55 protein-coding genes and 2 tRNA genes (2 of these 57 cut by a window edge) are annotated in these 57,671 nt (G+C 55.7%); 39 read left to right on the forward strand and 18 right to left on the reverse strand.

Features of this window, described 5'->3' with window-relative positions:
• From ACXADZ_RS12795 to ACXADZ_RS12840, 10 genes are all read left to right on the forward strand, one after another.
• On the forward strand, positions 1–352 hold the 3' portion of the coding sequence (locus tag ACXADZ_RS12795; protein ID WP_475196859.1) for a hypothetical protein. The gene continues 74 nt to the left of window position 1, outside the view; 352 of the gene's 426 nt are visible here — the last part of the coding sequence; the start codon falls outside the window, past its left edge; the stop codon is at positions 350–352.
• A gap of 70 nt (positions 353–422) precedes the next feature.
• On the forward strand, positions 423–761 hold the full coding sequence (locus ACXADZ_RS12800; protein WP_475196861.1) for a helix-turn-helix domain-containing protein: 339 nt from the start codon (positions 423–425) through the stop codon (positions 759–761).
• Between the two features lie 19 nt (positions 762–780).
• Positions 781–1,221: a hypothetical protein gene (locus tag ACXADZ_RS12805; protein WP_475196863.1), complete on the forward strand. Its 441-nt coding sequence runs from the start codon at positions 781–783 to the stop codon at positions 1,219–1,221.
• Positions 1,222–1,582: 361 nt separating this feature from the next.
• Positions 1,583–1,732: a hypothetical protein gene (locus ACXADZ_RS12810; protein WP_475196865.1), complete on the forward strand. Its 150-nt coding sequence runs from the start codon at positions 1,583–1,585 to the stop codon at positions 1,730–1,732.
• Positions 1,733–1,828: 96 nt separating this feature from the next.
• Positions 1,829–2,290: a hypothetical protein gene (locus ACXADZ_RS12815; protein WP_475196867.1), complete on the forward strand. Its 462-nt coding sequence runs from the start codon at positions 1,829–1,831 to the stop codon at positions 2,288–2,290.
• A gap of 127 nt (positions 2,291–2,417) precedes the next feature.
• Positions 2,418–2,744, forward strand: coding sequence for a hypothetical protein (locus ACXADZ_RS12820; RefSeq protein ID WP_475196870.1), 327 nt, complete (start codon positions 2,418–2,420; stop codon positions 2,742–2,744).
• A gap of 1,768 nt (positions 2,745–4,512) precedes the next feature.
• Positions 4,513–4,983, forward strand: a complete 471-nt coding sequence (locus tag ACXADZ_RS12825) for a hypothetical protein (RefSeq protein ID WP_475196871.1) — start codon at positions 4,513–4,515, stop codon at positions 4,981–4,983.
• The gene (locus ACXADZ_RS12830) at positions 4,913–6,238 is read left to right on the forward strand and encodes a trypsin-like peptidase domain-containing protein (protein WP_475196873.1); all 1,326 of its coding nucleotides are present in this window, start codon (positions 4,913–4,915) and stop codon (positions 6,236–6,238) included. The genes ACXADZ_RS12825 and ACXADZ_RS12830 overlap by 71 nt, the downstream gene beginning before the upstream one ends.
• Before the next feature lie 370 nt (positions 6,239–6,608).
• Complete coding sequence (locus ACXADZ_RS12835; RefSeq protein ID WP_475196874.1) at positions 6,609–8,123, forward strand: hypothetical protein; 1,515 nt, start codon at positions 6,609–6,611, stop codon at positions 8,121–8,123.
• 47 nt (positions 8,124–8,170) lie between these two features.
• Positions 8,171–8,374 carry a hypothetical protein gene (locus tag ACXADZ_RS12840; protein WP_475196876.1) on the forward strand — a complete coding sequence of 68 codons (204 nt, stop codon included), beginning with the start codon at positions 8,171–8,173 and terminating at the stop codon, positions 8,372–8,374.
• Positions 8,375–8,947: 573 nt separating this feature from the next.
• Here the strand turns inward: ACXADZ_RS12840 and ACXADZ_RS12845 are convergent.
• The 4 genes from ACXADZ_RS12845 to ACXADZ_RS12860 form a co-directional block, all read right to left on the reverse strand.
• Positions 8,948–9,163 carry a hypothetical protein gene (locus ACXADZ_RS12845; RefSeq protein ID WP_475196877.1) on the reverse strand — a complete coding sequence of 72 codons (216 nt, stop codon included), beginning with the start codon at positions 9,161–9,163 and terminating at the stop codon, positions 8,948–8,950.
• Between the two features lie 386 nt (positions 9,164–9,549).
• Positions 9,550–9,816 carry a hypothetical protein gene (locus ACXADZ_RS12850; protein ID WP_475196879.1) on the reverse strand — a complete coding sequence of 89 codons (267 nt, stop codon included), beginning with the start codon at positions 9,814–9,816 and terminating at the stop codon, positions 9,550–9,552.
• Positions 9,807–10,973: a tyrosine-type recombinase/integrase gene (locus tag ACXADZ_RS12855; RefSeq protein WP_475196881.1), complete on the reverse strand. Its 1,167-nt coding sequence runs from the start codon at positions 10,971–10,973 to the stop codon at positions 9,807–9,809. The genes ACXADZ_RS12850 and ACXADZ_RS12855 overlap by 10 nt, the downstream gene beginning before the upstream one ends.
• Before the next feature lie 203 nt (positions 10,974–11,176).
• A complete protein-coding gene (locus tag ACXADZ_RS12860; RefSeq protein ID WP_475196883.1) occupies positions 11,177–11,836 on the reverse strand; it encodes a ceramidase domain-containing protein in 660 nt (219 codons plus the stop codon).
• Between the two features lie 60 nt (positions 11,837–11,896).
• Between ACXADZ_RS12860 and ACXADZ_RS12865 the strand changes: the two genes are divergently transcribed.
• Positions 11,897–12,589 carry a metal-dependent hydrolase gene (locus ACXADZ_RS12865; RefSeq protein ID WP_475196884.1) on the forward strand — a complete coding sequence of 231 codons (693 nt, stop codon included), beginning with the start codon at positions 11,897–11,899 and terminating at the stop codon, positions 12,587–12,589.
• Positions 12,590–12,597: 8 nt separating this feature from the next.
• On the opposite strand, the gene ACXADZ_RS12870 is transcribed toward ACXADZ_RS12865, so the two are convergent.
• Entirely contained in the window at positions 12,598–13,062 is a 465-nt protein-coding gene (locus ACXADZ_RS12870) for a nucleoside deaminase (RefSeq protein ID WP_171092535.1), read from the reverse strand.
• 61 nt (positions 13,063–13,123) lie between these two features.
• On the opposite strand from ACXADZ_RS12870, the gene ACXADZ_RS12875 reads away from it, so the two are divergent.
• The 14 genes from ACXADZ_RS12875 (at position 13,124) to ACXADZ_RS12940 (ending at position 28,100) form a co-directional block, all read left to right on the forward strand.
• Positions 13,124–13,939 carry a pseudouridine synthase gene (locus ACXADZ_RS12875; RefSeq protein WP_475196886.1) on the forward strand — a complete coding sequence of 272 codons (816 nt, stop codon included), beginning with the start codon at positions 13,124–13,126 and terminating at the stop codon, positions 13,937–13,939.
• A gap of 175 nt (positions 13,940–14,114) precedes the next feature.
• Positions 14,115–15,029 carry a 5-bromo-4-chloroindolyl phosphate hydrolysis family protein gene (locus ACXADZ_RS12880; RefSeq protein ID WP_475196887.1) on the forward strand — a complete coding sequence of 305 codons (915 nt, stop codon included), beginning with the start codon at positions 14,115–14,117 and terminating at the stop codon, positions 15,027–15,029.
• Positions 15,030–15,059: 30 nt separating this feature from the next.
• Entirely contained in the window at positions 15,060–16,250 is a 1,191-nt protein-coding gene (locus ACXADZ_RS12885) for a toxic anion resistance protein (RefSeq protein WP_171092540.1), read from the forward strand.
• A 49-nt stretch (positions 16,251–16,299) separates the two neighbouring features.
• Positions 16,300–17,220: a DUF2927 domain-containing protein gene (locus ACXADZ_RS12890; protein WP_371732108.1), complete on the forward strand. Its 921-nt coding sequence runs from the start codon at positions 16,300–16,302 to the stop codon at positions 17,218–17,220.
• Positions 17,221–17,242: 22 nt separating this feature from the next.
• Positions 17,243–18,391, forward strand: coding sequence for an SPFH domain-containing protein (locus ACXADZ_RS12895; RefSeq protein ID WP_475196890.1), 1,149 nt, complete (start codon positions 17,243–17,245; stop codon positions 18,389–18,391).
• 46 nt (positions 18,392–18,437) lie between these two features.
• Positions 18,438–19,544, forward strand: a complete 1,107-nt coding sequence (locus ACXADZ_RS12900; protein ID WP_475196891.1) for a TFIIB-type zinc finger domain-containing protein — start codon at positions 18,438–18,440, stop codon at positions 19,542–19,544.
• A 76-nt stretch (positions 19,545–19,620) separates the two neighbouring features.
• On the forward strand, positions 19,621–20,289 hold the full coding sequence (locus ACXADZ_RS12905) for a nitroreductase (RefSeq protein ID WP_475196893.1): 669 nt from the start codon (positions 19,621–19,623) through the stop codon (positions 20,287–20,289).
• Between the two features lie 42 nt (positions 20,290–20,331).
• Positions 20,332–20,769, forward strand: coding sequence for a D-aminoacyl-tRNA deacylase (gene dtd, locus ACXADZ_RS12910; RefSeq protein ID WP_475196895.1), 438 nt, complete (start codon positions 20,332–20,334; stop codon positions 20,767–20,769).
• Entirely contained in the window at positions 20,769–21,872 is a 1,104-nt protein-coding gene (locus ACXADZ_RS12915; protein WP_475196897.1) for a glycerate kinase type-2 family protein, read from the forward strand. Before dtd ends, ACXADZ_RS12915 begins: the two co-directional genes overlap by 1 nt.
• Positions 21,873–22,107: 235 nt before the next feature.
• A complete protein-coding gene (locus ACXADZ_RS12920) occupies positions 22,108–23,694 on the forward strand; it encodes an ABC transporter substrate-binding protein (RefSeq protein ID WP_171092551.1) in 1,587 nt (528 codons plus the stop codon).
• Positions 23,695–23,709: 15 nt separating this feature from the next.
• Positions 23,710–24,666: an ABC transporter permease gene (locus ACXADZ_RS12925; protein ID WP_171092552.1), complete on the forward strand. Its 957-nt coding sequence runs from the start codon at positions 23,710–23,712 to the stop codon at positions 24,664–24,666.
• The gene (locus ACXADZ_RS12930) at positions 24,663–25,478 is read left to right on the forward strand and encodes an ABC transporter permease (protein ID WP_171185151.1); all 816 of its coding nucleotides are present in this window, start codon (positions 24,663–24,665) and stop codon (positions 25,476–25,478) included. The genes ACXADZ_RS12925 and ACXADZ_RS12930 overlap by 4 nt, the downstream gene beginning before the upstream one ends.
• A complete protein-coding gene (locus tag ACXADZ_RS12935; RefSeq protein ID WP_171092556.1) occupies positions 25,475–27,112 on the forward strand; it encodes an ABC transporter ATP-binding protein in 1,638 nt (545 codons plus the stop codon). The genes ACXADZ_RS12930 and ACXADZ_RS12935 overlap by 4 nt, the downstream gene beginning before the upstream one ends.
• A 151-nt stretch (positions 27,113–27,263) precedes the next feature.
• A complete protein-coding gene (locus ACXADZ_RS12940) occupies positions 27,264–28,100 on the forward strand; it encodes an alkaline phosphatase family protein (protein WP_171668808.1) in 837 nt (278 codons plus the stop codon).
• Between the two features lie 30 nt (positions 28,101–28,130).
• Here the strand turns inward: ACXADZ_RS12940 and ACXADZ_RS12945 are convergent, their stop codons facing one another.
• From ACXADZ_RS12945 to ACXADZ_RS12965, 5 genes are all read right to left on the reverse strand, one after another.
• Positions 28,131–29,054 (reverse strand): alpha/beta hydrolase, encoded by a 924-nt coding sequence (locus ACXADZ_RS12945; RefSeq protein ID WP_475196900.1) that lies wholly within the window; start codon positions 29,052–29,054, stop codon positions 28,131–28,133.
• A 12-nt stretch (positions 29,055–29,066) separates the two neighbouring features.
• Positions 29,067–30,956, reverse strand: coding sequence for an acyl-CoA synthetase (locus tag ACXADZ_RS12950; protein ID WP_475196901.1), 1,890 nt, complete (start codon positions 30,954–30,956; stop codon positions 29,067–29,069).
• 159 nt (positions 30,957–31,115) lie between these two features.
• A complete protein-coding gene (locus ACXADZ_RS12955) occupies positions 31,116–32,936 on the reverse strand; it encodes an ABC transporter transmembrane domain-containing protein (protein WP_475196904.1) in 1,821 nt (606 codons plus the stop codon).
• A gap of 128 nt (positions 32,937–33,064) precedes the next feature.
• A tRNA-Gly gene (locus ACXADZ_RS12960) sits at positions 33,065–33,138 on the reverse strand.
• Positions 33,139–33,243: 105 nt separating this feature from the next.
• Entirely contained in the window at positions 33,244–34,116 is an 873-nt protein-coding gene (locus ACXADZ_RS12965) for a MurR/RpiR family transcriptional regulator (RefSeq protein WP_171185160.1), read from the reverse strand.
• Positions 34,117–34,219: 103 nt separating this feature from the next.
• Here ACXADZ_RS12965 and ACXADZ_RS12970 point away from each other — a divergent pair, with 103 nt between their 5' ends.
• From ACXADZ_RS12970 to ACXADZ_RS13000, 7 genes are all read left to right on the forward strand, one after another.
• Positions 34,220–35,005 (forward strand): N-formylglutamate amidohydrolase, encoded by a 786-nt coding sequence (locus ACXADZ_RS12970; protein WP_475196907.1) that lies wholly within the window; start codon positions 34,220–34,222, stop codon positions 35,003–35,005.
• Between the two features lie 16 nt (positions 35,006–35,021).
• Positions 35,022–35,540 (forward strand): TRAP transporter small permease subunit, encoded by a 519-nt coding sequence (locus ACXADZ_RS12975; protein WP_171185164.1) that lies wholly within the window; start codon positions 35,022–35,024, stop codon positions 35,538–35,540.
• A complete protein-coding gene (locus ACXADZ_RS12980) occupies positions 35,540–36,865 on the forward strand; it encodes a TRAP transporter large permease (RefSeq protein ID WP_475196909.1) in 1,326 nt (441 codons plus the stop codon). The genes ACXADZ_RS12975 and ACXADZ_RS12980 overlap by 1 nt, the downstream gene beginning before the upstream one ends.
• 67 nt (positions 36,866–36,932) lie before the next feature.
• Entirely contained in the window at positions 36,933–37,964 is a 1,032-nt protein-coding gene (locus tag ACXADZ_RS12985; protein ID WP_475196912.1) for a TRAP transporter substrate-binding protein, read from the forward strand.
• Positions 37,965–38,052: 88 nt separating this feature from the next.
• Entirely contained in the window at positions 38,053–39,405 is a 1,353-nt protein-coding gene (locus ACXADZ_RS12990) for a glutamine synthetase family protein (RefSeq protein ID WP_475196915.1), read from the forward strand.
• Positions 39,406–39,495: 90 nt separating this feature from the next.
• Complete coding sequence (locus ACXADZ_RS12995) at positions 39,496–40,878, forward strand: aldehyde dehydrogenase family protein (RefSeq protein ID WP_475196917.1); 1,383 nt, start codon at positions 39,496–39,498, stop codon at positions 40,876–40,878.
• Between the two features lie 67 nt (positions 40,879–40,945).
• Entirely contained in the window at positions 40,946–42,091 is a 1,146-nt protein-coding gene (locus ACXADZ_RS13000) for an iron-containing alcohol dehydrogenase (protein ID WP_475196919.1), read from the forward strand.
• Positions 42,092–42,148: 57 nt separating this feature from the next.
• Here ACXADZ_RS13000 and ACXADZ_RS13005 read toward each other — a convergent pair whose 3' ends face one another.
• Positions 42,149–43,381: an HlyD family secretion protein gene (locus ACXADZ_RS13005; protein WP_171675401.1), complete on the reverse strand. Its 1,233-nt coding sequence runs from the start codon at positions 43,379–43,381 to the stop codon at positions 42,149–42,151.
• Complete coding sequence (locus ACXADZ_RS13010; protein ID WP_475196921.1) at positions 43,378–43,806, reverse strand: hypothetical protein; 429 nt, start codon at positions 43,804–43,806, stop codon at positions 43,378–43,380. The genes ACXADZ_RS13005 and ACXADZ_RS13010 overlap by 4 nt, the downstream gene beginning before the upstream one ends.
• A 162-nt stretch (positions 43,807–43,968) precedes the next feature.
• On the opposite strand from ACXADZ_RS13010, the gene ACXADZ_RS13015 reads away from it, so the two are divergent.
• The 3 genes from ACXADZ_RS13015 (at position 43,969) to ACXADZ_RS13025 (ending at position 46,100) form a co-directional block, all read left to right on the forward strand.
• On the forward strand, positions 43,969–45,042 hold the full coding sequence (locus tag ACXADZ_RS13015; RefSeq protein ID WP_475196924.1) for an NAD(P)/FAD-dependent oxidoreductase: 1,074 nt from the start codon (positions 43,969–43,971) through the stop codon (positions 45,040–45,042).
• Entirely contained in the window at positions 45,039–45,692 is a 654-nt protein-coding gene (locus tag ACXADZ_RS13020; RefSeq protein ID WP_475196926.1) for a DUF938 domain-containing protein, read from the forward strand. Before ACXADZ_RS13015 ends, ACXADZ_RS13020 begins: the two co-directional genes overlap by 4 nt.
• Positions 45,693–45,761: 69 nt before the next feature.
• Complete coding sequence (locus tag ACXADZ_RS13025) at positions 45,762–46,100, forward strand: carboxymuconolactone decarboxylase family protein (protein ID WP_475196930.1); 339 nt, start codon at positions 45,762–45,764, stop codon at positions 46,098–46,100.
• 282 nt (positions 46,101–46,382) lie between these two features.
• Here the strand turns inward: ACXADZ_RS13025 and ACXADZ_RS13030 are convergent, their stop codons facing one another.
• From ACXADZ_RS13030 to ACXADZ_RS13055, 6 genes are all read right to left on the reverse strand, one after another.
• Complete coding sequence (locus tag ACXADZ_RS13030; RefSeq protein ID WP_475196932.1) at positions 46,383–48,890, reverse strand: GcvT family protein; 2,508 nt, start codon at positions 48,888–48,890, stop codon at positions 46,383–46,385.
• Positions 48,891–49,032: 142 nt separating this feature from the next.
• Positions 49,033–49,311: a hypothetical protein gene (locus ACXADZ_RS13035; RefSeq protein ID WP_171185186.1), complete on the reverse strand. Its 279-nt coding sequence runs from the start codon at positions 49,309–49,311 to the stop codon at positions 49,033–49,035.
• Between the two features lie 85 nt (positions 49,312–49,396).
• A complete protein-coding gene (locus ACXADZ_RS13040; protein WP_171185188.1) occupies positions 49,397–50,806 on the reverse strand; it encodes an FAD-binding oxidoreductase in 1,410 nt (469 codons plus the stop codon).
• A gap of 93 nt (positions 50,807–50,899) precedes the next feature.
• On the reverse strand, positions 50,900–52,687 hold the full coding sequence (ggt, locus tag ACXADZ_RS13045) for a gamma-glutamyltransferase (protein ID WP_475196936.1): 1,788 nt from the start codon (positions 52,685–52,687) through the stop codon (positions 50,900–50,902).
• A 111-nt stretch (positions 52,688–52,798) separates the two neighbouring features.
• Positions 52,799–53,182, reverse strand: coding sequence for a GFA family protein (locus ACXADZ_RS13050; RefSeq protein WP_475196939.1), 384 nt, complete (start codon positions 53,180–53,182; stop codon positions 52,799–52,801).
• A 20-nt stretch (positions 53,183–53,202) separates the two neighbouring features.
• The gene (locus ACXADZ_RS13055; RefSeq protein WP_475196942.1) at positions 53,203–54,189 is read right to left on the reverse strand and encodes a 2-hydroxyacid dehydrogenase; all 987 of its coding nucleotides are present in this window, start codon (positions 54,187–54,189) and stop codon (positions 53,203–53,205) included.
• 198 nt (positions 54,190–54,387) lie between these two features.
• On the opposite strand from ACXADZ_RS13055, the gene ACXADZ_RS13060 reads away from it, so the two are divergent.
• The 4 genes from ACXADZ_RS13060 to ACXADZ_RS13075 form a co-directional block, all read left to right on the forward strand.
• Complete coding sequence (locus ACXADZ_RS13060) at positions 54,388–54,849, forward strand: SH3 domain-containing protein (RefSeq protein WP_171092660.1); 462 nt, start codon at positions 54,388–54,390, stop codon at positions 54,847–54,849.
• 91 nt (positions 54,850–54,940) lie between these two features.
• Positions 54,941–55,930: an NADPH:quinone reductase gene (locus tag ACXADZ_RS13065; protein ID WP_475196943.1), complete on the forward strand. Its 990-nt coding sequence runs from the start codon at positions 54,941–54,943 to the stop codon at positions 55,928–55,930.
• A gap of 89 nt (positions 55,931–56,019) precedes the next feature.
• Positions 56,020–56,094, forward strand: a tRNA-Gln gene (locus tag ACXADZ_RS13070).
• Positions 56,095–56,736: 642 nt separating this feature from the next.
• Positions 56,737–57,671, forward strand: partial view of a hypothetical protein gene (locus ACXADZ_RS13075; protein WP_475196946.1) — the 5' portion only. Its footprint extends 583 nt past the window's final position; only the first 935 of its 1,518 coding nucleotides appear in the window; its start codon is at positions 56,737–56,739; its stop codon lies off the right edge, out of view.

Raw genomic sequence — 57,671 nt, forward strand, 5'->3', positions numbered from 1 at the left:
CACCGAAGACCTACAGAGACTCTCAGTCAAAATCAGTGACGATCCTCTTTCTGGTCACAGTGCTGATGAGATCGATGACTTGTTTTACATCGATTGGGTCTATTTCTCCGACACCGAAAAAGTTCCATGTCGGGTATGGTATGTGGCCAGTCCAAAATCCGCACATATCGAAGTCGTAGCTCTTACTACAGTACATGATGACGCCAACGAGGCCAGTCCAGATGAATTGGATGAGGCTATACGCAATACCAAAAGGTTGGTGAAACTAATGCGGTTATTCGAAAGACTTGTGAATAAAATACGCGAAATCTTCCAAGATCCACCCGATTTCCCAGATATCGGTGGCTTCTGATCTACTTAACTCATCTACTGTAGGTGACGGGAGACCAAACTCCCGTCACTTTTTTATACGGAGAAACTGAATGCCTGTACCTAAGAAGGTTACAGAAAGCTTGAAGAACGCGGTTGCGCTTCACACTCGTGATGAGACTAGTGGGCGCACCTTTGAAATATCTAGAATTGACAGTGGGTTTGTGAAAAACCTCCGGTCAAAGCTTGGTTTGAGTCAGGCTGAATTTGCTATTAAATTTGGGTTTTCAGTGAGAACCTTGCAAAAATGGGAGTCTGGGGAACGTTTCCCTGAAGGCCCTGCTCGAGCGTATTTGATAGTCATCTCGGAAATTCCGGAAGAGGTGTCTGGCGCGCTTATCGCTTCAGTGCAGAAGCGGGCGCAGGAAATAGATCTGTCGGAGACTGTCTAGATGAGCAAGAAAGCTGCCTTTGACCATTGAGCCTAAAGACTGGTGGGACAAATTCGAGATCGTTGGCAAGGTGGTCGGCGCTGTGGCAATCCCAGTAGTGCTAGGGCTTGCCGCTGTTTATCTAGATGATAGAGTCAGTCAGCGAGAGCGAGCCAGCGAGCTTACAGCTCTCGCAATTGGTATTCTAACCAGCAAACCCTCGGTTGATGATATCGAACCAATTCGTGAATGGGCCATCAGTGTGCTGAGCTCACCACAATCACCACCTCCAATGTCCAAGGAAGCTTTGGATACCTTGAGGCAACAGCCTCTGCCGGGCAGGAGCCGCTTAGAAACGCGAGCGTTTTTGGACTTTGCTGAAAAAGCATGCGCTGGAAACCTTGACTGTTTATACAGTCTCGGTCTGCCGGATGGTTACGAAGACTTCATCAATCCTGATGCACCAAAAGACTTTCCTTAGCGAAGTAAGCGCTTCCGGAAAGTGGCGAAAAACGTATAAGTTTAGTTTGTTTACGGGCGCGCGGGTTCGTTAGTTCTTCAACCGGCCGCAAGATCACTTGTACACGCGACAGAATACGATCTGCACATTCTGGCGACGCAGCGCTGGCTGTTGGTGGAAAAAGGAACGTTCCGGTCATAGCCTGAAACGGAACTTCACCTTGCTATTTGAAGCGCTATTTCGACTTAGCTCTATGACCTTCAAAATGTGAAATCTTTTTAGCGAAAAACGTCTTGGGGTCCCATTCGTCACCAAGCTCCGCTTTGTGTGTCGTAGTGATGTGAAATCTTGTTTCAAGTTGCTCAACCAAGCGTAACGCTTCATGACCCAGCTTTGCATATTGCCCGAGGCCAGCCCGGTTGCTGCTGTGCAAACCGTGCAGGATGCGCTGGCCGAGGCATTTGAACTGGGGATACATGACCCGGTTCAGCTGGTGCGGCGGGTGTTGGAAAACCCTGCAGAGCATCGCTGACTTTTGGCGAAATCTCCAAACGGTTTGGCAAAAAATCGCAAGCAAACTCAAACGGCTGTCTCCACCTGTTCAGTAATAGTAGAAGGAAACAGTTACATGAAATCAGTATTAGCCGCCGCCCTGCTGAGTATCACCGCAACCGCTGCCGCTGCAAATGAAATGCCGCCTCTCAGTTCAGTAATCAAAAACATGACAGAACGAGACGCGGCAGAACTTTTGACCATTCGTTGTTCGGCCGCGTCAAGCTATGGCCTCAACATGTTGCAGGACAGTTATGCCGCCACAGGGAACTCGCAAGACCTGCAGATGGCGACGCATTTCCTCAACCAGTTTGAGTATTGGATGATAGCTGCGCTAGACGTTCACGAAACTCACAGCCCGAAGTACAGCCAAGATCAGGTTTTTGATCTCGTATCGCGCAAAAGCATGAACGCATTTAACGCGTATCTTCAAGACGCGAGCACATCTCAAGCAAACACTGGCAGCCGATTGGACGGTGTTCTGGGCGATGACATGACCCTTTGCAGTGAAGTCTACAAGCGCAATTTGGGGGCCTAAGCGCCCGAGTCTACCAACGCAAGCAATGAGCCGCAGGGCGGTTTCTCGCATTGGTTTGGCGAAAAGTCGAAAGCTCATCTGAACAATCGCAACAATGTGCTGAGCAATCCAGTCAGACGAGGAACCAATGACCGCAACCCGCGTGATATGGGCTTTGATAATCCTTTTTTTCAGCGTCTACCTTTACGGGAGTGCGGGCCTTCATGGTTTGATTGCAGGCCTGATTTCGGTGCTGATGTGGTTCGCATTCTATGGTTCTGCATCGGGTTTGCGGTCGGTGCTGAGGTTCTTTGAACCGAAAGGAACCGTCATGAAGTGGATTTTCTACATACTCGCCTTCGCCTTCCTGCTGAGCATGTGCGGCAACGATGGGCCGAGCAGGGGCGACAGGATCGAACGGTGCGCGAGGTTGGGATTGAAGCCTTCTTCGTCGCCATACACCGCCTGCGAATAGCGAGAGGAACCGACCATGGACGACCAAAAACGGGAACGGCTGCGTTGCCTGCTGGGGTTTGGTTAAGCAGTTCTTCACACCCGTTCTGGCGGCACTGCTATTGCGGCTCTTTGGCAACTCCCGAACTGATGAGGAACCGAACCAATGACACATCCACCACAGAAACGCGGCCCATGGGACAAACCCGAGCCCGCCCCGAAGCCACCCAGCCGATTGCTGTGGTTCGGCATCGGATTTGTGGTTGGTGCTTTGATTTTCTGAACCGAAAGGAACCAACCAATGACCCAGAACAATGGCCCGCTTTGGAAGCGCATCCTTCTGGATGATGAAGGAAAGATTGACCGTCTTTGGTGGGGGCTCGGGGGCTTTGCCCTGCTGATGCTACTCATCATCTAAACCAACCCAACCGAAAGGTACCGAACGCATGATTTTGAAGGCAGCAACCCTGACCATCATTGCCGCTGTCGTAGCGCTCATTGTCGCCGCTTTGGTGCGGTTTGTGTTCAGAATGGACAATCGAAGGGGTCCGAACGAATGACGTGGAAGAATCTCCATCAGAAAGGGACCGAGCGCACCAGACACCTGAACCGTCAACGTTTGGGTCTGACCGGTGGCGAAAAGCAGCAGGACAAACCGTTTCCGTTGTTCTGGTTTCTGTTTTGGTCGGTAGTGTTTTGCTTGATGATGCTTATCTGCTGGCCACTGATTTCGTCTCATCCATTGTTGTTGCTTTGATGCTGAGGGGTGTACTGGCCTTTCTGCTGTCGATGCGCGGGCAACCTACGCCGACGACAAGCGTGGGTGCGTGGCCTGTGCGCAATGCACGAAGCTTTATCATCCCAACACCATCAAAGCGGTTCTGGTTGATCGCTTTCACAGCACAGAGGACGAAGATGCCGAGCCAGCAGAAGCACATTAAAGTCCGTTCTTTGCATCGACCACCTGCGGCAAAGAAAACAGCGAGATTACCCGATCTTAAACGGCCCGTATGATCCGAATAAGAAACTACCTATGAATAGGAGCTGGGGAGCAACGAGCAGAAGTCTATCTCGCTTTGCGAAGACCAAATCACTAGTCGGATAAAGCGGCTATGCGTAAGGTACTATCCTACCGCTACAAACCATTTCTGCGATATAGGCTGGCGCGCTGTCTGGAATTAGGGTCGAAATCGGAGCCCAATCTTTGTTTCGATGAGATAATTGTAACCCCTTAGTTCGCTCCACTGGGGCAGTTACATCACGAAAGCGCCCGACGCGACAGTCGTATTCACGTTGATAGACGAACTCTCTGTTCCCTGTTCGCACAACTTCCCAGTAGACGGTTCCCGGCTCATTAGACTTGCGCAAATAAAACTCGTCTCGACCATCATCACTTCTGGCAACCAACGTCCAGCCCGCTTGCTGGAGGTTTGCGCCCGAACCCGTTGCGATTTCGTTGCAAGCTATCAAGGAAACCGCGCTGACAACAGCCAATGCAAATCTTGTCGTCATAACTGCCATCCAACCAAGGGCGTTAAGTGGGTACCAGCATCGCACTATCACTTTAAATAGATCAAGCGAAAGAGGTGCTTATCGAAATGTGCTAAAGAAGATTTACTTGGGGTAGCAACACTCTGCATTCGACTTAAACCAAAGAATTTGTGAAAGTTTGAAATTCCCTCAACATCAATCAACGGAAAATCTGGTTTTTCAAGAACAGCTACTAACGTTGCTCTGCGCCAGTCGCTGTAGTATAAATTGACGTGTAGATTTTGCCTTAGATTTGATTCATGACAGAAACCGAAACACCTTCTAATCGACCAAGAAACTACATCATCTTCGCTTTTTTGAGCCTAGGTTTTTTGATCGGCAACCTGATCGGCCTAACGGCGGAAAGTGTCGTTTCGGCTTTCTTGCCGCTTTTGTTTTCCTTTGTGGGCGGATCGATCATCATCTTTATTACTAAGGTTCCAAGTGCCGATCGGATCGATGCATCGTTGGCAATTGGCGCATTGTCTCTATCCTGTTTGGTTGGTGTCTACGCGTCTGTTCTCATCTCTGAGCGTCAGCTTATGACACCTGCATCAGTTGCCGCCGAACGTGTGGCAAGGGACAACAGTGTAGAGGCAATGAAATACCTAAGATCGGAACAGTTAAAGCTGGCAAACTCAGTTGACCAGAGGTTTAGAAATGAGCAAATTGATGCTGCTCAGGCTTATTCTGAGCTCAAACAAATTTTTGCGGGTACTCCCGAAAACTAGCTTTATCGCGATTTTGTTGTGGTTTTCGTGTGCTAACAAAACTCTCGCAGAGGCAGAAACGGCAGTAGTAACAATTTATACTACGACCGGTGGTGCAATTGGGGCGTCTGGTTCTGGACAGGGGACTGGCTTCTTTATCTCAAAAAACGGCGATATACTAACTGCATACCATGTGATCTCAGGAGCAACAGAAGTAACTGTCTATACGAATGAAAAAAAGGAAAGTAAGGCGGTCAGTCTAGTGTCGGTCTTACCGCAATATGATCTCGCCATCATACGCGCAGAGGGGCTAGGGAAAATCCGTTACTTTTCGACATCCAGCCAACCACCAAAAACGTCCGATAAAGTAACAGTCGTCGGTAGCCCTAGGGGCCTCCCAAACCAGTTTTTGCAGGGTTACCCAACAGCTTCTTCACCTATATCTTCACTGGGCCTTAGCTCCTCGTCTGGACAGGCGATATTTAGACGGAAGATTGATGTAACTCCTCTTGATTTAACAGTTTACAATGGTCTCAGTGGTGCGCCGGTACTCAATTCATCCAACGCCGTTGTGGGAGTCCTTTCCGGTAGCTTTGATGAGGGTCGAGGGCTCGCTTGGGCAATTCCCATTCACTATCTTGAGGAGATGAGCAAAGAAGACGCTGTGCCGATAGACGGTTCCATAATTTGGCCTGAGTTTGACTTAATGAGCGGTTCTTGGAGAAGTCTTAAACGCAGTTACGAAGAAACTTTTACTGCGAAACACATCCAGAAATTGGAAGTGTTGGAGCTGATTGCACCAAGCATTGTCGGTTCATGGACAATGGAAGACAGTTCCAGTTTGAACCTCGCTGTTAACAAGAATTGGTACTACTGTGGAAGTAAGTCTGAAGAACACTTTAGTCTCAGAATTCAAGGAATAGACCGACAGAGCGCATCAATTATCGGCAGTATCAAGATAACCACGAAAACAAGACATTATGAGTTCAAGATTCTGAATGAAATTTGGGACTGGGAAACCGGTAATGAAAGAAAGAGTTGCAAGGCTTATGCTGAGGCTTCTAAGGCTGCTAGGGCAGACACGATCGTTCAAACCGGCACCGCCACGATAGTTCCTTACCGGCGCAATCCAAACAAAATCGAAATCAAATCTTTCATCGATGTTTGCGAGCCAAACTGTTCAGGTGGTTGGTACGGAGAAGAAGAAATCGGAGTTTTTGAGATTATATCTGAAAAGATTTTGAAGGAAGGCAGTGATCTCTTTAAGCGCCAGTAGACTTAGCTTTATTACGATTTTGAGAATTTAAAATCGCAAAAACATCAAGCGCACTTAAATCGAAGTCAATGCTGTTAATAATTAGGCAGTGCTAAACGAACTTCTCTACATTGTGTGTTTGCTTTTCGTGGTTTGAAACTCATCAAATACAGCACTTTAAGGGGCTTCACCTATTTCACGAACGTGACCACCACTAGAGGCAGTTAATCGAACTTGGGCAGCTTACAATTGCGAGCTGCCCAAGGATTTAGCTGAGTCCACTCAGAAGAAAAGTATTTAACCTATTCTTTTCAGACGATTAGATGTTTCTTGTTTGCAAACAGTAGCTCAAATGACCATTTTAAGGTTAAGCAACAGGGAGGAGGAATTATTGTCTGAAGCTTCCATTCGAGCAAAGATCAAAGACCTATTCATAAAAGAGCACGACACTGCCTCAACCTTTTCGTCGGCTCGTAAAAATAGTGTAGGCAACGGACAGCTCAGCTACGAAGAAATGCTCGAAGATGCGCGTCTAATGTTAAAATTGAATAAAGCTGGCGAAAATGATTCCGAGTTTAATAACTGGGGTCATTGGGGGCAAATGCCGATTCCACAGATACTCGCTATTCAAGGACAGGTGATCGTAGATCTTTTTTCGATACCCGCGGAGGACTTTCCCTCGGTTTACGGCGTAACAATTGAACAGTTGAAACGACTGTGCCAAGAGAGGCTGGTTATCTTAAACGTCTTTGAAGATGGTGGGATCTCTAAAGACCTTCACGATGACTTAGAAATCAAGAATACACGCTATCTGCAGTTTCCAGAACTTGAACCTTTCTTTGACCAAGATGAATTTGGGACGCGCGTGCTAGGGACAAGACGCAAGAAACTTTTGAAGGAATTTGGTCTAAGCGACACAAACCAAGAAGCATACGTTGAACACTTCACGCGCCTTTTGCTGCCCGAGGTCCAAAACCATCCGCTAGATGAGTTGAATCAAGTTCTAGCCGGTTCTATGTCGACGTCCAAAAACGGAGCTGCAATTCGTCTTGCAAACAACCTTGTTTACATAGGCTTCTTCGGGACCAATGCGGACAAGCAGAAGCTGTATCGGCTTGAGAAGGCGAAAGACTACTCTGAAGTCCGGCATGAATGGCCATTCTTGGAACTGGCCAAATGGTCACGAGGTAGAAAGACGCATCTGGCGTCCCCGGTGACAGCGGCCTACGGAGGAACTTACAACACTACAGAGACAGAATTTCTTCTGCGTGAGAGATACCGCAGCCCCCTCGGTGAAAAAGAACACGCTAGCGATAGACGACGAATCTCTAACGAGCTTTATGCATTGGCTGAGTTTCAAGCAGTTGCTTCTGAAATCCGGATTAGCAAGCATACTAACATCGCGGATGAGCCCATCCGACTTTGGAAACAACCAGACAAATTTGAGAATTTCATTAGCTTCATAAAGGAGAGAAAGCCGGTTCTCTCAAAAATGGACCAGTTGATCTGGAAAAGTAAAAATCTACGCGTTTCAAGCGATGGGTCCTACGACTTTTCCGACTGGCGTACCTACCTTAAATTAGTACAAGAAGTCTACCGAGAAACCTCCAAAAACGATAGCTTTGCTGACCTAGTACTAATTGCTGGTGGCGGCGAAATGGGCAGAAGTCTGGCTCTTAACCATCTTGTTATGGGAAACCTTGAAACCGGGACTGAACTGTCTAGGCGGCAAGTTTTGAAATTTGGGATTGGCTTGGCTGGCCTCGTAACAGGTGGCTCTGTCGGCATGGTTTGTTCGAAGGAAGTCTTTGGTGATTTCGATGATGAGGAGAAATCTGCTCGCCGCGTAATTGCCAAACGAATGGGGGCGTTGGCCGATTTACCAATGCCCGACTACTTGATATGAGCTTCCTTTGCTGCCGAATGCGATTAGCTGTTTCTAGAACTCCTTGAATGTATCAAATTGGTGCAGACTTTTCTGGAAAAAAACCCGAAGAACTAGAGAAAATTTTGACTGTCGTGCGGCAGGCGCGTTCGGAACTGGACCATATCCTGAGCCTTGTTGCCAAAGAGATGTCGGAGATCGAAAAAGACGAAGAACGCGCCAAAGAAGTTGAACAGCGCTTTCGAGAGGAAGGCGCACAAAACCAGCTTTAACCGGTGTGAGAACAGGGGTAGAACATCGGGTATGAAAAAGTGGCCCCGGACCATCCCGTTTGATCTCAAGAAAAAGCTGGAAGCACTGCACGAATAATCGACGCAGGAACAAAACCTCACACTTCAATCACACCGCTAGTGTAGGCCATTGCATGAGTGGCACCACGCCACTTCTGGCCTCGGCAACTCGAGTCGGCCCTCAATTCAAAAACGACACGATCCTCTCGGGAGAATTCTTCGCGTTTTTCCTGCCGAAACCCCAACACTTGGCCACCAAACACGCAGCTTTCGGACTTTGTATCATGCATAAAAAGCAGGCCATTTACCAGTTTCTCAGCATCCTCCAAGGATACATCCCAGTACCCACACTCGAAGTACCCGGGCTTGCCTGAGACAGGGCTAACGTTTTGCCTTCCAAATCCACTTGGGCTTTTGCGGTTGATCACATGCATTACAAACACGAGGAACTCCTTCAAAACCGTTTAATGTACTAAGTGCTTTGCACACCGAGGCATGTATTGCCATTGACCGCCAAAAACTGGCGGAGTGCATAACGCTGTGGAACTGCGATAGTTACTTGGGGATATACTTATACGCAGGATCGGTCTCGCGAACGAGACTGCGCGCACTCGAGTTTTCAGGCAAAGCGTCGCTAGCTAAACTTTCTGCAGCATTGGCAATTCTCTTCAAAGCACCCACCGCCGCAATGGAAGCCCAAATGATGAAAAGAGGCCACGCAACATAAAGGATCACAAGGATGATCGCTGGGCCGCTGATATTGCCAATCATTTTCGTCGCCTTTTCGTTTAGGTTTCTTTGTCGCTTACTTGCTGATCAGAGCTTTCAATGCTGATTTCAGCACCTGACTGCATCTCTTCATGTCACACGCTTCACTCGACGGTGACATAAGAGCAAGCTCTTCAAACTCCTTGCGAAAACCGGACAAAAAATTTCAATAGTGCGATTATTTGGCGATATCAAGAAAGTGCCCGCGCTGCCGCTGGATATAGGGGACGGGAAAAGCAGCGCGGGCCCCCCGAAGGGGTGGTAGTCCCAAATAGGTAGCTCGCTGACCTGATCCGGCCCTGTGTCGCGGCGACGCAGGAAAGAAAAAACCCGCGCTGCCGAGATAAAAAAGCAAGCGCGGGTTGCCTCGCATTCGACCGGGTTCCCATTCACACAGGCGTCACGCGATACAAACAAGCCACTTTGGCGGCGTCGCCGTTCATGAACCAGTGTTCGGCGCGGGCGGTGGTCTCCGACAGCGACCGGGCCGGTCCAAACGCGCCCTGACCCTCAATTCCGCAACGATCACAGCGCCATTTGACGCCCACAGTGGTCCCGTTGTGCTGAATACCCCCATCGGGCACCCACCACACTGGAACGCGCTGGCAGCCATCGAGAGGCGCGTCGTCGGGCGTTTCGATTACGGTCAGGTGCATAGGAGGTTCGCCCATTGGTTGAGCGCGTCCCGCCGTTCGTCAAAGAACAGACGGTCGTTCGCGCCATAGATCGCGGTGGTTTCACCCAGAACGGTCGAGGCCGAATGGGCCAACAACGTCTGTTGCAGATACGGTGGCCAGCCAAACGCCCGCGCGCCATGCACAACAAGCCCTTTGCGCAAGCTATGCGGTACCCAGCCTTTTGCGCCCGCCTTCTTGAGCCAACGGTCGAGGTCCGCGCGGAATGGGCCCGTCCCGTGCTTGTTAGGAAAAACCCATTTGTAGTTATTGGCGGGCAACCGACCGATCCACACTTGCGCGGCGTCCGATAACGGCTGGGCAAACGGCTGGCTGGTTTTCATCCGATGGGCAGGCCAGACCAGCGCGTCGCCCTGAATTTCCGACCACTCCAACTCGGTGATCATGGCCCGACGGCAGCCGGTTAAGGCCAGCAGCGCCAGAGCCGCCGCCCGCTGTTTCGCCGCGACAGGTGAGCCGCCCCGGTACGCTTCACGCACACTCGCGTCCGCGTCCCGCCAGTGACGGTCACACCACGTCAGAAGGCCGCGAATTTCGTCCAGCGGTGGAATGGCGTGGCCTTGCCCCTTTGGGATCACCACGCGACGCGGCAGGAACGGACGGTCAATCAAATCCGTGTCCAGCAGATGCGCCTCGAAGTGCCGCGCGATGCGCAAAGGCGTCTCCTGCCCCGACTCGAGGCCATTCTTGACCCAGTGGGCCTGCAATTGCGGCCACAGGGACTTATTCAGGTCGCCAAGCTTCACGCCACCCAGAATGGGCTGGATATGACGGCGATAGGCGCTGAGATCGTGGTCCGGGTGCTTCAATTGGGTTTTGCGGGTTTTCCAGTAGTCCTGCCATGCCGCGTCGAATGTGTCGGTCACGCCGCGCGGGTCGATCCCCGCGTCAACTTGGGCCATAGCCGCATTTGCCGCCTTGCGTGCTTCACCCAACGACATGGATGGGTATTTTCCCAGATTGAGGGACAACCGCCGTCCGTGCATCCGGTAACGGATTTGCCATGTCTTGGTCGTCTTGCCCACGATCAGGACGAGATTGCGCGTCGCGTCGTCGGACACCACCAATTGAGACTTGCCCGGTGGTGGTTTGAGTTTGACCGGGGTCGTCGCTGCCATTTTCATATTCTGCCCTTTTTGACTGTTAGTGTCCATTTAACGTCCAACTGCCAGCCTTGACAACCAGTCAGGGCTGGTGGGGTAGAAGGTCTTGAAAACAAACGTCGATCAGAAACGGGGTGCTGCACTTGTTGATTTTTGTTCATTTTTCAGAAACTTACCAGTCGGTTACGGATTTACAAAAGGCCCGAAGTTACCGAAAGTTAACCCCTAGACCGATTACGCCTAATACTAGCAGCATAAACTTCGATCATCCAACCCAGCATGATGGCATTCAGGATGTGCCACATGAAATGCGTGCCCAATGGCCATTGCCCGCAAACCGGCAAGTCCAGCGCACGGAAGGTGATTGAAAGGATCAGTATCAACGCTCCAACAGACATTCCTTTGGCAAGGACCGGGTCTCGGCCCCGCAGCAGGGTCGCATAGATCAGGATGAGCAGAGGAATCGGCGCATAGCCTGCCGATCCCCCCAACCCGGGAATAAGCTGAAACAGCGGAACGGTTGCTGCCGCGTAGGGAAAGAAAAGCAACGTCCCTCCGAACGCCAACCCCGACGACATCCGCCAGATGTTTTTGTTCACGGCAAAAATGTAAACCAGGATGAACAGAAGGATCGGAGCCACATCTGCCAGGGCCGCCCAGACCTGAGCATGCGTGTGAAACAGATAGCTGCCGATTCCGATCATCGCCAGAAGCGCAACAAGGATCATGGCCAGTGGCATGTCCTGATTGCGAACCCGCCTCCACATGATCCAAGCAGAAATCAGAAAAGCTGCGTTTGTAATCGCGTTTATTGGCTCTGCCCAATAGTCCGGAGACAGCCGTTCACAATAGCCATCAATTTCTCGAATCCAATCCATGGAAATTTACATAGCCGATGCTAGGCTGCTGCCAAGACACCATTTTGGAGGAAATTTGGAATGAACATTATTTGGCTGGGGCATGGTAGTTTCCGCATCGAAACCCAGGGACAGGTTCTATTGATTGACCCCTGGCTAACCGGCAATCCCGTTCTAGCGGAAGATCAGCACGACGCGGCGTTGGATGGGGCCACCCATATCCTTTTGACGCATACCCATTTTGACCATGTGGCTGATGTACTGCCTCTGGCCAAACACCTGAAAATCCCCGTCGTCGGTCAGTACGATCTGATGGGATACTGGAACGAAGCCGAAAGCATCGAGACCATCGGCTTCAACAAAGGCGGCACCGTCGATCTGAACGGGGTCAAGGTCACGATGGTTCCGGCGTCTCACAGCTCGACTTTTTCAACTCCAGACGGGCTGCGTACCGGCGGCAGTGAGGTTGGTTTCATGATCGCAGCTGAGGGGCACATGCTTTATGTCTCGGGCGACACGGACATCATGGCCGATATGGATTGGATGGGAGATTATTACAAACCTGACATCGGCATATTGTCAGCTGGCGGGCATTTCACGATGGAAATGAAAGCCACAGCCTACGCGGCCAAGCGCTACTTCAACTTCAAAACGGTTATTCCGTGCCATTACAAGACCTTCCCGATCCTCGAACAATCAGCACAGTCGCTGATTGACGGGCTGCCGGAGGTCAACGTGATTGAGCCCGTAGTGATGCAGCCAATCAAACTGTAGGCGGGGCTTCAGCCCGGCACGTCTTTGCGGCGCGAAGCAAAGAAGTCTTTCAAAAGCTCTGCTGCTTCGTCACCGGCGATCCCATCGTAAATCTCGGGTACGTGATGCGCCTGCGGGTGTGAGAACACGCGCGCGCCGTGTGCCACACCCCCTGACTTGGGATCGGCCGCGCCGTAGTAAATCCGCCTTATGCGCGCGGCTGCCATGGCCGCTGCACACATCGCACAGGGTTCCAGCGTGACGTAGAGATCATGGTCCGGCAACCGCTCGGACCCTGCACGCGCGCATGCCTCCCGTAGGGCAAGAATTTCGGCATGCGCGGTTGGGTCGTTCAATTCGCGCGTCCGGTTTCCTGCCGCTGCAACAACGGAACCGTCCGGTCCGACGATAACGGCCCCTACTGGCACCTCGCCGCGATCCGCTGCCGCGCGTGCCTCGGCCAGAGCCTGATCCATATGCGATTTGAACATCATGCCCCTGACTGCATCAGAAACCTGCCTTTCGCAAGCGCGCGGGATGCGGTATGGGCCTGACATGAACAAGACCCCTCCTCCTGGCGACCGGATCGCCAAAGTTCTGGCCCGTGCTGGCATCGCATCGCGGCGTGAGGCTGAGCGCATGATCGAAGCAGGCCGTGTGGCCGTGAATGGCAAGATCATCGATAGCCCTGCCCTGAACGTCACGGCAAAAGACAAGATCGTTGTCGATGGCAAGCCCGTCTCGGAACCCGAGCCCTCGCGCCTGTGGTTGTACCACAAGCCTACGGGATTGGTGACAACCACGCGCGACGAAAAAGGCCGCGAAACGATTTTCGACAAGCTGCCCGAAGATATGCCGCGGGTTATGAGCGTCGGACGGCTTGACCTGAACTCCGAAGGATTGCTGCTGCTGACCAATGATGGCGGGATCAAGCGCAAGCTTGAACTGCCCTCAACCGGTTGGCTGCGCAAGTACCGCGTACGGGTGAATGGTCGCCCGAAAGACGAAGATTTCGAACCGCTGCGCAAAGGTCTGGTCATCGAAGGCGAACGGTTTCAGCCTATGACCGTGTCGCTGGATCGTCAGCAAGGGGCCAATGCATGGCTGACCATTGGTCTGCGGGAAGGCAAGAACCGCGAAATCCGCCGCGCGATGGAAGATATCGGCTTCACAGTGAACCGCCTGTTGCGCGTGTCTTACGGCCCGTTCCAATTGGGCAGCCTGAAGCAGGGCGAGGTTGAAGAGATCCGCCGCCGTGTGATGCGCGATCAACTTGGGCTGGACGGAGACGTCAAACCCGATGCCGCACCAAAACGCACTGCCCGACCGCAAAGAAAACGGGCACCAATCGGCAAGAAACCTCGCAAGTGATGCTGGTTCGACAACCTTCCCCCTAGCGCTAAGCCCTCGCATCCCCTAAATTTTCAGTGAATGCTGCTGTTTGGGGGGCGTGATGTCCGGAAGCGGAGTGCAAAAACTCGCCTACGCTGTCTTGTTGCTGCTGTTGCTTGGTGTCTGCACCGGCCTGCTTGGGGGGCTGTAGGCCATGGCAAAGCGGTTTGGCGGCAAGTACAGCCCGCAGGGCGATACCTCGGGCGATTCACCTCTGCCAAGGGGGCAATTTGACGGCGCACGGGTTGAACCTGCTGGTGCGCGGGCGAACCTTCTGTTTCTTCCGGCCATTCCTTTGGTGTTTTTATCGCTGAACGATGGTGCGATCGGCATGACCATCGGGCTGATCGCAGCTGGTATCTTGACAGCTGCCGCGTTCCTGCTGCGCGAAGGTCTGCGGGCCGAAGCTGCGTATAACGCCCGAAAGACCGCCCGACGGCCTGCTTTTCCGCGCAAGATATTTGCAAGCATTCTGACTGGTCTGGGTGCAGGGCTAGCCACGTACAGGACCGAGTTTCTGGATGCAGAAACCGCCGCACAAGCCAGCTTGTTGGCCCCGGTGCTATTCGGAGTGGCGGCAACCGTTCTGCACGCGGTCTCATTCGGCATTGATCCGATGAAAGACAAAGGCATGGAAGGGATCGACACCTTTCAACAAGACCGAGTGGCCCGCGTTGTCGATGATGCCGAGAAACATCTGTCTGAGATGACCGACGCCATCAAACGCGCAGGCGACCGCAGGGTCGAAGCCCGCGTCGAACGGTTTCAGGACACCGCGCGGGATCTGTTCCGCACGGTCGAAGAAGATCCCCGCGATCTGGCCGGTGCCAGAAAGTACCTGACTGTCTATCTGCAGGGCGCACGGGACGCGACCGTCAAGTTTGCTGACGTCTACGCCCGAACCCGCGATGCGCAAGCGCTTGCGGACTATTCTGCGCTGCTTGACGATCTGGAACAGAATTTCGCTGCGCGTACGCGCAAAATGCTATTGGATGACCGCAGTGATCTGACGGTTGAAATTGACGTGCTGCGCGAAAGGTTGCAGCGCGAAGGCGTCCGGTTGGACTGACCGGCCATTATTTGAGCGAGGAACATCCCCATGTCCGATGAGATCAAGAACAAGGCAGTTCAGGCCGAAACTCTGGTGCAGGAAGTCACAGCCGTTGCTTTGCCTGAACCTCAGGCCGAGGTCGTGTCGCTGGAAGACGCCGACGAACCCGTCAGCGCCGAGATCCGCAAGCGGATGGACGAGATCGACATGGGCAATACCAACTCGATCGTGTCTTTTGGGTCATCTGCACAAGCAGAGTTGCAGGAAATCAGCCAGGCGATGCTGGCCGATGTGCGCAACAAGGATGTGGGCCCCGCCGGGGACAGCCTGCGCAACATCGTGACCACGATACGAGGGTTCTCGGTCAGTGAACTGGACGTGCGCCGCGAACGCAGCTGGTGGGAAAAACTGCTGGGCAAGGCCGCGCCGTTTGCCAAGTTCACCGCCCAATACGAAGAAGTTCAGGGCCAGATTGACCGCATAACCGACGACCTTCTGAGCCATGAGCACACCCTGCTGAAAGACATCAAATCGCTTGATCTGCTGTATGAAAAGACGTTGGGCTTTTATGACGAACTGGCACTCTATATCGCGGCCGGTGAAGAAAAGCTGACCGAATTGGACAGCCACGACATACCGGAAAAAGAGGCTGAAGTTGAAGCCGCGCCCGAAGATCAACAGGTTATGAAAGCGCAGGAACTGCGCGACATGCGCGCCGCGCGCGACGATCTGGAACGCCGGGTTCATGACCTGAAGCTGACCCGCCAGGTCACGATGCAGTCGCTGCCCTCAATCCGGTTGGTGCAGGAAAACGACAAGTCGCTGGTGACCAAGATCAATTCGACGCTGGTGAACACCGTGCCTCTGTGGGAAACCCAACTGGCGCAGGCCGTCACCATCCAGCGCAGCGCCGAGGCTGCCGCTGCCGTGCGTGACGCCAACGATCTGACAAACGAACTTCTGACCTCGAACGCGGCCAACTTGCGCGAATCCAACAAGATGATCCGCGAAGAGATGGAGCGCGGTGTGTTCGACATCGAGGCCGTCAAGCAGGCCAATGCTGACCTGATCGGAACTATCAACGAAAGCCTGGCGATTGCGGACGAAGGAAAAGCGAAACGCGCGGCGGCTGAGGTTGAATTGCAAAAGATGGAGACCGAATTGCGTGACACGCTGGCCGCTGCCAAAGCGCGCCGGGACGGGATTGGTGACAATTCCGGTACGTCGGTTCCTGGCTAAAGGCGGGATCCGCGTGCGGCGCTTCAACTCTCTGAAACTTGCGTTAGGGGTGACTTCGGTATTGGCCTTGGCCAATTGCGATGAAACCCTGACATCCACTGTTGCGCCGCAACCCCGGCCCGAACCCGCACCGACAGCGGCGAATGCGTATGTACCGCCCTCTGCCGCCAGTCAGGATCTGGCGCGTTTCTACCAGCGGGTTGAACGCGACCTTCTGGTTCGAGGGCTGTTGCGCACAGATGGCGGCGGACCGGATACGCCCTATGATGCCGACGATCTGGCCCGGAACTTCGAAGCAATCGCGTTTTACAGCGAATATCCGACGCAGAGTGTTTCGATCGGTTCTCGCCAAACAGATGGGCAGCTGAGCCGTTGGTCCGGCCCCGTGCGCATCCAGACCGAGTTTGGCCCTTCGGTTTTGCCCGAAACGCGGACTAAGGACGCGGATCAGGTTCGCGTGTTCGCAGGCCGTCTGGCCGGTTTGACCCAGCACCCGATTTCGGTTGTGTCGCGCAACGCCAACTTCCATGTCTTTTTCGCAGGCAAGGACGACAGCGCCTATGTCGCGTCGCGCCTGAAGCAATTGATCCCGAATATCAGCCAGGCTTCGCTGGATCTTGTTGCCAACCCACGCGCCAATTTCGACTGTCTGGTCTTTGCCTCCGCGACCAGGGCGTCGCCCTACAAATATGTGCGTGCAGTCGCGTTGATCCGGGCCGAACTGACCGATCTGGTGCGTCGCAGTTGTATTCACGAAGAGATTGCGCAGGGACTTGGTCTGTCCAATGACAGCCCCGCAGCACGGCCTTCGATTTTCAACGATGATGATGAGTTTGCGCTGCTGACCAGCCATGACGAGAAACTGTTGACGATGCTGTATGATCAGCGCCTGCAACCTGGTGTGGGCGTGGATGATGCGCGCCCCGTCGTACGTATTATTGCCCGCGAGTTAATGGGTCAGCCGCTCTGACCCCAAGGACAGGAGAACCCAAATGGGAATTTTCGATTTTCTGACCGGAGAATTCATTGACGTTATTCATTGGGTGGATGACACCCGTGATACGATGGTCTGGCGGTTTGAGCGTGAGGGGCACGAGATCAAGTACGGCGCCAAACTGACCGTGCGCGAAGGTCAAGCAGCAGTATTTGTGCATGAAGGGCAATTGGCCGACGTATTCACGCCGGGTCTCTATATGCTTGAGACCAACAACATGCCGATCATGACCACACTTCAGCATTGGGATCACGGCTTTCAGTCGCCGTTCAAATCCGAGATCTATTTCGTCAACACAACTCGGTTCAACGACCTGAAATGGGGTACCAAAAACCCGATCATGCTGCGCGATCCCGAGTTCGGGCCAACCCGTATTCGGGCCTATGGCACCTACACGGTGCGTGTAAAGGACCCAGCCAAGTTCCTTGTCGAAATCGTCGGGACAGATGGCGAATTCACAATGGATGAAATCAGCTTTCAGGTGCGCAATATCATCGTGCAGGAGTTCAGCCGCGTCATCTCGGGCTCAGGCATTCCAGTGCTGGACATGGCCGCAAACACCGCCGATCTGGGCAAGCTGATCGCTGCCGAAGTTTCGCCGGTCTTGGACAGCTATGGGCTGGAAATGCCGGAGTTTTACATTGAAAACATCTCGCTGCCCCCGGCGGTTGAGGCAGCGCTGGATAAGCGGACCTCGATGGGGTTGGCGGGCGATCTGGGTAAGTTCACACAGTATTCCGCTGCAGAGGCAATGACGGCTGCGGCCAATAATCCGGGTCAAGGCGGCGGCATGGGGGCTGGTCTTGGCATGGGTATGGGCATGGCGATGGCACAGCAAATGTCGAACATGGCAGCGAGCCAGCCGAGCGGCCCGTGGGGATCGCCCGCCCCCGCTGCCCCGCAACCGGTAGCACATGCGGCACCGCCTCCTCCGCCACCTGTCGAACATGTGTGGCATATCGCTGTGGATGGTCAGACAAGTGGGCCGTTTTCCAAAGCCAAGATGGGACGCATGGCCAGCGAAGGCGAACTGACACGTGACACATATGTCTGGACCGCAGGACAAGACGGTTGGAAAAAGGCAGGCGACGTGCAGGAACTTGCGCAGTTGTTCACAATCCTGCCGCCTCCTCCGCCTGGAACGTGAACAAACACGGTCTTCCTTCCTATTCATCATGACCACCGGGTAATTCATGACACACGTCACCGCCCCTGACCCGACCGAACACCGTTTCCCCTGCGACCAGTGTGGCGCTGACTACCGGTTCAACCCTGGTGATGGTACCTTAACCTGTGATCATTGCGGGCATTCCGAGCCGATCAGTGCCGGGCCGTGGGGCGGTGCAAGTCTGCGAGAGCTGGACTTTGACGCCGCCATCGCTGACCGCCTGCCGGACAGCGAGATCGAGGAAACCCGCGTTCTGTCCTGCCCAAACTGTGCCGCGCAGGTGGAGTTCGACCCGAACACCCATGCAGCAGAATGCCCGTTTTGCGCCACGCCGGTCGTGACAGATACCGGGATCAACCGGCATATCAAACCAAAAGGCGTATTGCCTTTTGCATTCGACGAACGATCAGCCCACAAGGCGATGGGCGATTGGTTGGGGCGACTGTGGTTCGCACCAAACGGGTTGAAGGAATATGCCCGCAAAGGGCGCAAGATGCAGGGTATTTACGTGCCCTATTGGACCTTCGACGCCGACACCAAGTCTTCGTATCGCGGCGAACGCGGCACTGTCTATTATGAAACCCGCACCGTAATGCGAGACGGCAAGCGGGTTCAGCAACAAGTGCCAAAGGTACGCTGGACCTCCAAGTCCGGCCGCGTCGCGCGGTTTTTTGACGACGTGTTGGTTCTGGCGTCTAAGTCGCTTCCAAAACGCTACACCGACGCGCTGGAGCCCTGGGATCTGCCCGCGCTGGAGCCTTATCAGCCCGAATACCTGGCCGGTTTCCGTGCTGAAGCCTACAGCGTTGAACTGCGGGAAGGATACGCCGAAGCCCGCGCCCATATGGCGCGCGTAATTGAACGGGACGTTCGTTTTGACATCGGCGGGGACCGTCAGCGCATTCATGCGGTCGATACAGATGTGCGTGATGTCACGTTCAAGCATATCCTTCTGCCGGTTTGGATGGCCGCCTATAAATACCGCGGCCAGACCTACCGATTTGTGGTCAATGGCCGGACCGGACGGGTTCAAGGCGAACGTCCTTGGTCAGCGATCAAAATCACCATCGCTGTTGTACTAGGTTTGTTGGTGGCTGCGGGTGTCGGGTATTTGGCCGCCACCGGGCAATAGTCGGACCTGCGGACAGGCTTGTGCATCGGGCAAAGCCCGGTCATGTTCAGCGCGGAAACAAAGGGATGGGTCTGCCGTGTCGTTAGCTGAACTGAATACTCTGCTGAAAGACCGCTATTCCTGTCGGGCGTTTCTGTCAGAACCAGTACCGCGAGCGCAGATCGAACAGATCGTCACCAGCGCATCCCAAGTCCCTAGCTGGTGCAATGCGCAACCCTGGCAATTGGTGATCACCAGCGCAGATGAAACAGATGCGTTCCGTAAAGCAATGTTAGCTGAAGCTGTCAGCGGAACGCCAGCACCGGATCTGCCGTTTCCAACCTCCTACTCGGGCGTGTACCAGGATCGCCGCCGCGCCTGTGGTTGGGCGCTTTACGAAGCCGTGGGCGTGGAACGCGGGGACCGCGCCGGGTCGGCGCAGCAAATGATGCAGAACTTTGCCCTGTTTGGCGCACCGCATTGTGCCATCCTTTCAAGCCCGGCAGAACTTGGCCCCTATGGCGCCATGGATTGCGGTGGTTTTGTTACGGCCTTCACGCTGGCCGCGCAAGCGTTGGGGATCGCGACCATACCACAAGCCGCATTGGCTACTTACGGTCCATTCTTGCATCGCTATTTTCAGATCCCCGAAGACCGCTTGATCCTGTGCGCGATTTCTTTTGGCTATGCGGACCCTGATCATCCCGCAAATAACTTTCGCACAGAACGCGCCGCACCAAGTGACTTTGTGGAATGGCGGGATTAAACAATCCCAGAGGTTGGCTTTTGCATAACAAGGAGGAATCCCTTGCGCGCAGTATTGCAGAGGGTGTCGCATGCCAAAGTGTCGGTCGATGGCACTGTCACAGGATCATGTGGACAGGGGTTGATGATTCTTGTTTGCGCCATGCAGGGCGACGGCAACGAGCAGGCCAAGAAGCTTGCCGAAAAGGCGGCCAAGATTCGTATCTTCAAAGATGATGCGGGGAAAATGAACCGCTCACTTCGGGATATTGGCGGATCGGCTTTAGTGATCAGCCAGTTTACACTCGCCGCCGATACAAAAAGCGGCAACCGGCCGGGGTTTTCAACTGCAGCCCCGCCGGATCAGGGTGAACGCCTGTATAAAGAATTTGCAAATCACCTTTCCGCACAAGGTGTTGCGGTGGAAACGGGGCAGTTTGGGGCTGATATGGCGGTCGAACTTGTAAACGACGGCCCTGTTACGATCTGGATTGAGAATTGATGGATATCACAAAGCAAGCCGTTTCGTTTTGGCAGGCCGGAGTTGATGCGGTCGATGGGTTCGCTGCCACCAAGGCCGCACTGCCGGATGTTCCCAAGCCCGATCGGATTCTCGCCGTTGGGAAACCTGCTGCCGCCATGGCACGTGCGGCGCTGGCTCAGTTTGGTCCGGTCCCCACTCTTGTGGTCACCAAAGACGAACACGGTCGCGATCTCCCCGAGTCGGTCGAGGTGATCGAGGCCTCTCATCCGGTGCCGGATGACCGCAGCCTTGCGGGTGGGCGCGCGCTCCGCGTTGCGATGGAGCAGATGCCGCCGGGCTCTCATGTCCTTCTGTTGGTTTCAGGCGGCGCGTCCTCGTTGGCCGAGGATCTTCTGACCGGCACGTCTTTACACGATCTGGAAGCGTTGAACCGCAGACTGCTGTCTGAGGGGATGGACATTCGGGCAATGAACGCCGAGCGGCGCAAGCTGTCACGCATCAAGGGCGGCGGTTTGCTGTCTCATTTCAAAGGTGCACACGCGACTGTTCTGGCGATTTCAGACGTGCCCGGCGACGATCTCAATGTCATTGGCTCGGGCATTGGAGCTTTGCCAGATGACTACAGCTTCACGGCGACGACACAGATCGTGGCGTCAAACGCACATGCCCGAAATGCGGCTGCCTTAGCAGCAAGCGAAGCGGGTCAAACGGTACTGGCCAATGACGAAGCGCTGCACGATGACTATCTGCGAGTGGCGGCAAAGCTTGGATCGATGCTACGCGGCATGGACAAGGGTGTGATGATCTTTGGCGGTGAACCGACCGTGGTTCTACCCGGTCACCCAGGGCGCGGTGGGCGAAATCAGGCACTGGCGCTTGCATTGGCCAAAGAGATCTCAGGTCAAACGAACCTGACGGTTGTTGTTGGTGGTACAGATGGCACGGACGGCCCAACAAACGCAGCCGGAGGGATCGTGACTGGCGCAACCTGGGTGGACGCAGCCGAAACCTACCTTCAAAACGCTGACAGCGGTACTTTTCTGGATTCAGCGGGTGCGCTTTTGGTGACGGGACCAACCGGGACCAACGTAATGGACCTAATTGTCGCAATACGCGTATGATTTGACGCATATTCCTACACTTTGTTCCATCAAGAACCGAAAATGAAAGAATATGCAGACGGTTTCTCGATATACAGATCGCGAAGGCGGCGTTCGTGACGTCATCGTGAAGACCATCGTTTTCAGTGCACGCGCGAAATATCCTTGCTCGGTTGTCTGAAATGCGCCAACTTTGACTCATGCGTCAATAAAAAGTCCGCAAAGGGCTAAAACCACTCAATAGGGAGAATACTCAATGAACGAACAAATCACGCACATGGCCGGCCAGGTCACCGCCGGGAAGATGACCCGCCGCGAATTTATGGGGAAAGCTGCGGCTTTAGGCGTCTCGGCAGCGATGGCCAGCACGATGTTTGCGGATGCCGCGCGGGCGGCAGGGCCCAAAAAAGGCGGTGACCTGAAGTTTGGCCTGCAAGGTGGCGAATCAACTAACTCGCTTGACCCGGCGACCTATGCAAGCTCAGTTCCCTTCCAGAACGGCAAACAATTCGGCGATCAGTTGGTTGAAGTGGCACCCGATGGCACCATCGAGCCACGCCTAGCAGAAAGCGTAGAAGGTAGCGCAGACGCCAAAGTATGGACATTTAAGTTGCGTCAAGGCGTTGAGTTCCACAACGGAAAAACGATGACCAGCGAAGACGTGCTTAAAACGATGCAGCGTCACTCGAACGAAGACTCGAAATCTGGTGCGCTTGGCATCATGAAAGGTATCGAGTCCATGAAAGCTGACGGGGACAACTTCCAAGTCACGCTGACTGAGCCAAACGCTGACCTGCCCTATCTGATGGCCGACTATCATTTGATCGTTCAGCCTGACGGAGGGATGGAGAATCCTGGCGCAGGCATCGGAACCGGACCTTATAAGGTAGAAGTGGATGAACCCGGTGTACGCCATCTTTACACAAAGTTCGAAAACCACTGGAACTCGGATTTCGGAAATTTCGACAGTGTAGAAGTGATCGTGATCAACGATGCTACGGCCCGTACGGCCGCGCTTCAATCTGGACAAGTTCACGCAATCAACCGGGTCGAACCGAAAGTGGCCGACCTTTTGGGACGCGCGCCAAACCTGACAGTGCACTCGACCGCAGGTCGCGGACACTATGTCTTCATCATGCACATTGACACTGCACCGTTCGACAGCAACGAACTGCGCCTCGCTCTGAAACACGCCATCAACCGAGAGGATCTGGTTGAGAAAGTGCTTCGAGGCTATGGTTCGATCGGGAACGACATGCCGATCAACGCGGCTTACCCGCTGTTTGATGAGACTATTCCGCAGCGCGAATTCAGCGTTGAAAAGGCCGCTGAGCATTATCAAAAATCGGGCCATGACGGTTCGCCAATTATTCTGCGTGTGGCAGATGGCGCCTTCCCTGGTGCGGTAGATGCAGCGGCCCTGTTCCAACAGTCTGCAGCAGAAGCTGGAATTCCGCTTGAGATCAAGCGTGAGCCAAATGATGGTTATTGGTCGGAAGTCTGGAATGTTCAGCCATTCTGCGCGTCCTACTGGGGTGGCCGTCCGGTTCAGGATCAAATGTATGCGACTGCCTATCTGTCGACTGCGGACTGGAACGACACGCGGTTCAAGGTCCCGGCCTTCGACGACTTGCTGTTCGCCGCGCGTGCTGAACTTGACCCTGAAAAGCGCAAAGGTATCTACAGCCAGATGGGCATGATGGTCCGCGATGAAGGCGGTCTGATCTGTCCGATGTTCAACGACTTTGTTGAGGGCATCAGCAACCAGTTGGACGGTTGGGAAACCGACCCGACACAAGAGCTGATGAACGGCAATATGTCCCGCAAAATGTGGTTCGTCTGATCCGGGCTACTGTATATGCATCCCATCATCAAACTGGTGTTCCAGCGCTTAGCGCTGGGACTCTTGCTTCTCTTCGGTGCATCGGCTCTGATATTCGGCCTCACTGAAGCCCTTCCCGGGGACGCGGCGCAAGCCGTCCTTGGCCAATCCGCAACCCCCGAAGCGCTGGCAAACCTGCGCGAAGAAATGGGCCTCAACCGGCCAGCCCTGACCCGCTATTTTGAATGGTTGGGTGGCATTGTTCAGGGTGATCTGGGCCAATCACTGACAAACAAGCTCGACATCGCTGAATCCGTTGGCAGCCGTCTGGGCAACACACTGTTTCTGGCGTTCTGGGCCGCTATTATTTCGGTTCCACTGGCTATCTTCCTGGGCCTTCTGGCGGTCCGCTACCGCAACCGCTGGCCCGACAAGATGATTTCGGCGGTCACACTGACCACGATCTCTATCCCCGAATTCCTGATCGGTTATGTGCTGGTCTACTTCGTTGCCGTCAAACTGGGCTTCTTCTCGCCTCTGGCTATGATCAACGACAGCATGACCCTAGGGCAAAAGCTGAACTCTATCGCTTTGCCTGTCATCGTGCTGACTCTGGTGGTTTTGGCGCACATGATGCGTATGACCCGCGCTGCAATCCTAAACGTGATGCAGTCGGCCTATGTCGAGACGGCAGAGCTTAAGGGCCTGAGCAACTTTCAGGTGATCTACCGCCACGCATTCCCGAATGCCATCGCACCTATTGTAAACGTGGTCATGCTGAACCTGGCCTACCTCGTTGTTGGCGTCGTCGTGGTCGAGGTCGTCTTCGTCTATCCCGGCATGGGGCAATATCTGGTGGATCACGTGACCAAGCGTGACGTGCCCGTTGTCCTGGCGTGCGGTGTAATCTTCGCCGCGATCTATATCGGTTTGAACATGATTGCAGACATCGTCTCGATCCTTGCCAACCCAAGGTTGAGGCATCCGAAATGAAGAACATTCCTATCTCTGCAATGATCGGTCTTGGCTTTACCGGCCTGTACTTCTTTGTTGCCATCTTTGCCCCCCTGCTGGCCCCTTATGGCATGGCTGAGGTCGTCGGCGATGTGTGGGAGCCGTCAAGCTCGCAATTCTGGCTGGGCACGGACAACATTGGCCGCGACCTTCTCAGCCGCATGATCTATGGCGGGCGCACGACGATCTTCATCGCCACGGCAGCAACGATCCTCAGCTTTGTGACCGGCTCGGTCCTGGGTTTTCTGGCGGCAGTTATGGGCGGCTGGGTCGATCAGGTCATGTCACGTACAGTCGATCTGATCATGTCGATTCCATCGCTGATCTTCGCGTTGGTGGTTCTGGCCATGGTTCCGGTCACCATCCCTGTTCTGATCATCGTCATGGGCCTGCTGGATGCCACGCGCGTCTATCGTCTGGCGCGCGCTGTTGCGGTGGACATCGCCGTAATGGATTACGTCGAAGCCTCGCGCCTGCGGGGTGAAGGCCAGATCTGGGTGATCTTCCGGGAAATCCTGCCCAATGCTCTGTCGCCGCTGGTGGCTGAACTGGGTCTGCGTTTCATCTTCATGGTCCTGTTTGTCTCGACCCTGTCCTTCCTCGGTCTGGGCGTTCAGCCGCCGCTGGCGGACTGGGGCGGCATCGTGAAGGAAAACAAGGACGGCATCGTCTACGGTATCGGTGCGGCGCTGTATCCCGCTGTCGCCATCGCGACGCTGGCGATTTCGGTCAACCTGGTGGCTGACTGGGTCCTGAACCGCACCACATCACTGAAAGGAGGCCGGGGATGAGCGATCCACTTCTCAAGGTCCGCGACCTCAAGATCGGCGCAACCGTGTATCCACCGGGTGAAAAACCTCATGACATCGAGATCGTGCACGGGGTCAGCTTTGATCTCGAGCGCGGCAAGGTGCTGGGCCTGATCGGGGAATCCGGCGCCGGGAAATCCACCATCGGCCTGGCCTCAATGGCTTATGGCCGGGGCGGTGTGAAGATCACCGGTGGTGAGGTTTGGGTCAACGGGCGTGATATCCTGAAAACCTCGCACGGGGATATCCGCAAGCTGCGCGGTGGCGAAGTCACGTATGTGTCTCAGTCCGCCGCGGCGTCCTTCAACCCGGCCAAGAAAATCATGGATCAGGTGGTCGAGGCTGCGGTCGAACAGAAAAAGTTCAGCCGCAAAGAGGCCGAAGGCCGGGCGCGTGAACTGTTCGCCAAGCTGGGTCTGCCCGACCCGGACAATATCGGCGACCGGTACCCGCATCAGGTTTCGGGTGGACAGTTGCAGCGCTGCATGACGGCTCTGGCCTTGTGCCCCGAGCCTGATCTTGTGGTTTTCGACGAACCCACCACGGCGCTGGATGTGACTACCCAGATCGATGTTCTGATGGCGATCAAAGAAGCCATCGCAGACACCGGAGTCGCCGCACTTTACATCACCCATGACTTGGCAGTTGTGGCGCAGGTGAGCGATGACATCATGGTTCTGCGCATGGGCAATACGGTCGAGTACGGCAACACCGATCAGATCATCAACAATCCGCAGGAGGAATACACGCAGGCGCTGGTCTCGGTTCGCTCAATTGAGCATGAAGAGAAGCAGCCGACACCAGAACCGGTGCTCAGCGTTGACGGTATCACCGCGCGTTACAAGGGCTTGAACTTCGACGTTTTGCACAACGTCAATGTCGAGCTTCATCCGGGGCAGACACTGGCCGTTGTGGGCGAATCCGGCTCGGGTAAATCGACGCTGGCGCGGGTCATCACCGGTTTGTTGCCCCCTCGGGATGGTGAAATCACCTTTGCCGGGCGCAAACTATCGCCAGACCTCAAAGGCCGAACCCGCGAAGACCTGCGCGAATTGCAGATGATCTACCAGATGGCCGACGTGGCGATGAACCCGCGTCAGACCGTTGGAACCATCATCGGCCGCCCGCTGGAATTCTACTTCAACATGCGGGGTGCGGAAAAGCGCAAGCGGGTCATCGAACTGCTGGATGAGATCGAGTTGGGCGAAAAGTTCATCGACCGCTATCCAGCCGAGCTGTCCGGTGGTCAGAAACAGCGTGTCTGCATCGCCCGGTCACTGGCGGCAAAGCCGAAGATGATCATCTGTGATGAGGTAACGTCTGCGCTCGACCCTCTGGTGGCGGATGGCATTCTCAAGCTGCTGTTGGACCTGCAAAAGATCGAGAACGTGGCCTATCTGTTCATCACCCACGATCTAGCGACGGTCCGCGCGATCAGCGACAGCATCGCGGTGATGTATCAGGGGCGCGTGGTTCGCTACGGGCCGAAATCGCAGGTGCTGAGCCCGCCGTTTGACGACTATACCGACCTTCTGCTCAGCTCGGTGCCCGAAATGCATCTGGGTTGGCTGGAAGAGGTTGTCGCCCATCGCAAGATGGAGAGCGCAGGGAACTGATCCACGCTTGTGACAGTTCCATGAAATCTGAAAATCCCGGCGCTTTGTCAGATAACAGGTGTCGGGATTTTGCTATTGGGGGCGTGAACAGTCGCGTTTAGGGCCGCGAATCTCCTAGACTCGGCTGAAGAATTTAATGAAAGACACGGGCATGGACCGCAAACTTCTACTAATCATTCTGGACGGCGTCCCCTACCGCAATTTTCGTCGTTTGTTTGGCAATCTGGAAGGCTGGGTCGACAGTGGCGACGCACGGGTCTGGAAGTTGCGGGCCGTGCTGCCTTCGACATCGGCCAGCTGCTATGCGTCAATCCACACAGGTGTGACACCGCAGGAACATGGCTGCACCGGCAACGGCAACGTCTTTCGTTTGAGCCACAAGGATGTTTTCAGTCAGGTTCGCGAAGGTGGCGGCGTAACCGGAGCAGTAACGCATAGCTACTGGTCCCAGTTCTTCAACCGCCACCCGTTCGACTATGTCCGTGATATCGAATACGACGAGCCCGAAAGCCAGACGATCAACCATGGTCGTTTCCACAGCATGACGGGATATGGAAAAGACAATCAGATGACGCCATCCGACGTGGACCTATATGGGACACTCACCAATCTCTGCCTGCGCTTCGGGCTGGACTATGGCATCCTGCACACCTGCACGCTGGACAGTATGGGCCACCGTTTCTTCCACGATTGCGAAGAAATGGATCATGCTTGCTTTGTCGCCGACGAGATGCTGGCCCCTTTTATCCCCCGCTGGCGCCAACTGGGATATGATGTGATCGTCACCGCCGATCACGGGCAGGACGAGCGCGGCCATCACGGTGGTCGTGGCCCATTGCAACAGGAAACAGCACTGTATTACTTCGGCGATGCAGAAGGACCTGACGCAGAGACCGTCATCAACCAATTGCAATTGGCGCCGACAATCCTGAGCCGAATGGGCGCCCCCATTGCAGAGACGATGAAAGGCGAAGTGTTCCTGCGATAAGGCGAACGCGTCTTTGCACTAAGATAGTTCTTAGTCGTAAGACCAGATCCCTTGTCCCAGGGCTTCGACAGCGACAGAGATACGTTCGAAGCTTTCCGCGGCGCGTTTTACCGAGGTCCGTGCCCTCAGATAGCCGTGCACAAGGCCAGGCTCGTTGATCCAATGGGCCTGGCCCCCTGCTGCTGTAATTCGCTGACAGTAGTTCAGACCGTCATCACGCAACGGGTCACAATCGGCCGTCACAACCACAGTTGGGGGCAGGTTCGAAAAGTCGCTGTCCTGCAAGGGCGCGTAGGTCGGGTCGTTCTGCGGCTGATCACCTGAACATCGGACGGTCTCATAGAACTTGATATCGTCCAATGTCAGCAATGGCGCATGGGCGTGTTCAAGATATGAACCCTGACCACGGTCGCCACCAAGCCCCGGATAGATCAGCACTTGTCCTAAGATGCCGTCCAATCGCCCACGCGCGTGATGGGCAACGGCAGCGGAAAGGTTCCCACCAGCACTGTCTCCGGCCAGGATCAGCGGGTCACCATATTCACGCGCCGCCCAATTCACCGCCGTCCAACAGTCCTCGAACTGCGCGGGATGCACGTTTTCCGGGCACAGCCGGTAGTCAACCGAAACGACACGATACCCTGTCTGGGCGCACAGTTCGGCGCAGACATCGTCGTGGCTGTCCAACCCACCCACAACGAACCCACCGCCATGGAAATAGACGATGGTTCGCGTGGGTTGCCCGGCGGTGTAGATACGGACCGGAACGCCATCAGCCGCCTGATCCTGTGTTTCTACACCCGCAGGGCGAGGTTGTCGGAAATCCTGACACATGGTGTCATAGACGCGACGCTGATCCTGAATTGAAAGATCAACCGCATCATCGGGATAGCTTTCAGCCGTGCGACGTATGAACGCCCAGGTTTCCTCGTCAATCAGGCGTTCATAGTCCATTGTCCCTCCGGCTTACTCAGACCACTCCCATGGCTGGGTAAATGCGCCCAGCACTTTTGAGACATCGTCTTCCGAAGATCCGTTCGCGTCAAGCTGCGCGACAAGGCCGCGCTTTTTGTCGTCGATCACCGAAACAACACGTGCAGATACATCAGCTGCCTCAAGCGCACTATTGTAGATACGTGTGATCGCCTGCTTGCGCAGATCGGGCTTAAAGACCTTACCAACCGCAGTTTTCGGCAGTTCGTCCAGAATGGTCATATGCTTGGGCTGCGCCGCACGTTCATGCACATGAACCTTGCAGTAGTCCATAAGCTCTTTTTCCGTGACCGACGCCCCGTCGACTAGTTCGACAAACGCACATGGCACTTCACCGGAATGCGCGTCTGGTTGACCAATGGCACCGGCAAACGCGACAGCTTCATGGCCCAATAGCGCTTCTTCGATCTCGGCTGGGTCAATGTTATGGCCACCGCGAATGATCAGATCCTTGGCGCGACCTGTAATCCACAGATAGCCGTCTTCATCAAACCGCCCCAGATCACCCGTGCGCAAATACTTGTCGTAATAGTAAAGATCGACGTTCTTGTCGGCCTCGGTATAGGTGTTGCCCGCATATACACCCGGGTTCGAGATACAGATTTCTCCGATTTGATCCGTACCGCATTCGACCGGTCCGTCCGGCCCGCTTTGCAGGATTTTTACATCCGTATAGGGGAACGGAATACCGATCGATCCGATCTTTTTCTCACCATCCACAGGGTTGCACGACACCAGACACGTGGCCTCGGTCAGGCCATAGCCTTCAACGATCTTCACACCCGTGGCTTCTTCAAAGCGGCGGAACAGCTCAACCGGCAGCGGGGCCGAGCCAGAGAAAGCTGTTTTCACGCTTGAGATATCGGCATCAACCGGACGCTGCATTTTGGCCGAAATGGCAGTGGGAACGGTGATGATAAAGCTCACCTTCCAGCGTTCGATCAGCTTCCAGAAATTGTCGAATACGCCGTCTCCGCGATACCCGGCCGGTGTCGGGAAGATCACGTGCGCGCCCGAGGACACGGCCGCCATCATAATCACGTGCACCGCAAAGACGTGGAACATGGGAAGCGGGCACATGATGACGTCGTTCTCGTCAAACAACAGCGTGTGACCCAGCCAGCCGTTATAGACGAGGCCGGAATACTTGTGCTGCGCCACTTTTGGCATACCCGTCGTACCGCCCGTGTGGAAGTAGCACGCAACGCGGTCTTCCTTGCTGTCTTCAAACGTCAGCGTGGTCGGCTGCTTGGCCAGCTCTTTATTAAAGTTCTTGTAGTTCGCATGGGCCAGTTTTTCCTTGTCACCCATCTTGGGGCGCAGGAAAGGCACCAGCCAGGACTTGGGAGGTGTCAGATAACGGTTCAGGTCGATTTCCAGAATGGTGTTGACCTTGGGGGCATGGCGCACAGCCTCTTCCACTTTCTGGGCCACATCCGTTTTTGGGAACGATTTCAGCGTCACCACAACCTTTGCGCCGGTTTCGCGCAGGATGGCCGCGATCTGTTCCGGCTCAAGCAGCGGATTGATCGGATTCACGATCCCGGCTACCGCGCCGCCCATCATCGTGATCAGCGTCTCGTTACAGTTGGGCAGCACATAGGCCACCACATCTTTTTCGCCAACGCCCAGCGAACGGAACAGGTTCGCCGCCTGGTTAACCTTGCCCTGCAATTGCGACCAGGTCAGGGTCTCGGCCTTATCGGTTGGTCCCGACAACAGTTGAAAACTGATGGCATTGTGGTTGGGAAACTTCTCTGCCGTGCGCGACAAGAGCTGATGGAAGGTGACGGGTAAATCCCGATCCTCCCACGGCATTTCCTGTTCCATGCGCGTTTTGTCTTCCAATCCCACAAAAGCCATGTGGTTCCTCCCGTATGATCTCCCGCATTTCGCGCGGGCTTGTTGTTCGCCTCCAAGATGGGATCAAAACCGACCGCGCGCAAGCGAGGGCTTAGCTGTGACAACGGGTAAAATGTAGAATGACGCTACGGCGAATGGGAAAATGCCCGTGCGTCACCCTTATTCTGCGGCAACACCGTCGGTGAATTGCAACCGGGCCAGACGTGCATACAGCCCGTCCTGAGACACCAGATCATCATGGCTGCCTTGCGCCACGATACGACCCTCTTCCAGCACGACGATACGGTCGGCTTTTTTCACGGTTGCCAATCGGTGCGCGACGATCAGCGTCGTGCGCCCGGCGCGCATCTGGTCTACCGCGCCCTGCACCGCACGTTCACTTTCTGCATCCAGAGCCGAGGTCGCCTCGTCCAGCAACAAAACCGGCGCGTCTCGCAGGATAGCACGGGCGATGGCAATGCGCTGCTTTTGCCCTCCGGACAGCATCACACCGCGTTCACCGACAAAGCTATCATACCCTTCCGGCAAGGCCGCAATGAAATCATGTGCGGCGGCTGCACGGGCCGCGGCTTCCACTTCGGCGTCGGTTGCATCCAAACGCCCGAAGCGGATGTTCTCTCGGGCCGAGGCGGCAAAGATCACGGGGTCCTGAGGAACCAGAGCCATATGGGTACGGAAATCTGCCCGATCCAGCTCTCGCAGGTCATGACCATCCAACGTGACCCGGCCCGAATTGGGATCATAGAAGCGTTGGATCAACTGAATGACGGTCGTCTTGCCTGCACCTGACGGTCCGACAAACGCGACGGTTTCGCCCGGATTGACCTGCAGCGACAGATGATCCAGCGCGACGGTATCGGGGCGCGCTGGATAGCGGAAGCTGACATCTTCGAACCGGATTTCACCTTTAACATCTTTGGGCAGGGTCAAGGGCTTGACGGGATCGGTCACGGTGTCTTCGGCATTCAGAAGTTCGACCAGACGCTCGGTCGCCCCGGCCGCGCGTTGAAGTTCGCTCCAGATTTCGGACAGGGCCGCAACCGAGCCTGCCATGATGATCGAATAGATCACGAACTGCACCAGAACGCCTTCGGTCATCACACCGTTTCTTACGTCATTGGCCCCCATCCAAAGGACACCGACGATGCCCGAAAAGACCAGGAAAATCACGATGACCGTCAGAATCGCACGGGTCTGAATGCGACGCAACGAGACCACATACGAGGTTTCGGTCATCTCTCCGAATTGCTTGCGGCTTTCCTGTTCGTGGGTAAAGGCCTGCACAGTCTGAACAGCGCCCAATGCCTCACCTGCATTTCCGGACGAGGCTGCGATCCAATCCTGATTTTCGCGACTGATCACGCGCAAACGGCGGCCCAGAACCAGAATCGGAACAACGACAATCGGGATCAACAAAAGCACCAGCCCGGTCAATTTGGCCGAGGTCAGCAGCATCAAAACCAGCCCACCAAAGAACATCAGCATGTTGCGCAACGCGATCGACACTGATGACCCGAGCACAGATTGGATCAGGGTGGTGTCCGTTGTGATCCGGCTGAGCACCTCGCCGGTCATGATGCGTTCATAGAATTCAGGACTCATCGCGATCACGCGATCGAACACGGCCTTGCGAATATCGGCCACCACACGTTCGCCCAGCCGCGTGACCAGCGCATACCGGATGCCGGTGCCCACAGCCAGAACAGCGGCGATACCCAGTGCCGCCAGGAAATACCAATCCAGCAGTTCGCCATCCTGGATGCGGAAGTTGTCGATCACGCGCCGCACCGCAAGTGGCAGGGTCAGCGTCATGCTTGCGGTCAGAATCAACGCCAGAGTCGCGCCAATCATCAAAAGCTTATAGGGCTTCATGAAAGGCCAAAGCGAGGACAGCACCCCAATTTTCTTTGAGCGGGCCCGCTCTTCGCTGGCACCTGGGGCAGCGGCTTGAGCTGGTTTGTTGGCGGTCTGTCTTGCCATGTCGGGCCCTTATGGATTGAACGCTAGAAAGTGAACGCTTTCTTGGCCTCAGCCGCCCTTTTGGTCAAGCATCACGACATGGATCTGCCACCCGAAAGGGCCATTTGACGCAGAAAAGTAAGGGTGATTGGAGCGGGTAGACGGAATCGAACCGACATAGCCTGCTTGGAAGGCAGGGGCTTTACCATTAAGCTATACCCGCAAATGGTTTGCGTTGGTTAAGTCATGCACAGGTGCGCGTCAAGCAGGAAGTGGCAAATTTTGTGCCACCGTTTTTGCACCAAAGCGCTTAATCAGATTCGACCGTTCAATCCTGATTGCGGAATAGCCGGGTTGACGAAAAAAACTGCTCCAGTTCCTCGATCCGTTCCTTACTTTCCTCCCACCGGGCCTCTTGCACTTCTGCAATCAAGGTTTCCGAAATCAGCTGCAGCGCTATCGTCGAATCCCAGCTTGAAGGGGCCTCGACCAAGGCGTGGAAGGTGTAATTTGCGGTCTTTCCGATGGGTGAGCCCCACTGGTCGGTAAACAGAACAACTGTGACGCCTCGGCTCGAGGCAACCTGGGCCAGCTTTTCCAGATGCGCCTCGTATCGCCGAATGTCGAAGATCACCAGGACCGAGGACGCGTCCATGTCCAAAAGGTACTGCGGCCAAACATTGGCTGAATTGCCCAGCATGGTCACGTTGGGACGGATGATTTGCATGTGATTGAACAGATAATCCGCGTTGGATCGGGTGATGCGGCCACCCACCACGTAAAGATGCCGGTCCGTTTCAGCCAATAGCTGGGCGACGGTGTCAAACATCTCTTTGTCCAGACGCTCCAGCGTGTGGCGCATGTTTGTCCAGACGGCCTGCGCAAAGCGCGTTGTCGGGTGTTCGGCATCGTCATCGACAACCCAAGCATCTCGTTTCGAGATCGGTTTCTTGATCTGCGCTGCTACTTCTTCGCGCAGGGCATCCTGCAGGTCCGGAAACCCATCGAACCCAAGCTTGCGGGCCATACGGATAACGGTCGGGGTCGAGACCTGCGCAGCAGCTGCCAGCTTGGTGATCGATTGCAGCCCTGCCATCGGATAATCCTGCAACAGGATAGACGCCAACTGGCGCTCTGATCGAGTCAGATCGTCCAGTTCATCCTGAATCCGCTGTTTGACAAGTTTCACAACGGTGGCCATCGGCACCCTCGTTTCTTATGTTTGTTACAGAATATTCTCACCTGTAATTTTGTCTACAGTAATTTTCTTGACAGCAGGGAAACTGCTGTAACAAATGCTACCTATGCATCACGATTCCGAGTCATCCCTATTACAAACCGTCGAGGCACCGGCTGCACGTCTGCTCAATGCACGCGGCAGCACCAATGCGGTTTTGGTGTGCGAACACGCCAGCCGCTTTATCCCCGCCGCTTTGCACGGCCTGGGTCTGGATGAGAGTGCGGCCCAGTCCCATGCCGCATGGGATATTGGCGCAATGGAGCTTTCGGTTGAGTTGATGGGTGCGCTGGACGCGCCTTTGGTCCACTCTCGGGTCAGTCGGCTTGTCTATGATTGCAACCGCCCGCCGGAACGTGAAGACGCCATGCCGCAACTCAGCGAAGTGTTTTCAGTTCCCGGAAACACGAACCTGACGGCGGCACAGCGCACCCAGCGCGTGCGGGATGTGTATGACCCATTCCGAAACCTTTTGTCGTCCACCTTGAACGCAAGAAACGAGCCGCCCGTGGTCATCACGATCCACAGCTTCACCCCGATCTACAAGGGACAGACGCGCTCGGTTGAGCTGGGTATATTGCATGACAAAGACGACCGCGCGGCCCGGATCATGTTGCAACAGGCGCAAGACACCGGGCTGAAGGTCGCGTTGAACGAACCTTACTCGGCCACTGACGGCGTCACGCATACATTGCAGGAACACGCGATCAAACGCGGGTTGCCCAATGTTATGATCGAGGTGCGCAATGACCTGATCGACACTCCTGCGGGTGTGAACCGAATGGCAGGGCAGCTCGCGCCGATCCTGCAATCCGTCATTTCTGCCTTTTCGAACACCGAGGCTACAGCATGACAGAGGCAATATCTCAATGAAATTCATGCGGAGATATGTAGCGGTCATTGATCGCGCGAACCGCTGGATCGGGCGTGTGGTCATGTATGGCATCTTCGTCATGATGGGCATTCTGCTCTGGTCCTCGATATCGAAGACGTTCTTTTTGCCGTCTCTCTGGACCCTTGAAATGGCCCAGTTTGCGATGGTGGCCTATTATGTGCTCGGCGGCCCCTATTCCATTCAGATGGGCTCAAATGTTCGCATGGACCTGCTGTACAGTGAATGGTCGAACCGTCGGCGGGCCTGGACCGATGCGATCACGGTGTTCTTCCTGATCGTCTATCTGGGTGTGATGATCTATGGCGGCTACGACTCGCTGAGTTATTCGCTGCAATATGGCGAGCGCAGTCCCACCGCGTGGCGTCCTTACCTGTGGCCAATCAAGGTGATCATGGTTGTGGGGCTGTTCCTGATGTTGCTTCAGGCCATCTCGGAACTCTTCAAAGATATACTACGCCTCAAGGGCGATGACATCCCGCGCGAGGTGATCTGATGTCATACGAGATGATCGCCATCCTGATGTTTTCGACCATGATGCTGATGTTGCTGACGGGGCAGCGCGTTTTTGGAGCCATCGGCTTTGTCGCCGTTATGGCAGCGCTGTTTCTTTGGGGGGATCGTGGCGGGTACGACATTGGCTTTTCCGCCGCCATGAAGCTGATGAAATGGTACCCGCTGCTGACGCTGCCGATGTTCATCTTCATGGGCTATGTGCTGGCCGAATCCAAAATCGCAGACGACTTGTACAAGATGTTCCACGTCTGGATGGGCGGGCTGAACGGCGGTCTGGCCATTGGCACAATTGGTCTGATGGTTCTGATCTCGGCCATGAACGGCCTAAGCGTTGCAGGTATGGCCATTGGCGCAACGATTGCGCTGCCTGAATTGCTGAAACGTGGCTACGACAAGAAGATGGTGACGGGGGTGATACAAGCCGGATCGTCACTGGGCATCCTTGTGCCGCCTTCGGTGGTCTTGGTTCTTTACGCAATGATCGCCCGTCAACCGGTTGGTCAGCTTTGGCTGGCGGGGCTTCTGCCCGGGCTGATGATGGCTGCGATGTTCATCCTTTACATCGTGATCCGCTGCCGGATTAACCCAGCTTTGGGTCCTGCTTTATCAGCGGAAGAACGTGATGTTCCTATGGCAGAGAAACTGCGTCTCTTGCGTGCCGGTCTGCTGCCGCTGGGCATTTTTGCCGCGATGATGGTGCCATTTGTGAACGGCTGGACCTCGCTGGTTGAAAGCTCGGCCATCGGCGCTTTGACGGCGTTTGTCGCTGCGGTGCTGAAGGGCCGGATGACCCGCGAGGTTTTCGAAACCTCGGTGCGGTCAACACTGGGCATTACCTGCATGTTCATGTGGATCATCCTTGCAGCACTGGCCTTTGGCGCTGTGTTCGATGGGCTGGGCGCTGTGCGTGCGATCGAGAATCTGTTTACCGAACGTCTGGGCCTGAACCCCTGGGTGATCCTGATCTTCATGCAGCTCAGCTTTATCCTGATGGGTACGTTTCTGGACGACACCGCCATGCTGGTCATCGTTGCCCCCCTATACGTGCCGCTGGTGGGGGCATTGGGTTTCGACCTGATCTGGTATGGCGTGCTGTACACGATCACGACTCAGATCGCGTATATGACACCGCCCTTCGGCTATAATCTGTTCCTGATGCGCGCGATGGCGCCACCAGAGATTTCACTGCGTGACATTTACGGGTCGATCCTGCCCTTCGTGATGGTGATGACGCTTGCACTGGCCATTATCATGACCTTCCCGCAGATCGCGCTGTGGTTGCCAGAATACGTTTACAACAAATGATCCCGGACCAAACCGGGGCATCGCGGGTATCCCCCGCATTGCTGAAACTGACCAACGGAGAGAGAGAATGACAAACAGACGTACATTTCTGAAAGGCGCAGCAGCCGCGCCCGCAGCAGCGCTGGCGGCACCTGCACTGGCGCAATCAACGATCAGATGGCGGATGCAGACCTATGCAGGTCCGGCGCTGGCCGAACACGTAATCGATCCGGCCATCAAGATGTTCAACACCATCGCCGGTGATCGGATGCAGATTGAGCTGTTCTATGCAGACCAGCTGGTCCCGACGGGCGAGCTGTTCCGCGCCATGCAGCGCGGCACGATCGACGCAGTGCAGTCGGATGACGACTCGATGGCGTCGCCGACCGAAGTCACCGTGTTCGGCGGTTACTTCCCGTTTGCCTCGCGCTACTCGCTGGACGTGCCGGTTCTGTTCAATCAATACGGGCTGAACGAAATCTGGGACGCCGAGTATTCTAAAGTTGGCGTCAAGCACATCTCGGCAGGTGCCTGGGACCCGTGCCATTTCGCGACCAAAGACCCGATCAACAGCCTCGCTGACCTGCAGGGCAAGCGTGTCTTTACCTTCCCGACAGCGGGCCGCTTCCTGAGCCAGTTTGGCGTCGTGCCGGTGACACTGCCATGGGAAGACATCGAAGTTGCGGTTCAAACCGGCGAGTTGGACGGTATCGCGTGGTCAGGGATCACCGAAGATTACACCGTGGGTTGGGCGGATGTGACCAACTACTTCCTGACCAACAACATCTCGGGCGCATGGGCGGGCTCATTCTTCGCCAACATGGATCGCTGGAATGAGCTGCCAGAAGACCTGCAGACCTTGTTCCGCGTCTGCACCGATCAGTCGCACTATTACCGCCAGTGGTGGTATTGGGGTGGCGAGGCCAGCCTTCGCGTCAACGGCGACAAGATGCAGCTGACGTCAATTCCGGACGAAGAATGGGCAACTGTCGAAGCGGCGGCCGTTGCATTCTGGGACGAGATCGCAGCCGAGTCCGAGACGAAAGCGAAGGTCGTTGAAATCTTCAAGCAATACAACGCCGACATGCTCAAGGCTGGACGGCCTTATCGCTACGGCTAACTTGCTGCAAACCTGACCTGCCCCTTAAGGGGCGGGTCAATCACAACGAATGGCCGAAAGTTAAACTCGGCAAAGAAAAAGGTGGCACATGCTCACGTTCGAACATCTGAAGACGCAAGTCTCTGAAGGTACGGTGGATACGGTATTGGTCTGCATGGTCGACATGCAAGGACGACTGATGGGCAAACGCTTTCATGCAGGTCACTTTGTGGCGAGCGCATGGGAAGAAACGCATTGCTGCAACTACCTTTTGGCCACTGATCTGGAAATGGCCACGCCGGACGGCTATGCGTCGACCAGTTGGGAACGCGGCTATGGCGACTATGTCATGAAGCCCGATCTGAGCACGCTGCGCCCGGTTCCGTGGCTTGAGGGCACGGTCATGGTGATGTGCGATGTGCTGGACCACCACACACATGAAGAAGTGCCGCACGCACCGCGCTCGGTCCTGAAACGTCAGGTCAATCGCCTGAAGGCCATGGGTTATGACGCGATGTGTGCCACCGAGCTGGAGTTTTTCCTGTTCGAAAAAAGCTTTGACCAGATCCGCAAGGAAGGTTTCCGCGATCTGGAGCCGATCTCGGGCTACAACGAAGATTACCACATTCTTCAAACCACCAAAGAAGAACACGTGATGCGCCCGATCCGCAATCACTTGTGGGACGCGGGCATTCCGGTCGAAAACACCAAGGGCGAAGCCGAGACCGGACAGGAAGAGTTGAACATCAAATACGCGCCTGCGATGGACACGGCCGAGTATCATTCGATCGCCAAGAATGCCGTGAAAGAAATCGCCTGGCAGCATGGCCATGCCGCGACATTCCTGCCGAAATGGCACCATGAGAAGGTAGGCAGTTCCAGCCACGTCCATCAATCGCTTTGGTCAGATGGAACGCCTGCGTTTTATGACGCAGCAGATGACTTGGGTATGTCCGCTCTGATGAAGAGCTACATGGCAGGTTTGTTGAAATATGCTGCCGACTACACCTATTTCATGGCCCCTTACATCAACAGCTACAAACGCTTCATGAAGGGCACCTTCGCACCAACGCGGATCATTTGGTCAGTGGACAATCGCACCGCCGGTTTCCGACTGTGCGGGGACGGAACCAAGGCTGTGCGGGTGGAATGCCGGATCCCGGGTTCGGACATGAACCCTTACCTGGCAATGGCCGGGATGTTGGCCGCCGGGATCGCAGGCATTGAGGAAGGGTTGGAATTGCAAGCGCCCACCACGGGCGACGTGTATCAGGGTGAAACCGGTATGATCCCAGGCAACTTGCGTGCCGCACGGGACGCGTTGCACGGCTCGGCCATGTTGCGGGCGGCTATGGGAGATGATGTGGTCGACCACTATACACGTGCCGCTGAAGTCGAGATCGAGGAATTCGAGCGCGTGGTGACTGACTGGGAAGTCGCACGCGGTTTCGAACGCGCTTAGGGGACTGGCTGGGGGCTCTGCCCCCAGACCCCCGAGGTATTTTTGGCCAGATGAAGCAGGGATCCTGCATTCTTTCTATACGGAGTGAACATGGGGCAGATGTTGAAATGTGTCTCGCCGATTGATGGATCGGTTTTTGCGGAACGAGAAGTGCTGTCTCGGGATGCGGCAATTGAGGTTGCAGGCCGGGCGCGTGCCGCACAGGCAAATTGGGCCGCGCGTCCGCTGCAGGAACGGATTGATCTTGTCATGGCAGGGGTGGCCGCTGTTGGCGCGATGAATGATGAGATCGTGCCAGAACTGGCGCATATGATGGGCCGCCCGGTGCGTTATGGTGGTGAGTTCGGCGGCTTCAACGAACGTGCCAGCCATATGGCGGAGATTGCAGAAACATCTCTGGCTGATATCGCGGTAGGCGAGGACGAAACGTTCCGGCGTTACATCAAGCGCATTCCGCACGGGGTCGTGTTTGTTGTGGCCCCCTGGAACTATCCCTACATGACAGCGATCAACACTGTCGCCCCTGCACTGATCGCGGGCAATACGGTGATCCTGAAGCACGCCACGCAGACCCTGCTGGTGGGGGCGCGTATGGCGCAAGCCTTCCATGCAGCCGGTGTGCCTGAAGATGTGTTCCAGAACGTGTTCCTCAGCCATGACGTCACCAATGACCTCATCGCGGGCAATGCGTTTGACTTCGTGAACTTCACCGGCTCGGTCGGCGGCGGCCAGGCGATGGAGCGCGCGGCGGCGGGCACCTTTACCGGCGTCGGCACTGAACTGGGCGGCAAGGATCCGGGCTATGTCATGGAAGATGCCGATCTGGATGCCGCCGTCGATACATTGATTGATGGCGCGATGTTCAACTCGGGCCAGTGCTGCTGTGGGATCGAGCGCATTTACGTGCACGAAGGCCTTTATGACGATTTTGTCGCCAAGGCGGTGGAGATCGTGAAGGGATACAAACTGGGCAACCCGCTGGACGCTGAGACGACCATCGGACCCATGGCCAACGTCCGTTTCGCTGATGAAGTGCGCGCTCAGATTTCCGAGGCGGTTGAAGCAGGCGCGGTCGCGCATATCGAAACCTTACCTGAGGACGATGGTGGTGCCTATCTGACCCCTCAAATATTGACCAATGTGACCCACGACATGCGCGTTATGCGGGATGAGAGCTTTGGACCGGTTGTGGGCGTCATGAAGGTCTCGTCGGATGACGAAGCAATCGCGCTGATGAATGACAGTGAATTTGGCCTGACCGCCAGCCTCTGGACGCGTGATGTAGATCGCGCAGCGCGAGTGGGCGACCAGATCGAGACCGGCACGGTATTCATGAACCGTGCGGATTATCTGGACCCTGGCCTGTGCTGGACCGGATGCAAGAATACCGGGCGCGGCGGCGGTCTGTCGGTCATTGGGTACCACAATCTCACCCGTCCCAAATCCTACCACCTTAAGAAGGTCACGGGCTAAAGACGACGGCCTGCTCGGGTCTTACCCCCTCGCCCGGGCAGGTGGCACATTACAAAGGAAACCTGACATGTCACTTGTTGGAAACTGGTCTTATCCGACCGCAATCAAATTCGGTGCCGGACGCATCAAGGAATTGCCCGAAGCCTGTGCCGCAGCCGGTATGAAAAAACCTCTGCTGGTCACAGATAAGGGCTTGGCCGATCTGCCAATCACCTCTGCAACGCTGGATATTATGGAAGCTGCCGGTTTGGGCCGTGGGCTGTTCAGCGACGTAGATCCCAACCCGAACGAAAAGAACCTTGAGGCAGGTGTCGGAGCGTATAACGCGGGCGGCCATGACGGGGTGATCGCCTTTGGCGGGGGGTCTGGTCTGGACCTTGGTAAAATGGTTGCCTTCATGGCGGGCCAAACCCGCCCAGTTTGGGATTTTGAGGATATCGGCGACTGGTGGACCCGAGCAGACGCGGACGTGATCGCGCCAATCATTGCGGTTCCGACCACCGCCGGGACCGGATCAGAAGTGGGGCGTGCCAGCGTCATCACCAACTCGGAAACCCACGCCAAGAAAATCATCTTCCATCCCAAAGTGCTTCCGGCTGTGGTGATCTGCGACCCCGAGCTTACTGTGGGGATGCCCAAATTCATCACCGCAGGTACCGGTCTGGATGCATTTGCGCACTGCGTTGAAGCCTTCTCGAGCCCGTATTATCACCCGATGAGTCAAGGCATTGCTTTGGAAGGGATGCGGCTGGTGAAAGAGTACCTACCACGCGCCTATGCCGACGGCACCGACATCGAAGCCCGCGCCCAGATGATGAGCGCAGCAGCCATGGGCGCGACAGCCTTCCAGAAAGGTCTGGGTGCCATCCACGCCATGAGCCACCCGATCGGTGCGGTGTTCAACACTCATCACGGCACGACCAACGCGGTGTGTATGCCCGCTGTGTTGGAGTTCAACGCCCCCGCCATCGCAGACAGGTTCCAGCAGGCAGCGGCTTATCTGGGCATTGATGGTGGATTTGACGGCTTCCGCGCTTTTGTGCAGGAATTCAACGACAGCCTCGGCATCCCGCGCACCCTTTCCGATCTGGGCGTCACCGAAGCGTCAATCCCCGAACTGGTGGAAGGCGCGGTCATTGATCCCTCTTGCGGGGGCAACCCGATTGAGTTGACGAAAGAAAACCTGACACAGCTGTTCAAAGCAGCGCTTTAAAGTCAAAGAGCCCGGCAAAACTGCCGGGCCCTTTGCGTTTGGGTTACCTAAACCGGATCAATGCCCGGTTAGTACCAGAGTATTCACCGGCATCAGGATCAGACGCAAACGCAGACCGGCCGCGTGAACGACACCGATCGTGTCCACCACATGCAAGAATGCGGCCTCCCAAAAACCGAGATCCTCATGCTCCAACCGCTCATGGTTGTCGGTGTAAACATTGGCCAGACAGTTGCTGCCAGGAGGGATGTCATCGGCCATACCTTTGTAAAGCGGTTCCATATACACCAGAATCGAGCCGGGATTGTTGTTGGCCTGCACATCCCTGAGTTCGTCCGAGGGACGGATCTGGCCGGAAGGAATGACATCCTGCACTTCGACCACGACCGTAGGGATAACAGTGAACGGCTTGGTCATACAGCCCAACTCACCGATCATGCCGGGCTTGATAACCTGAGCAGACAGCTGGTTGAATGCAGCCTGGAACCGATCATGTCCGGTATGGGACGGCACCAGAATACCAGCGGGACGCAGCAAAGGGCTGACATAGTCGCCGACTTGCAAGCTAAACTGCTCCACCCGGCCCGTTACACCGGCAAGTATCACTGTTTTGTCCAGTTCGGTCTGTGCGGCGTCCAATTGCGCGATGGCACTGGCCAGTTGCGCCGGGATCAACTCTTCGATTTGCTGTTCGACCGCTGCGCGTTTGGCTTCTGCGGCAAAAACCTGGGCCTCACGCTCGGCGACAAGGTTCTCCAAGCGCTCGATCTCGGCCAGCCGTACCGCACTTGATCCTTCGTCCCGCAAGGTTGTGTTGCGCTCCAAATCCTCAAGCGCCTGCGCCAGAGCTGCCTTGGACCCGGCAATACCTGCGTCAGCCTCGGCCAGGTCAGTTTCTGCAACCTTAAGCGAGGCTTGAACCTGCGCAATCTGAGCATTTGCCGCCTGAACCTGTGCGGTCTGAGTAAAATCCTCGATCCGGAAAATCGGCTGACCCGCTGTGACCAGTTCGTTGCTTTTGACAAATACTTCAGACACACGACCGCCCAGTTGCGGCAGAATCGTCACGGTACGAAAATAAGAAGCGGCCGTTTTGCTGGCCGGGTGAAAATAGAACAGCGTGGTGATCACGGTCAGCGCCAGAATGGCGCATGTCGTCAAACCCCAACGCAATTCGTACCACATGGTAAACAACGTGATCTCGTGACCGATACGTTTACCCTGAACAAACCGGCGGAACAAATAGTCGGGCAGCACAGTAATCAAGGCGCAGAGCATAGTCTCGATCATTTGCTGTGCTCCTGCGCTTCGCCTGTTTCGGACACAGGTGGCATTGGTTCTGTCACCTCGGGCACCGGTTCGGGCGCTGAGACCCGAGCAAGCGAACGAATGGCGTCAGCAATGTTTCGGAGCGGCGTGGCAAAATCCGGAAATTGGAACCCTGCGACCAGTATGGCGGCAACCCAGAAAAGTCCATTATGTGTAAACAGCGCAAGCAGCGCCAGAATACCCACCAATTGAAATTGTGGGTGATTGTTTTCGTGGGCCATTTTCTCGGGGACCGAGTGAAGCGTCAGATAACCAACACCGATCAGCACCACCAGAACGACAAAGAAAACAATCATTGCTGAAAATAGGTAGTCGCTTCCGTCAGCTGCGACGACGTATCGGGGAATATGCCCTGTCGCCATTGGATGAAGGTCCGCAGCAGTCACATTACCCTCCTGTTTATTTTGATACGTCTTTGACCGGGTTGAAGCACAAATTCAAGGCTGCTTATAGTCCGGGAAGCAAAACGCAAATCAAACCAGAGGCGCGCGGGCAAATGTGTCTACGCGGAGAACCGGCCTGTCTCTGATCTGTAGGGTTAGCAAGAAATGATTGATTTCCTGATCATCGGAGGCGGTATCGCCGGTCTCAGCGCGGGCGCACGTCTGTCGACGCACGGAACAGTGATGGTGCTCGAAGCAGAAGACGCCTTGGGCTATCACGCATCCGGGCGGTCTGCGGCGTTGTTTGAGGAAAGCTATGGACCCCCTTCAGTGGTCGCCCTCAATAAGGCTGGTGCTGCCTTTCTGCACACACAGAACGGTGGCTATCTGACTCCACGGGGTCTGATGCTGGTCGGCGCGCAAGACCAATCTCAGCTGTTCGATGCCGATTGCAACGAGCTGAACATGACCCAGGTATCGTTAGATGAGGCCATCGCGCGCGTTCCGATCCTGAACCCCGAACAGGTCGGTTTTGCAGCAGTCAGCGAGGCCGCATTTGACATCGACACGGATCGTTTGTTGCAGGACTTCGCCAGGACCATCCGGCACAACGGCGGGACGGTTTCAACCAAGCACAAAGTCACAGCCATCTGCAAAGACACACATTGGATCGTCACCGCCGGTCAGAGTTTTGAAGCACGCAATTTGGTTAATGCTGCAGGGGCCTGGGTCGACGAAATCGCCAGACTTGCTGACCTTCCACCTATCGGTATCACGCCTCGCCGCCGGTCTATGGCCCGACTGCCCGCCCCCGACGGCCATGATGTGTCGTGCTGGCCCATGATGCTTGGTGTGGGTGAAACGTGGTACGCCAAACCAGATGCCGGGAAACTGTTGGTCTCGCCATCCGAAGCAGACCCAATTCCGCCTCAGGATGCCTATGCCGACGATTTGGTTCTGGCAGAAGGTTTGGCACGCTACGAAGCCCTGATGACCGAAGTAGTCAAACGTGTCGAAACAACTTGGGCCGGCCTGCGCAGTTTTGCCCCAGACGGGACTTTGGTGCTTGGACCAGACCCTCACGACCCAACATTCATCTGGAGCGCGGGCCAAGGCGGATATGGTTTCCAAACGGCACCGGCTGCCTCTCAGCTGCTTTGCGATTTGGTGGTCGGAACCCCCCCTGCCCTTGATGCCGAGAATGTTGCAATGCTGACCCCGGAAAGGTTGAAGCGATGACCAAACGCAAGCTTCCCCCCTCTGCCAGCGTCGCCAATACAGCCGAGGACGGCAAAATGGTGGCCCCTGCGGCATCGCGAAACTCTGACGTCTTATGCGCATTGCTGCGCGACTGGGCTCCGTCACAAGGGCTGGCGCTGGAGATTGCCAGTGGGACCGGTCAGCATATTACGGCTTTTGCGGCACAGTTGCCCGGTCTGGAGTGGCAGCCTACGGAAATCGACACAGATCGGCGTCCCAGTATCGACGCCTACGCGCGCGAGTTTCCGAATGTCGCCTTGGCCGAAGAACTGGATGCGACCGCCGCAGGCTGGCATGCCCGGTTCGCCGGACAAAACATGATCGTGTTGATCAACCTGATACACTTGATCAGTTGGCAGGAAACACGAACTATTGTCGCAGAGGTCGCCAAGGCACTCGCACCATCCGGGCGGTTTGTTCTTTATGGACCATTTATGCGGTCGGGACTGCTCACCAGTGATGGAGACAAGAGATTTCACCAAGCTCTGACGGAACAAGACCCTGACATTGGGTACAAAAATGACACCGAAATACTTGCGTTGTTTGAAGAATTTGGTCTCAACGTACTGAAGACTGTTGATATGCCCGCCAACAACCTTGCATTTATCTCATCGCGACCAGCGGACTGATCGAGATCAAAGTCAGAGCCCTACTATCCGTCTCATATTCTGATTACGTTATATGAAAAGGCGGCTGCAATGGACTGGCAAGAAAAACTCACAGAAACGCGCAAGAGCCTCCGCAATCTCAACGGGTCCATCCCGGAAACCACGCGCGCTTTCGGGGCGCTTGGGAAGGTTGTGAAGGAAGGCGGAACACTTGACTACAAGACAAAGGAATTCATCGCTTTGGGCATGTCGGTTACGCTCCGATGCGAGCCCTGTATCTCCCTACACACAGAAGCTTTGGTCAAAGTTGGCGCGACAAGAGATGAAGTGTCGGACGTCTTGGCCATGGCCATTCAAATGGGTGGTGGACCAGCCATGATGTATGCTGCCAAAGCGTTGGAGTGTTTCGACGAATTGAATACCCTATAGTCTCTAAACCTCCCCAAAAGCCTGCTGACGCAGGCTTGCCTCCGGCGGAGGTATTTTTGAACAGAAGAAGTAACGGATCGTTAACTCTGAACGGGAATGATGGTTTTGCGGTACAGGCGGAGGCGCCGATGACCGCAACAGGAGAAGGCCCCCTTGCAAAAAAGCAGGGGGGCTGGTTCTTGAAAACAGCCCCCTCTTCTTCTGTTTTTAAATACCTCCGCCGGAGGCATGTGCCGCCATAGGCGGCGCATTTATTGCACAGCTGATGCCATTGACTGCGGCTTATCCTTCTTTGCGGATAACCTCGTTCTTCGGATCGTAGGGGCTGTCGCATGTGACAACTGCATCCCACAGCTTGTCCTGCATTTTGACCTTCAACTTGGTGCCTTCGACCGCCAGCTCTGGCTTAACGTAACCCATGCCGATGGACTTCTCAAAAGCCACCGAATACCCGCCCGAAGTCAGACGACCCACACGCTCACCCTCCGGTGTATATAGCACCTCACGGCCCCACGGGTCGGCATCGTCTGGTCCGTCGATCAGCAGGGTACAGCACTTCACGCGCACGCCGGTTTCTTCCAGTTTGGCCTTTCCGTAGAAATCTTTGGACAGATCGACAAAACGCGGCAGGTCAGCTTCCAACGGGGTCGCATCACGGCCTAGTTCGGTACCGAAGGCACGGTAGGATTTCTCCTGACGCAGCCAGTTCTGAGCACGGGCACCGACCAGCTTCATACCGTGTTTCTCACCGGCTTTTTCCAACAGGTCGAACAGGTAATTCTGCATCTCGATCGGGTGGTGCAGTTCCCAACCCAGCTCACCAGTGTAAGCCACACGGATCGCGTTGACCGGGCACATGCCCAGTTCGATCTGACGCGCCGACAGCCACGGGAAGCGCTTGTTGGACAAAGCGGTTTCCGGATCGGCATCTTTGATGACCTCTTTCAGAACGTCACGCGACTTGGGTCCGGCGATGGCGAAGACGCCCCACTGAGTGGTCACGTCCTGGATTTCGATGTAGCCGAACTCCTCCATCTTGTCCTCAGCCGCCTTACGCAGATAGTCTGCGTCGTATTCGGTCCAGGCACCGGCAGAGACGATGTAGTAGTTATTCTCGCCATTGCGGACGATAGTGTATTCGGTGCGGGTGGTGCCGTGCGAGGTCAGCGCGTAGGTCAGGTTGATACGACCGACCTTGGGCAGCTTGTTGCAGGTGAACCAATCCAGGAACTGCGTCGCACCGGGGCCTTTGACAACATGCTTGGTGAAGGCCGACGCGTCGATCAGGCCAACGCCTTCACGGACCGCTTTGGCTTCTTCGACGGCATACTGCCACCAGCCACCACGGCGGAAAGAACGGCTTTCCTTGTCGAAATTGTCCGGTGCATCCAGCGGGCCGAAATAGTTCGGACGTTCCCAGCCGTTCACCCAGCCGAATTGTGCGCCGCGCGCCTTCTGGCGGTCGTAAGCCGGAACAGTCCGCAACGGGCGGCATGCTTCACGCTCTTCATCCGGGTGGTGCAGGATGTAGACGTGCTCATAGCACTCTTCGTTCTTGCGGGCCGCAAACTCGGTGGTCATCCAGTTGCTGCTGTAGCGCTTGGGGTCCAGCGAGGCCATGTCGATTTCGGCTTCGCCATCGACCATCATCTGTGCCAGATAATAGCCGGTGCCACCTGCGGCGGTAATACCAAACGAAAAGCCCTCGGCCAGCCACATGTTGCGCAGACCCGGCGCCGGACCGACCAGCGGGTTGCCATCGGGAGTGTAGCAGATCGGACCGTTGAAATCGTCTTTCAGACCGGATTCGGCGCAGGACGGCACACGTTCCGCCATCGCCATGTACTGATCCGCGATCCGGTCCAGATCCAGCGGGAACAGGTCCGCGCGGAAGCTGTCCGGTACGCCGTGCTCAAAGCGAGCAGGCGCGCCGTGTTCGTAGATACCCAGAATCCAGCCGCCGCGCTCTTCGCGCGCGTAGGATTCGTTGTCGGCGTCGCGCACAACGGGGTGCTCGGGGTTGCCGGCTTCACGCCATTTGACCAGCTCGGGGTCTTTGTCCATGACGATGAAGGTATGCTCGACCGGGATTGCAGGCATCTTGATGCCCAGCATCTTGGCGGTGCGCTGCGCATGGTTGCCCGATGCAGTCACAACGTGTTCGGCCGTGATGACGACCTGCTCGTCGGATGGGACAAGGTTGCCGCCCTGTTCGACCATCTTGGTGCAGGTGACTTCCCAATGGGTACCGTTCCAGTGGAAGGCATCAGCCTGCATTTTGCGGACGATATCCACGCCACGCTGGCGCGCGCCCTTGGCCATGGCCTGCGTGACGTCTGCGGGGTTAATATAGCCGTCCTCGGTGTGATAGATCGCACCTTTCAGATCGCCGGTTTCAATCAAAGGCCAGCGCTCTTTGATCTGATCCGGGGTCAGCCATTCGTATTTGACGTCACATGTCTCGGCCGTGGAGGCATAGAGCATGTATTCATCCATACGATCCTGCGTCTGTGCCATGCGCAGGTTGCCAACCACCGCGAAACCCGCGTTCAGACCGGTTTCCTCTTCCAGCGTCTTGTAGAAGTCGACCGAGTATTTGTGGATATGGGTGGTTGCGTAAGACATGTTGAACAGCGGCAAAAGGCCAGCTGCGTGCCAGGTCGAGCCAGAGGTCAACTCGTCCCGTTCGATCAGCATCACGTCATCCCAGCCAGCCTTGGCCAGATGATAGGCAATCGAGGTTCCGATGGCGCCACCGCCAACGACCAGTGCTTTGACTTGGGTTTTCATAACCGGGCGTCTCCCCTTGAATTCAGCTGACACCATATGGCGCAGTTAAGGGGCGGCGCGCGACATTCATCCGACCAGTGATAGGAAAAAAACGACCCGAACAACAAATGCAGGTCGCAGATCGATCATTCAGCCGCCGATTTCAACCACTGGAACTGCAGCGTTTGCTGGTTCCGACCGTGGTGCAAACCAGCCTGCCGCCCTCGTCTGAAGGTTTCTGAGCTGCTGGTTCCTGTGGTTGGGATACCTGTGCCTCTGACTCAGCATGGTTATCTGCGAACCCAGCACGCGAAGATACTGAAGCCAGATAGCCTTTGATGCCCATACCGTCTTCCGATGCCTTGGCTTGCTGGTAAAAATCCAGCCCAGCAACAGCCAATCCGCAGATTGTAATAAAGCCTGCCAGATATTTTGCACTCATGTCGACCACCTGTCTGTCTGTGCGCCTTTCAGATCAAAACATGTGGACGATTTAAGGGCACAAAACGGACCAGATCGCGAAACCGCTAGGGCTGATCAGACAGAATTTTGCCGGGGTTCATAATGTTGAGGGGATCCAGCGCGGCCTTGATTGCGGCCATATATTGTGTGGCAACCCCAAGCTCTTTCTCAAGGTAAGGTCGCTTGCCCTGCCCTATGCCATGTTCCCCCGTGCAGGTGCCCTCCATCGAGATCGCAAGATCGTTGAGCCAGCCAACAAAGGCGTCCGCCTTGGCGACCTCTTCAGCATTTTCCATGTCGATCAGCAACAGCGTGTGGAAATTGCCATCCCCGACATGGCCCACCACCGGAGCAAGCAAGCCAAGTTCGGCTGCCTTTCTTTGGGTCTGGGTCACACATTCGGCCAAACATGAGATCGGTACACAGACATCCGTAGAAATACCGCGTGCGCCGGGGCGCAGTTGCAGACACGCCCAATACATATCATGCCGCGCCTGCCACAGCTTGTTCCGTTCCTCGGTAGTCGTGGTCGCGGCAAAATCGGTACCGCCGAATTCTTCTGCGATCTGGCCAAAGGTTTCAGCCTGTTCAACCGCGCCGCTTTCCGAGCCGTGAAATTCCAGCAGCAATAACGGCGTTTCCGGCAGGCTTAGCCCGGAATAGGCGTTAGCGGCTTGCACCGACATTTCGTCCAATAGTTCGATCCGGGCGACCGGGATACCATATTGGATCGTCATCATCACCGCGCGGCAGGCCGCGTCCACCGTTGGAAACGAACATCGCGCTGAACTGATCGCTTCGGGGATACCCTGCAGCCGCAGGGTCAGCTCCGTGATGATCCCAAGCGTACCTTCGGCCCCGACCAATAGACGGGCCAAATCATACCCGGCCGAGGATTTCTTGGCCCTTTGTCCTGTGCGGATGATCTGGCCATCAGGCATGACCGCCTCGAGGCTGAGAACATTGTCCTTCATCGTCCCGTATCGCACTGCATTGGTGCCCGAAGCGCGTGTAGCCGCCATGCCGCCCAGCGATGCATTGGCCCCGGGGTCAATCGGAAAGAACAGACCCTGATCGCGTAAATGCGTATTCAGCGCCTCGCGGGTCACGCCGGGTTGCACAACGCAGTCCAGGTCTTCGGCATGAACCGCCAGCACCTTGTCCATTTGCGTCAAATCGACCGAGATGCCGCCTGCCGGCGCATTCACATGCCCCTCCAGCGATGTGCCAGTGCCGAAGGGGATAACCGGTACGCGGTGCGCCGCGCAGGTTTTGACAATGTCTGAAACTTCCTGCGTTGTATGCGGGAAAACCACGGCATCCGGGCTTTGGTTTTCGATCCATGTCGTGGTGTGGCCGTGCTGTTCGCGGATCGCTGCGCTTGTTTGCAACCTGTCACCGAAACGTTGTTTGAGAATGCTGATCGCGGTTTCTATGCCTGTTTCATTTCTAGGCAACGCCTTAGCTTGTACCATCGTCATCCTCCCCTGCCCCAAAACACTGCGGGCCTTTCAGCCAATGACTAAAAGGCCCGCAAAGTTTGGGCAATACCCACTTATTCCAAGGGGCTACTCGCCCAGTGCAATCCCTTCACGGCGCGGGTCGGCGCCCCCGCTCAGCCCGTCACCAATTTCAATAGCGTGCAAACCCGATGTCAGATCGCGTGGGTTGACCTCAAAACCTTGCAACACCAGCGTATCCGTGAACCCTTCTGCTGCGGTGCCTGCCTCGACGTCATAGGTTCCGAAGCGATTGACCAAGTGTGGCAAGGACACCGCCTGCTGTACATCCATTCCCCAATCGGCCCAAGCAATGATCGACTTCGCGACATAGCCGATGATGCGGCTGCCACCCGGCGACCCGATGGCCAGAACCGGAGCGCCGTCCTGCATCACGATGGTGGGGCTCATGGAGGAACGCGGGCGTTTTCCGGGCTCTAACCGGTTGGCAATCGGCACACCGTCGCTATGGGTTTTGAACGAGAAGTCCGTCAGCTCGTTGTTCAAAAGGAACCCGTTGGTCATCAGACGCGAACCAAAGCCGTTTTCGATCGTCGTCGTCATCGACAGCACGTTGCCATAGCTGTCCACAATCGAGATATGCGAGGTCGAGGGCAGCTCGAGCGACACATCATCCGCCCAGTTCAGCGCATGGTCGAATTCGGGTTGCCCCGGCGCGATTTCGGCAAGCGCTCCTTCCGTGTCCAACAAAGCCGCGCGCTGCGCAAGGTAATCCGGATCAACCAACCCATTTGTCGGCATGGGAACAAAATCACTGTCGGCCATGTAACGACCCCGATCCGCAAAAGCGAGGCGAGAGGCGTCTCCGAACAGCCGCCAGGCTTCGGCGCTTTCGGGGCCCATCGCTGCCAGATCATAGCTGTTCAGCATCCCGAGAATTTGCCCCACGGTCAGTGCACCAGAGGATGGCGGCCCCATACCACAGACTTCGTATGCGCGGTATGCAGCACAAACCGGTTCGCGTTCGATCACCTGATACAGCGCCAGATCAACGCCGGACAGAACCCCCGGATTGCCCGGAGCGTTCCGCACCGTGCGGACAATATCCGCAGCTACCTCACCGCCATAAAACCCTGCGGCCCCGTCACTGGCCAATACACGCAAGGTATCAGCATAGGCAGAATTGGTCAGCCGTTGCCCTTGCTGCAAAGGCTCTCCGCCCGGCAGAAAGTAAGCGGCCGTTTCGGGAACACGCGACAGGCGCTCTGCGTCGTTTTCAACAAGGCTGGCCAAGCGTGGCGAGACCAGGAAACCTTCGTCCGCCAACCGGATGCCATCGGTGAACAGACCAGGCCAAGAGGATTGGCCCCAACGGCGGTGCGCCTCTTCCAGCAAGGCTGGCGTGCCCGGAGTGCCCACCGACAATCCCCCGACAACCGCATCGAAGAACTTCAGCGGTTCGCCCTGTTCATCCTGAAACAGCGTTGGTGTTGCTGCCTGTGGAGCGGTTTCACGCCCGTCCAGTGTTGTCATCTGCCCAGTTGCTGCGTCATACCAAACCAAAAACGCACCACCACCCAAGCCCGAGGATTGCGGCTCGACCAGACCCAGCACGACTTGTACGGCCACCATCGCATCCGCAGCGGACCCGCCTGCGCGCAATACTTTCGCCCCGGCTTCAACGGCCAGTGGGTTGGCTGCGGCCACCATCCAGTTCTCGGATGTGACCGGAACACCGTCCAGCTTGGCCTCAAGCGCGGCGATGACCTCTTCGGTCAGGGCCTGCACCTGCCCTTCAGTGGCGGTTTCTGGCGCAACGGCATCAGCCGCCTCCTGAGCCAGGACCGGCGTAGAAAGCGCATATGCCGAAAGTAACAAAGCGGAAACACATCTCATCTGATCAAATCCTCCAATACTTCTTTTTGTTTCAAACCTGTAAGCAATGACCGCGCTCTGCAATGGTTTGCTGTACAGGCGTGATTCAACAGCAAGGTTTCGCCTCGCCATCTAGGGCGCGGCATCGTCCCGATTCTGGTCAAACCGCTTCATTCCAGTGAACTCGGGCAACCAGTCTTCGCGCCGCGAGGCCCAGCATTCATAGGTTGGCGTCAATTGGTTGGGCTCGTCGAGACATCCCAGATGCACCTCGACCTCAGAACCGCTGCGCGCAAAGACCGGAGAACCACAGGTTGGGCAAAAAAATCGATCCGCATAGCCCTGTGACGGGCCAGAAATCTCGACGGCATCGCTGGGAAATATTGCTGCCGCATAAAACAACGCTCCATGATGCTTACGACAGTCCAGGCAATGACAAATCCCAACCCGAAGAGGACGGTCCGAAGCCGTAATGCGCAAACGTCCACAGCGGCACCCCCCTTCAAACCGGTCCATGAAGGCTCCTTTCCGGTGACTTACAGCATCGAGGGCACAACCTGGTCTGGCGGACGGTGGCCATCTTCGAAGGTCTTGATGTTGATGATGACCTTCTCACCCATTTCGATCCGCCCTTCCAAAGTGGCCGATCCCATATGCGGCAACAGCACAACGTTGGGCAGCTGCCGCAGTCGAGGGTTCACATCGGTGCCTTGCTCGTAAACGTCTAGCCCTGCACCTGCGATTTCTCCCGCTCGGATCATCCGCGTCAGGGCGTTTTCGTCGACAACTTCACCGCGTGACGTGTTAACAATCACGGCTGACGGCTTCATCAGCTTCAGTCGGCGTGCGTTCATTAGGTGGAATGTCGATGGGGTCGATGGGCAGTTGACCGAGATCACATCCATTCGCGCGACCATCTGATCCAGACTTTCCCAATAGGTCGCCTCTAACTCTTGCTCGGTCTCGGGACGCAGCCGGCGACGGTTATGATAGTGCACTTGCATTCCAAACGCACTTGCCCGCCGCGCAACGGCCTGCCCGATCCGGCCCATGCCCAGAATACCTAAACGCCGCCCCCCGATGCGCCCGCCCAGAAAGGCGGTTGGAGCCCAGCCGGCCCAGTCACCTTGCTGCATCACGCTCAATCCTTCAGGAATGCGGCGCGTTACGGCCAGGATCAACGCCATTGTCATGTCGGCAGTGTCATCAGTCAGTACACCCGGCGTGTTCGAAACCAGAATGCCGCGCTGTCGGGCTGTGGACACATCAATATTGTCGACACCCGCCCCATAATTGGCGATCAGCCTGAGGTTTTCACCGGCCTGCCCCAGCAGGCCGCCGTCGATCGTGTCGGTCACCGTAGGCACCAGCACATCGGCTTCCTGTACCGCGGCCACCAGCTCATCTCTTGTCATCGGCGTGTCGTCATCGCGCAGGCGCACATCGAACAACTCGCTCAACCGGGTTTCAACTGCTTCGGGCAACCGTCGCGTAACGACAACACTCAGACGTTCTCTTGGCACCTTGGCCCTCCCACTGCTTTGCAAACAGACGCGCGCCATGGCATCGTGGCGCAGGATAAGGCGGGGCACAAGAACCCCAGTGGCATTGAGTTGACCTTTTTTCGAAACCGGATCAACAGGCATAAGAGCAGGCAGTCAGTGAGTGGTATTCGACCGGTAAAACGCCAATGTCTGGCGGCGATATCCGTATTTCTGGTCATGTTCAGCTCTTGGGCTGCGCATGCCGAGGATAAGCGTGGATCCGTCACAAACCTGCCCCTACCCCGCTATGTGTCAATGAAGGCCGCCGAAGGGAACGTTCGGCGCGGGCCGTCGCTAAGCCATCGAATCGACTGGGTCTTCAAACGGCGCGGTATGCCGCTGCAGGTGACGGCAGAATATGGCAACTGGCGCAAAGTTCAGGACCGAGACGGGGCTGGTGGCTGGGTTCACTATGCTCTGTTGTCAGGTGTGCGCACGGTACTGATCGAATCTGACATGCTGCCCGTCTATACCCGCCCCGACCCCAACTCGCCCGTAAATGCACATTTCGAGACCGGCGTCGTGGCCCGCCTTGGCACGTGTTCGCTGGACTGGTGCCGGATCACGGCGGGTGGTTATCGGGGCTGGACTTTGAAAGCGAATCTTTGGGGTGTCGACCCTTCAGAGATCCGCGAATAAGACGCGGGTTCAGGCTTGCGCTGAACACCTTTTGCAAAAGGTTTGAATTCACCGTCGGTTTAAGTTGTAACTGGGGCAAACGGAGGATTCCATGCGCGCAGTTACTTATTCCGCTTTCGGAAACGCAGCCGAAGTCTTGCATCTTCAAGACCTTCCTCCGGTTTGTCCCGGTCCGGGTGAAGTTACTGTCGAGTTGGCATTTTCAGGCGTCAACCCATCCGACATAAAAGCCCGCGCCGGAACCCGACCGGGCGTGACGGAACCTCCTTTCCCTTTGATCATCCCCCATAGCGACGGCTCTGGCGTGATCACAGCTGTCGGCGACGGCGTCCCCGCATCCCGGATCGGGCAGCGCGTGTGGGTCTGGAATGGGCAATGGCAACGCGCATTTGGGACAGCCGCCAGCCACATCACCTTGCCCAGCGATCAAGCCGTCCACTTACCAGATTCGGTGTCACTCGAGACTGGTGCGGTTCTGGGTATTCCGGGACTGACGGCTTGCCACGCTGTGTTCTCAGGGGGCACTCCCAAAGGGCATACGATTCTGATTCACGGTGGTGCTGGTACGGTCGGGTATCTGGCCGTTCAGCTTGCAAAATGGGCGGGCGCACGCGTCATCGCAACGGCCAGCCGCCGTAACTTCGACCGGGTGAAATCGGCTGGCGCGGATGTGGTGCTTGACTACAACAGCCCAGATCTTGCTGATCAGATATTGGGCGCAAATGACGGTCGCACAATCAGCCGCGTCATCGATGTCGAATTCGGAGCAAATATCGAAACGAACACCGCCGTAATTGCCGAAAACGGCCGCATCAACGCCTACGGCTCCGCGCAAAACATGGCACCGGTTTTCCCTTTCGGGCCAATGATGTTCAAGGCCGTAACGCTCGAGATGATCCTGATTTATCTCTTGCCAGCAAGTTTGCGCTCTGCCGCCATTGAGACCCTTCACAATGCCCTGACCGAAGGTGCCCTGACCTGTCCTGTACAGAGCGTCTTTGCATTAGAAGACTGCGCATCCGCTCATGACATGGTTCAGGATGGGAACCGCGTCGGGGCAGTGTTGGTCGCCACCAAATGACCACGCCAAAAATTTTTCCGACCGTCACGTTTTTTTGCCAAATAGCTCTTGAACCCCGACAACAACAATCGTAGACAGCCGCTCACCGTTGGGGTGTAGCCAAGTGGTAAGGCAGCGGTTTTTGGTACCGTGTATCGTAGGTTCGAATCCTACCACCCCAGCCAGGTCATCGGAACATGGAACGGCAGCAGGCGCTTGGGTCACCGGTACCCGAGAAATGCCCCCGTTTATGCCCCCGCTAAGATCACGCACGTCTTGCTAGCCTGTCTTGCTGTCTGCACGTCAGCGGTGACCTCCCCCAGACAGAGGGAGAGGCCGATAGCGGTTATGGCTGAGTATAGCTGGATAGGGATAAGTAATGGAAAACGCGGGATAAAGAAGAGAAGAGAAACTCAAACCTCCCCCCCCCCCGATCACCCCAGTTTCCTCATCCTCCAAGAGAATCCAGATACGCTAACCTCTCGCTGAAGATACGATGACGGATCCGATAGGCAGGGCAGCGGGGGAGAAAGAGTTATTTCAAGCCGAAATCTTGAAACAATATCAAAACAGCCCCATGTAGGACATTCGCTAACCGCCTACATCCAGTAGGCACCATGATCAGCGTCTAGAGGCGCTATAGCGGTTTGGTCCGCTATGAGGCTCCGAAAGGGCCTCCTAAAGAACTCAAATCACAACATAAACCACGGGCGAAGTGTGTCTCGTCGATGGCTCGATGCTGTCTTCGATTCCGCTCGACCAATCACGTCTTCAGGGCCTCAGTGCGCTCTGGGCGTGGTCGCGTACCAATGAGGGCCAAATGAGTCATGGAAGAAAGAAACGTTGGAATGATCCTAGAGGAGTTATCAATCACAAATCCGCACTATTCCAAGCTACTAGATATTCACCGATATTCCGAGCACCCGAATGTTACCCATCTGACCGAGCAAGTCTGGGCAACATGTTATGGGGAGCCAGAAAGCAACAACCTAAAGAAGGGCGGCGTAAGACCCAAGGCCAGCAGCATGGTTCAACTTAGAACCATATTGCTCGATCTCTATTTGGCCTGGGACACAGACCCAGAGTTGTCAATTGGCGTGGCGATGAACAACACGGCCTGGAAAACAGGCTCCCGCTACAACAAGATTGGGATGTCTCGACTGACGCCTAGGGTAATCCACCGACTGCGGGAAGTTGGCTACATTTCTCTATCGGCTGGCAGCTATGCTGGTCCCGGAGCCAGCACGAACCGCACTACCCGGATAAGGGCGGCAGAACCGCTTCGGCGGATGTTTCGGGAAGCTAAGTTCGGACCACAGCATATCCTGAACCACCCGGGAAAGGAGTGCATTCTCATGCGATCCAGCGAGAAGTCAGAGAGAAACATCGAATACAAGGATACTCCGGCGACTGAGCAGATGAGAGCAGACCTGATGAACTACAACAGGCTGTTGCTACGAACTTTCATCGATATACCGGATCAGGAAGGTACTTTCATTGAACGCCCGGTTAAGTCTGGAGTTCGTGCGGGCGAGATAACCCGAGTTCCTATCTGCGGGTTCGATAACTTCGTTCATCGTGTCTTCAATCGCGACGACTGGTCATTCGGTGGCCGCTTCTATGGCGGCTGGTGGCAAACGGTCGGGTCAGAGGTTCGAAAGCGTATCCACATCAATGACGAACCGACTGTCGAAGTGGACTATCAAGCCCTTCACGTCGCGATTCTGGCAGCAAATAGAGGAGTGGAGCTGGAGGGTGATCC

The sequence above is a fragment of the Ruegeria sp. ABM4_193 genome, assembly GCF_056158705.1.

Excerpts from the sequence above, each read along its gene's own strand:
- ACXADZ_RS12800 (WP_475196861.1), top strand. The coding sequence starts at position 423 with ATGCCTGTACCTAAGAAGGTTACAGAAAGCTTGAAGAACGCGGTTGCG.
- ACXADZ_RS12810 (WP_475196865.1), top strand. The coding sequence starts at position 1,583 with ATGACCCAGCTTTGCATATTGCCCGAGGCCAGCCCGGTTGCTGCTGTG.
- ACXADZ_RS12815 (WP_475196867.1), top strand. The coding sequence starts at position 1,829 with ATGAAATCAGTATTAGCCGCCGCCCTGCTGAGTATCACCGCAACCGCT.
- ACXADZ_RS12820 (WP_475196870.1), top strand. The coding sequence starts at position 2,418 with ATGACCGCAACCCGCGTGATATGGGCTTTGATAATCCTTTTTTTCAGC.
- ACXADZ_RS12825 (WP_475196871.1), top strand. The coding sequence starts at position 4,513 with ATGACAGAAACCGAAACACCTTCTAATCGACCAAGAAACTACATCATC.
- ACXADZ_RS12830 (WP_475196873.1), top strand. The coding sequence starts at position 4,913 with ATGAGCAAATTGATGCTGCTCAGGCTTATTCTGAGCTCAAACAAATTT.
- ACXADZ_RS12840 (WP_475196876.1), top strand. The coding sequence starts at position 8,171 with ATGTATCAAATTGGTGCAGACTTTTCTGGAAAAAAACCCGAAGAACTA.
- ACXADZ_RS12845 (WP_475196877.1), bottom strand. The coding sequence starts at position 9,163 with ATGATTGGCAATATCAGCGGCCCAGCGATCATCCTTGTGATCCTTTAT.
- ACXADZ_RS12850 (WP_475196879.1), bottom strand. The coding sequence starts at position 9,816 with ATGCACCTGACCGTAATCGAAACGCCCGACGACGCGCCTCTCGATGGC.
- ACXADZ_RS12855 (WP_475196881.1), bottom strand. The coding sequence starts at position 10,973 with ATGGCAGCGACGACCCCGGTCAAACTCAAACCACCACCGGGCAAGTCT.
- ACXADZ_RS12860 (WP_475196883.1), bottom strand. The coding sequence starts at position 11,836 with ATGGATTGGATTCGAGAAATTGATGGCTATTGTGAACGGCTGTCTCCG.
- ACXADZ_RS12865 (WP_475196884.1), top strand. The coding sequence starts at position 11,897 with ATGAACATTATTTGGCTGGGGCATGGTAGTTTCCGCATCGAAACCCAG.
- ACXADZ_RS12870 (WP_171092535.1), bottom strand. The coding sequence starts at position 13,062 with ATGATGTTCAAATCGCATATGGATCAGGCTCTGGCCGAGGCACGCGCG.
- ACXADZ_RS12875 (WP_475196886.1), top strand. The coding sequence starts at position 13,124 with ATGAACAAGACCCCTCCTCCTGGCGACCGGATCGCCAAAGTTCTGGCC.
- ACXADZ_RS12880 (WP_475196887.1), top strand. The coding sequence starts at position 14,115 with ATGGCAAAGCGGTTTGGCGGCAAGTACAGCCCGCAGGGCGATACCTCG.
- ACXADZ_RS12885 (WP_171092540.1), top strand. The coding sequence starts at position 15,060 with ATGTCCGATGAGATCAAGAACAAGGCAGTTCAGGCCGAAACTCTGGTG.
- ACXADZ_RS12895 (WP_475196890.1), top strand. The coding sequence starts at position 17,243 with ATGGGAATTTTCGATTTTCTGACCGGAGAATTCATTGACGTTATTCAT.
- ACXADZ_RS12900 (WP_475196891.1), top strand. The coding sequence starts at position 18,438 with ATGACACACGTCACCGCCCCTGACCCGACCGAACACCGTTTCCCCTGC.
- ACXADZ_RS12915 (WP_475196897.1), top strand. The coding sequence starts at position 20,769 with ATGGATATCACAAAGCAAGCCGTTTCGTTTTGGCAGGCCGGAGTTGAT.
- ACXADZ_RS12920 (WP_171092551.1), top strand. The coding sequence starts at position 22,108 with ATGAACGAACAAATCACGCACATGGCCGGCCAGGTCACCGCCGGGAAG.
- ACXADZ_RS12925 (WP_171092552.1), top strand. The coding sequence starts at position 23,710 with ATGCATCCCATCATCAAACTGGTGTTCCAGCGCTTAGCGCTGGGACTC.
- ACXADZ_RS12930 (WP_171185151.1), top strand. The coding sequence starts at position 24,663 with ATGAAGAACATTCCTATCTCTGCAATGATCGGTCTTGGCTTTACCGGC.
- ACXADZ_RS12935 (WP_171092556.1), top strand. The coding sequence starts at position 25,475 with ATGAGCGATCCACTTCTCAAGGTCCGCGACCTCAAGATCGGCGCAACC.
- ACXADZ_RS12940 (WP_171668808.1), top strand. The coding sequence starts at position 27,264 with ATGGACCGCAAACTTCTACTAATCATTCTGGACGGCGTCCCCTACCGC.
- ACXADZ_RS12945 (WP_475196900.1), bottom strand. The coding sequence starts at position 29,054 with ATGGACTATGAACGCCTGATTGACGAGGAAACCTGGGCGTTCATACGT.
- ACXADZ_RS12950 (WP_475196901.1), bottom strand. The coding sequence starts at position 30,956 with ATGGCTTTTGTGGGATTGGAAGACAAAACGCGCATGGAACAGGAAATG.
- ACXADZ_RS12955 (WP_475196904.1), bottom strand. The coding sequence starts at position 32,936 with ATGGCAAGACAGACCGCCAACAAACCAGCTCAAGCCGCTGCCCCAGGT.
- ACXADZ_RS12965 (WP_171185160.1), bottom strand. The coding sequence starts at position 34,116 with ATGGCCACCGTTGTGAAACTTGTCAAACAGCGGATTCAGGATGAACTG.
- ACXADZ_RS12970 (WP_475196907.1), top strand. The coding sequence starts at position 34,220 with ATGCATCACGATTCCGAGTCATCCCTATTACAAACCGTCGAGGCACCG.
- ACXADZ_RS12975 (WP_171185164.1), top strand. The coding sequence starts at position 35,022 with ATGAAATTCATGCGGAGATATGTAGCGGTCATTGATCGCGCGAACCGC.
- ACXADZ_RS12980 (WP_475196909.1), top strand. The coding sequence starts at position 35,540 with ATGTCATACGAGATGATCGCCATCCTGATGTTTTCGACCATGATGCTG.
- ACXADZ_RS12985 (WP_475196912.1), top strand. The coding sequence starts at position 36,933 with ATGACAAACAGACGTACATTTCTGAAAGGCGCAGCAGCCGCGCCCGCA.
- ACXADZ_RS12990 (WP_475196915.1), top strand. The coding sequence starts at position 38,053 with ATGCTCACGTTCGAACATCTGAAGACGCAAGTCTCTGAAGGTACGGTG.
- ACXADZ_RS12995 (WP_475196917.1), top strand. The coding sequence starts at position 39,496 with ATGGGGCAGATGTTGAAATGTGTCTCGCCGATTGATGGATCGGTTTTT.
- ACXADZ_RS13000 (WP_475196919.1), top strand. The coding sequence starts at position 40,946 with ATGTCACTTGTTGGAAACTGGTCTTATCCGACCGCAATCAAATTCGGT.
- ACXADZ_RS13005 (WP_171675401.1), bottom strand. The coding sequence starts at position 43,381 with ATGATCGAGACTATGCTCTGCGCCTTGATTACTGTGCTGCCCGACTAT.
- ACXADZ_RS13015 (WP_475196924.1), top strand. The coding sequence starts at position 43,969 with ATGATTGATTTCCTGATCATCGGAGGCGGTATCGCCGGTCTCAGCGCG.
- ACXADZ_RS13020 (WP_475196926.1), top strand. The coding sequence starts at position 45,039 with ATGACCAAACGCAAGCTTCCCCCCTCTGCCAGCGTCGCCAATACAGCC.
- ACXADZ_RS13025 (WP_475196930.1), top strand. The coding sequence starts at position 45,762 with ATGGACTGGCAAGAAAAACTCACAGAAACGCGCAAGAGCCTCCGCAAT.
- ACXADZ_RS13030 (WP_475196932.1), bottom strand. The coding sequence starts at position 48,890 with ATGAAAACCCAAGTCAAAGCACTGGTCGTTGGCGGTGGCGCCATCGGA.
- ACXADZ_RS13035 (WP_171185186.1), bottom strand. The coding sequence starts at position 49,311 with ATGAGTGCAAAATATCTGGCAGGCTTTATTACAATCTGCGGATTGGCT.
- ACXADZ_RS13040 (WP_171185188.1), bottom strand. The coding sequence starts at position 50,806 with ATGGTACAAGCTAAGGCGTTGCCTAGAAATGAAACAGGCATAGAAACC.
- ggt (WP_475196936.1), bottom strand. The coding sequence starts at position 52,687 with ATGAGATGTGTTTCCGCTTTGTTACTTTCGGCATATGCGCTTTCTACG.
- ACXADZ_RS13050 (WP_475196939.1), bottom strand. The coding sequence starts at position 53,182 with ATGGACCGGTTTGAAGGGGGGTGCCGCTGTGGACGTTTGCGCATTACG.
- ACXADZ_RS13060 (WP_171092660.1), top strand. The coding sequence starts at position 54,388 with ATGTTCAGCTCTTGGGCTGCGCATGCCGAGGATAAGCGTGGATCCGTC.
- ACXADZ_RS13065 (WP_475196943.1), top strand. The coding sequence starts at position 54,941 with ATGCGCGCAGTTACTTATTCCGCTTTCGGAAACGCAGCCGAAGTCTTG.